We start from the raw sequence: 57,671 nt of genomic DNA on the forward strand, positions 1-57,671 counted from the left end.
CCATTCACGACTGGCAAGGCGTCCATTCTTTTTACAAAAATTACAGACAGTGTGATGAGGGATATATCGCAGAAGGGATATCAGCGACTATTGTCGGGCTGTTAGCCAACAACTGGAATACCTCCCATCAACTCATGCAGCTATCTGTAAACGATCGCGCTTTTGAGTCATGGATGATTAATCACATCGATACGACCACGAACGATCGCGAGCTCGATAAAGTCGTGAGAAACGCCGCGGATAGCTGCCCGGAAGGCGGGAAAGCGTTCTGCGAACAGATTGAGAATGCCGCACAAGGCGCGTTGAAGGAACTACAAAGCCAATAGCCAAGCGTGGTTTCACAGGTAGAGCAGGAAACGGAGCTATCCTCACCCTCCACCTTACAGGCTCCTGCTCACTTCCCCACCTCACAAACTGCAAAACTAAAGAAATCCCCCATCGCGCCGATCATCATCCGTGTGTATTATTTCCTGTAGCTTTTACAACAACTAACCTTAACTCAAATACTTAAGCGCCAAAGCGAAAGGCATCATGAGCACACCGATCAAACGGCTAGAAATCATTAAAAATGCCATTGAACTGGAAGATGACGACATCATCCAGAGCCAGCTGACACGCCTGAAAAATGAAGCGTTTGACGATGAGCTACAGGCAATCGTCGTGGCGCTTGAGGAGAAGAACTACACTGCGGCCATGGCGGCCATTACCGCCTGGCTGCAGGGCCAGCGCGCCGTGACCCCGTGGCGCGATCCGCAGGTGGCGGCCAGCAAGCTGGAGCTGAAGGCGCTGGAAGAACGTCTGCGCGATCTGATTGACCGCCGCAACGCGCGGGTGCAGCAGCTTGATGAGTTCAACGATCTCTATTTCTCCCGCCTCGGGCCGCTGATGCAGCAGATCCTCGCCCTGCGTAAAACGCTGGCGGAGCTGAACCTACGTCGTCAGCAGGCAGAAGCGCGTCGTCGCGAGGAGGATTACCGTCGCTGCCAGCACTATATGGCGCAGGCGGTAGAGGTGCTGGCGACGCTCACCCAGCGCTGGCGTGATCTCCCGGCTGACTCCGTCCAGGCCGCCGAGGCGCGTAAGCATCTGGAGCAGCAAAGCAATCTGATTGCCAACCTGCTGGCCGAAGCGATGGAGCTGGAGAGCGGCTTAACGCGCGAAGAGGAGCCTGCGCGTCAGGCTCGCGACGAGGCCAACGAAGAGTACGAGAAATATCGCGAACAGCATCACGATGCCGAAGTGCGGCTACGCAAAGGTAAGCATCTTTCGCAAGAGGACCAGAACGAACTCAAGCGTCTCTGGCGGCAGGCGAGCAAGCTTTGCCACCCGGATCTGGTGGCGGACGATCTGAAAGAAGAAGCCAACAACATGATGGTGCAGCTTAACCAGGCGAAGCAGCGCGGCGATGTGAAAGCCATTCGCTCGCTGGTGGCCCGCCTGCAACAGGGCTTCGAGCCATTGATGGCCAGCGACAGGCTGAACGATCTGGAACGTATCCGCAAAAAAATGGCGCAGGTCCGCGAGCAGATCGACACCTTAGTGAACGAGCTGGCGGAGCTGGAGAAAGAGGAGTCCTGGCTGCTGGTCTCCTCGCTGAGCAATATGGAAGCGTACTTTGCTCAGCAGGAGAAAGCGCTGCACGAGGTCCGCGCCTCGCTCGAACATCAGGTGAGCGAAGCGCAGCTGGATTCGGCAGCCTGATTATTTGGCGTGCCAGTATGCGCTGGCACGCACCAGCTGCGGGTCAATGGCGTCGGCTTCAAACTGACGGCTCAGGCTTTTCACCACCTTCCCTTCCCCGGTCAGCCAGATAAAGTAATCGTCCCCCGGAACGGTCAGCGTCGCCAGATGGTCCGCGACGGCCTGCTCGCTGTGGCCCACCACCCAGGTGATGTTGAATGCGCTCAGGTGCGCCAGATAGTCCTTATACGATTCATCCCCAACCGTCACGACCGCCTGCACATCCGGGCGAACCGGCAGTTGCGCAATACTCTCTAAGCGTCGACGCAGCGCGGGCATGCCGGACTCGTCGCACACGTACAGCTGCCAGGCGTAATCCTCCGGCACCACCAGCGAACCGCGCGGGCCGCCGATGGTCAGCTTATCGCCTACCTTCGCCTGTAGCGCCCATCCGCTGGCTATGCCGCCGTCATGAATGAAGAAATCCAACGCCAGCTCATGACGGGCCTCATCGTAGAGCGGCGTATAGTCGCGCGCCTGCGGACGCACGCCGTCACCCCAGTCGATGCCTTCATCGGTGACCACCGGCGGCGTAAACGTCGTCCCGGGTGCCGGGAAAAAGACTTTGGTATGGTCGTCGAAACCGCGGGAGCTAAAGCCCTCCAGCGCCTCGCCGCCTAGCACAATGCGCTGGAAACCCGCGCTGACGCGCTCAACGCGGAGCACCGTCAGTTCGCGAAAACGCAGGTCATTACGAACACGCTGTGGATAACGGGTAGATGCCATTTTTAGACCCTTTTCTGGTGAATACGATATATCTAAATCAATTTTCAAATGATAATGATTACTAATAAGGAAAAATGCAAGATCTTTTAGATTGCATCTGAATATATCTTAGATATAGTTAAGATATATCAAAATGAAGGGCATATTATGCGACACGAACACGATGGCGGCGGGCGTCGGCCGCGCTTTTTTGGCCACGGCGATCTACGGCTGGTGATTCTGGATATCCTGACCCGTAGCGCAAGCCACGGCTACGAGCTGATCAAAGAGATCGAGAACCTGACGCAGGGAAACTACACCCCGAGCCCGGGCGTCATCTATCCCACCCTGGATTATCTGCAGGATCAGACATTTATCACCATTACGGAAGAAGAAAACGGGCGTAAGCGCATTGCGATTACCGCTGAAGGACAACGCTGGCTGGATGAAAACCAGGAACAGCTGGAACAGATCCAGGTGCGTATCAAAGCGCGCAGCGTCGGCTTTCAGCTACGCAAAAACCCGCAGATGAAGCGGGCGCTGGATAACTTCAAGGCGGTACTGGACCTGAAGGTAAATCAGGGAGAACTCAGCGACGCGCAGCTTAAGCAGATCATCGGCGTGATTGACCGCGCGGCGCTGGAGATCTCCCAGCTGGATTAAGCCGGTGCGTGCTCGCTCACGCGGAAGACGCGTACCAGCTCTTTCAGGTGCATCGCCTGTTCATTAAGCGATGCCGCCGCCGCGACGGACTCCTCCACCAGCGCGGAGTTTTGCTGGGTGGTGGCGTCAATCAGGCCAATCGCGCTGTTGATCTGCGAGATCCCCTCCGTCTGCTCATGGCTGGCCTGACGGATCTCACGCAGGATCGCATCCATCTCCTCCACGTTGCCGACCATGCCGTTAATCAGACCACTCGCTTTTTCGACCAGGTTCATCCCGTCCTGGGTCTGGCTGGTGGAACTCTCAATCAGCTCCCGGATTTCGCTGGCAGACGACGCGCTCTTCTGGGCAAGCTGGCGTACCTCTCCGGCGACCACCGCAAAGCCGCGGCCATGCTCACCGGCGCGCGCCGCTTCCACCGCCGCGTTCAGCGCCAGAATGTTGGTCTGGAATGCAATGGCGTCGATCAGGTCGATAATGTCGGACATCCGGTTGGAGGTCTCGTTAATCAGGCGCATTTTGCTGGTCACCTGCTTCATCATCTCACCGTTGTTTTTGACCACTGTGGCGGCATCGGCAGAAAGATTGGTCGCTTCACCGGTATGCGAGGCGGTATTTTTCACCGTCGCGGTGATCTGCTCCATCGAGGCGGCGGTCTGTTCAACGGAGCTGGCCTGCTCTTCCGTACGTGCGGCCAGATCCTGGTTCCCGGCGACAATCTGCGCGGCTGCGCTGGAGATATTCTCCGAGCCGGTCTGCACCTGCTGCACAATGTCCAGCAGACGCGTCTTCATCTCCATCAGCGCATGCAGCAACAAGCCCGTTTCGTCTTTACCGTGCGGCGTGATGCTGCCCGTCAGATCGCCCTCTGAAATCGCTTTTGCGAAATTCACCGCCTCACCGAGCGGGCGGGTGATAGCGCGCACGATAAACCAGCCAATCAGGCTGCCTGCCGCAACGCTAAAGAGCGTGAGCAGGATCAGCAGCAGACGGTTAGACCTGAAATCCCCTTCCACCTGCGTACCCGCACGCTGCATCTCGCTGTTCTGAATGGCAATCAGCTCCTTCACCTTCGCTTTATAAGCCTGCTGCACGGCAAGGGTGGTGGTCATCATCTCCTGAATGGCGCCCGCACGGTTGTTGTTTTGCACTGCCTGCAAAATACGGTAGCGCGAATCCAGATACTGCTGGCGCACGCTGCGGATATCCGCCAGCACCTGCTGAGACTTTTGATCCTGCAAGGCGTTGTTCAGCTCGCCCAGAATCACCGTAATATGCTCGCTGATCTCTTTCAGACGCTGCTGAGATTGCCCCGTGTAAGTACCCTGCTCGTCCAGCAGCATCAGCTGTTGAGTGCTAATAAATTCCTGGAAGTTATCGATTAACTGGTTCGCTTTTACCGTGGTCGGATAGTCATGGGTAATAATGGATTGCATCCCATTATTTGCCCGGTTCAGGCTCAGCAAAGACACACTTGCGCTGATCGCCATCAGGACAATAAAGAACCCAAACGCCAGAAATAATTTCGTGCCGATCTTTACGTCATGTAAGAACATATTTACTCCATCGATGTGATTATTTCTCAGACGATCGCTGTTATCGGTAACGGATTGGCTAACTTTATGACTTTGATCGTTTTTTTATTTCATAACCCTCACAATGCATAGGTGCAGGCTATTAATATTGCTTCATCGATCGTTACCAGACCGTCAAACGGGGTATTTTTGAAACAGGATTCTGAAGAACTGACTTAGGCAGGAATAAATAACTGAGGCACTTTCTTTAGTTATTTAATATTAAATTAACAATAAACCACATTAATAGTCACAATGAGAAAAATAAAAAGCCGTTTATTCCTTATGGTATAAACGGCTTTTTTGGAACATGACTGACTCAATGGAGCACGGTCACCGCATCCTTAAGACGTCCGGCGCGATGTTTCACCATGGCAGAAATGTGCGCGCTCTCCTCCACCAGATCGGCGTTTTTCTGCGTGATGCTGTCAAGTTCAGCCACCGCACGGGTTAACTCTGATAATCCGGTTGCCTGCTCGGAGGTCGCGTGGCTGATCTGGGCGATAAGCTGCGTCACGTTTTTCACCTGCACAACGATATCATCCATCGTACGGCCCGCAGCGTGTACCTGCTCAGAGCCGGACTGCACCTTGCTGGCGCTGGCATCAATGAGTTTACGAATATCATTAGCCGCACTGGCGCTGCGGCTGGCAAGATGGCGGACTTCGCCCGCGACCACGGCAAACCCTTTACCCTGCTCGCCTGCCCTTGCCGCTTCAACCGCCGCGTTCAGCGCCAGAATATTGGTCTGGAAAGCGATATCGTTAATCAGAGAGGTAATCGAGCCAATTCGCTGCGTGCTGTCGGCAATGTCATCCATCGTTTTAACGACGGTCTGCATCGCATTGCCCCCTTTCGTTGCCGCGCTGCTCGCGGCCACGGAGAGTTTGTCCACCTCGGCGGCGGTTTCGGAGTTACTCTGAACGGACGCGGCCATCTGGTTCATTGTCGCGACGGTCTGCTGCACGTTCGCGACGGTCTGACGCGTACGATCGTTCAGATCTTCATTTCCCTGCGCCAGCCTGTCGCTGCCGTCACGGACGCTCACCACCTGGCTCGACACGTCATTGATCAACCAGCGGCACATCAGGCCAAGCTGCCCTACCGCGCGCAGCGTCAGGCCCAGCTCGTCGCTGCGGTTCAGGTGCTGCACGCTATTGCGCTCGCCGGTGGCGACCTTCAACGCCTGTCGAGCCACATTCTCGATCGGGCGGACAATCTGTTGCTCAAACAGCAGCGTTCCCAGCAGCATCACCACCGCGGCCGCGGCGAGCGGCGTCCAGCCTGCGGAGGTCGCGGCCAGCGTGGCGGCGAGTACGGCAAAGAGCACCGCCATCACGCTGCGCACGCGCCAGCGCAGCGGCATGGCCGGCAGTTTACCCAGCCAGCCCTTTCCCACCACCAGCCCTTTGTGAATACGTTTTTTACAGCGCCCGTCGTTCAGCGCCCGGTAGAGCGGCTCCACGGCGGCGATCTCTTCCGCTGTGGCTCTGGTGCGAATCGACATATAGCCCGTCACCTGCCCACGGCGCACCATCGGCACCGCGTTAGCACGCACCCAGTAGTGGTCACCGTTTTTGCGCCGGTTTTTGACAATCCCGCTCCACGGCTCGCCCTGCTGCAGCGTGTACCACATATCGGCAAACGCGGCTTTTGGCATATCGGGATGGCGCACCATATTGTGCGGCTGGCCCGTCAGCTCATCGAGCTGGTAACCGCTCACCTGCACAAAGGTGTCGTTGGCGTGGGTAATGTAGCTGTGGATGTCTGTGGTAGACATTAAGGTGGTGTCATCGTCCAGAGGATATTCATTCTGGGTGACATAGGTTGGAGAGGACATGGCGTGCATCCCTTGCAGGTTATTTGAATGTTAATTTTGTGGGTCATTGTTTTTTCGGCGGTAAACAATTTATCTTTAGTTGTTAAACTTGATGGAGATCGCAGATTTGACTTAAACCATACTTTTTGTACGATTTTTTAATCCATTGATTTCAAATACTTTCGCAGAGAAATTACCCACAAAGCATGACTCGTTAATGCCCGCTTAAGTCGCAGCGTATGCACTTCTTTAGTGCAGCGGCGCTTTTACCCCCTTCCTTATACTCTCTGCCCCGTACCGCTAAATCTCGTTTGGCTTCTATCGGCATGATTAAATATTGTGCAACATTATTTTAACCTGGCGTTTATCCCGATTTTCGTTAAGGCATCTGAAGTGGCGTAATCCCTGCAATACTTAAACCAGTATCATGTGATACGCGATCCCCGGGAGCACATTTTGAACAGGTTACCTTCCAGCGCCTCGGCTCTTGCCTGTACCGCGCACGCACTGAATCTCATTGAGAAGCGAACGCTTGATCATGAGGAGATGAAACAACTTAACCGAGAGGTCATCGATTACTTTAAAGAGCATGTCAATCCAGGGTTTCTGGAGTATCGCAAATCTGTTACCGCCGGCGGGGATTACGGAGCCGTAGAGTGGCAAGCGGGAAGTCTGAACACGCTTGTCGACACCCAGGGACAGGAGTTTATCGATTGCCTGGGAGGTTTTGGAATTTTCAACGTGGGGCACCGTAATCCAGTTGTGGTTTCCGCCGTACAGAATCAACTTGCGAAACAACCTCTCCATAGCCAGGAACTGCTCGACCCGCTTCGCGCCATGCTCGCGAAAACGCTGGCGGCCTTAACGCCCGGCAAACTGAAATACAGCTTCTTTAGCAACAGCGGCACGGAATCGGTCGAAGCGGCGATTAAGCTCGCCAAAGCGTACCAGTCGCCGCGCGGGAAATTCACCTTCATCGCCACCAGCGGCGCGTTCCACGGTAAATCCCTGGGCGCACTGTCGGCGACCGCGAAATCCACCTTCCGCAAACCGTTTATGCCACTGCTGCCGGGCTTCCGCCACGTGCCGTTCGGTGACATTCACGCCATGCGCACCGCACTGAGCGAATGCCGTAAAACCGGCGATGACGTGGCGGCGGTGATCCTGGAGCCGATTCAGGGTGAAGGCGGCGTCATCCTCCCTCCGCAGGGCTATCTGCCAGCCGTGCGTCAGCTGTGCGATGAGTTTGGCGCGCTGCTGATCCTCGACGAAGTCCAGACCGGAATGGGGCGCACCGGCAAGATGTTTGCCTGCGAGCACGAGAACGTTCAACCGGACATTCTGTGCCTGGCGAAAGCGTTGGGCGGCGGCGTCATGCCGATTGGCGCAACGGTGGCTACCGAAGAGGTGTTCTCGGTGCTGTTCGACAATCCGTTCCTGCATACCACCACCTTTGGCGGTAACCCGCTGGCCTGTGCGGCGGCGCTGGCGACCATCAACGTGCTGCTGGAGCAAAACCTGCCTGCGCAGGCGGAGCAAAAAGGCGACATTCTGCTGGATGGCTTCCGCCAGCTGGGCCGTGAATTCCCGGATTTGATCCAGGATGCGCGCGGCAAAGGGTTGCTGATGGCCATTGAGTTTGTTGACAACGAAATCGGCTACAGCTTCGCGAGCGAGATGTTCCGCCAGCGGGTGCTGGTGGCCGGCACGCTCAACAACTCAAAAACCATCCGCGTGGAACCCCCGCTGACGTTGACGATTGAGCAGTGTGAGCAGGTGCTGAAAGCGGCGCGTAAAGCGCTGGTGGCGCTGCGGGTAAAAGTGGAAGAAATATAATTATTCCTCTTTTCTTTTGTACGGTCCGGGAACAGAGTTGACAGATATTGACTTCATTCCCGGACCGTACAGCTTTCGCAAGAAGAGGTGACGTTAGCGCCGACGCGAATCATTTCAATTTGTAATCAAGTATTCCATAATGAAAATGAATAGCCTCTTCCCTTGACGTGTAATTTCAGCCCGAAATTAAATATTTAATCTTTACTGTAAGACAACGCTTAATAATACACTCCAATTATCAATCTCAGCAATACAAACCCGCAAAATTTCACCGCGGCGAGTATTTACGGTACTAATTCATACTAAAAATTAATAAAGATAAAGTTAAAAATACATTTAGAATTTCTAATTTAAAATGAGAAATCAACAGATTGATATAATATTTATCAGCGCATAAAATAATTCCCCGGAACATCATGAGAATGTGCGAAACATATTTATTGTATAATGCTGTATATCAAGGCTTTTTAAACCAGCATTATTTGATTCAGGTATTTACAATTTTGTTTCAACTTGACAGAGAACTGTTTATTTAAAAGGATTTGTATGAAAAAGCATGTCTTAGCAATGGTTGTTGCGGCCACAATGGCAAGCGCTGTAACCATGAATGCACAAGCGGAAAGCACAACGGTAACGGTAAGTGGCGGTACCGTTAACTTCGTAGGTCAGGTTGTGAATGCAGCGTGTTCAGTCGCTGCAGACTCCGTCGACCAGACCGTAATTCTTAGCCAGGTTCGTACCGTAAAACTGACTGAAAGCGGAATGCTGGCCAATCAGAAAGAAGATTTCCACATCAAGCTGGAAGACTGCGACACGTCCGTGAGCCAAAATGCTGCCGTCATTTTTAACGCCCAGCAGGATGCCACTCAGCCGGGTGCGATGGCGAATACTGCGGGTGCAGGGTCTGCGCTGAACGTTGCTCTGCAACTGTTTGGCCCTGACGGTAAAAAACTTGACCTGGGAACCACGTCTTCAGCGATCGGTCTGATTAACGGTGAAAATATCATTCCACTGAGCGTTGACTATATCGCGACTGGCGCGGCAACACCGGGTAACGTAGCGTCTACGGCAACTTTCCAGATGGTTTATTCCTGATCTGGACGGAAGGTTGTTGAACCTCCTTCACACCCCGGTGTGAAGGAGGTTTTTTCAATGTAAACACGCATTTTTATATGTATTGAATACAGAGGATTAAACGAAATACGGTGTCCTGTGTATTCAGTTATATATTTAAGAAAGTGAAATATAAATGACACGAATTACTCCAGCAACTTTTATCAGCCAGCTGATTACTCATTCTTTTTTATTAGCCGCTTCAATGCTGACTATGGCTCACGCTGGTGGTATCGGCCTTGGCGCAACGCGAATCATTTATCCGCAGGGTGATAAGCAGATTTCATTGCCTGTTACGAATACTTCCGAGAACAATGCCTTTTTAGTGCAATCCTGGGTAGCAAATGCTGACCAGTCTAAATCTCAGGATTTTATTGTTACTCCCCCACTTTTTGTGATGCATCCAAAAAAAGAAAACACTGTGCGAATAATGTACGCTGGACCGGATCTGCCTACGGACAGAGAAAGCGTCTTTTTTTTCAACAGTAAAGCCATCCCGGCGGTCGATAAAAGCAAGTTGCAGGGAAATACGCTGCAGATTGCGACCCAAAGCGTTATTAAGCTTTTTATTCGTCCTAAAAAGTTACCGACGCCGTCCATTGATGCGCCAAAGACGCTGCGTTGCGCGCTGGCTAACGGCAAACTGACCATTAAAAACCCATCGCCTTATTACGTTTCTCTGGTTCAACTCAAAGTCGGAAGCGCGAAATTAACAAACACAATGGTTTCGCCCATGAACAGTCTGGTCATTGATCTCCCGGCAGGAAGCGGGAGCCAGGTGAGTTTCCAGACGGTTAATGATTTTGGTGCTACCACACCTGTTCAGTCATGCCCTGGAGCATAACGTTCCCGAAAAAACACGAACATAGCGCGTTGAAGCAGGCAGGAAAAATGAAGTGTCGTAAGTATCAGACAAGGATTGTCATTCATCGTTTGGCCCCTCTCACACTGGCCATGCTCGGTGCCTTATCATCCGTTAGCGCGGATGCAAACTATTATTTCAACCCTGCCTTCCTCTCAAGCGATCCTGCTGCGGTTGCGGATTTATCCCGTTTTAGTACTTCAGGTCAGGCGCCCGGGGTTTACCGCGTAGACGTCTGGCTGAATGACAATTTTATCGCCACGCGCGACATCACCTTTAATATTCGTAAGGTGTCAAAACCCACTGATGATGATACGGGGCTCGCGCCCTGTTTATCGCTCAAATCACTGGATGCAATGGGCGTTAATGTCGATGCATTTCCAGGCTTGAAAGACGAAAAAGAGAGCCAGTGTGCGGACTTACCTTCTGCCATCCCTGCGGCCAGCACCCTTTTTGATTTTGAACGGCAACGCCTGGATATCAGCATCCCGCAAGCTGCGCTGCGTAATAACGCACGTGGTTATATTCCTCCAGAACAATGGGATGAAGGGATCAATGCCCTGTTGCTGAATTACGACTTTACGGGTTCACACAGCCGTAATAGCGGCGATCATGGTTCGACAACCGACAACTACTTTTTAGGAATGAACAGCGGGTTTAACCTGGGTCCCTGGCGACTGCGGGATTTTTCCACATGGAACTACAGCAGCAGCGGTTCAGAGACTTACACAGACTGGCAGCACATTAAAACCTACGTCGAACGTGCCGTTATCCCACTGAAGAGCAAGCTCACAATAGGTGAAAATTACACAACGTCGGATATTTTCGATAGCCTGCCGTTTCGGGGAGTGCAGATCAATTCGGATGAAAACATGCTGCCGGATAGCATGAAGGGTTTTGCCCCCACCATTCGCGGGATCGCGAAATCCAATGCGCAGGTGACGGTTAAACAAAACGGTTACACCATCTATCAAAGCTATGTCCCGCCAGGCGCATTTGCGATTACCGATCTTTACCCCACCTCATCCAGCGGCGATTTGAATGTCGAGGTAAAAGAATCTGACGGTACGATCAACAGTTACTCCGTACCCTATTCTGCGGTTCCGGTTTTACAGCGTGAAGGTAGCGTAAAATATTCCGCTACCGCTGCCCGTTATCGCAGTAGCAGCGATCAGCAAGAGGACGTGAACTTTGTCCAGGGGACGCTCATCTGGGGTTTACCCAAAGGGTTTACGGTTTATGGCGGTTCTCAGCTGACGGAAAAATACGCCGCCTTTGCCGCCGGTTCCGGCGTAAACCTGGGTAACTTTGGTGCTGTCTCGGCCGATTTCACCCATGCCCAAAGCGAACTGAGCGACGGTAGCTCACACAGCGGGCAATCAATACGTTTTTTATATGCAAAATCGCTGAACAACGTTGGAACCAACTTTCAGCTGTTAGGTTATCGCTACTCAACATCCGGTTTTTATACGCTGGATGAAACCACCTATAAGCAGATGAAAGGGTATATCGGCCAGGACGATCCGAATAACGGCACCGAAGACCATGAGCCCGTGTGGACTGATTATTACAATCTCTACTACACCAAACGCGGTAAGTTACAGGCCAATATTTCCCAGCAATTGGGTCAGGCCGGGTCGATTTTCCTCAACGGCAGTCAGCAAACATACTGGCATACCGATGAAAAAAACACGCTTCTGCAGCTAGGCTATAGCGGAACGGCAGCAGGCGTGAGCTATAACCTGACGTATAACTACAATAAAGCGCCAGGCATGAGCAACAGCGATCGCATTTATTCGTTAACGCTCTCATTCCCGCTTAATCTCTGGCTCCACCCGGGTGGAGACGTGACCAAACGTTTAAACAGCATTTATACCACTTACGGCATGAGCGCCGATGATAATGGTAGGGTTACCAACACAGCGGGCATTAACGGAACGCTGCTTGAGGATAATAACCTGAGCTACAGCGTTCAGCAGGGTTATCAAAATCAGCATGCCGGTGCCAGCGGTAGCGTCAGTACGGAATATGATAGCGCCTACGGTAATGCAAACCTGGGGTACAACTACAGTAATAACGGCGACTACCAACAGATAAACTATGGCCTCAGCGGCGGTATTGTCGCCCACCGCAATGGCATTACCTTGAGCCAGCCGTTGGGCGATACCAATGTCCTGATCGCAGCGCCAGGCGCAAGCAACGTTAAGGTTGAAGACGGACCCGGGATCCACACTGACTGGCGAGGCTATGCCGTTGTGCCGTACGCCAGCGCATACCACCGTAACCGTATGGCGCTGAATACCAACTCCCTGAGCGACGACCTGGACATTGACGAGGCCGTTACCCAGGTTGTTCCCACCCAGGGTGCCCTTGTACGCGCGACCTTCAAAGCCCGCTCCGGCAATCGTGCCATGATCTCATTAATTCATAACGGTCAACCGGTGCCCTTTGGTGCCATTGTCACGCGCGGTGATGAAGGGGGAGACACGATTGTAGGCGAGAACGGCGAAGCTTATCTGTCAGGGCTGGGCTCAACAGGCACCCTGACGGCGCAATGGGGCGACACCCGCGATAAAAAATGTATTGCGATCTATAAGCTAACTGAAACAAAGCAGTCCCTCGTGCGTTTAAAAGCGGAGTGCCGATAGGTGAAATTACGTATTTTTATTTTATTACTGAGTCTTGTCACGTCAGCGAAAAGCCTGGCGGTGATCTGCCATAATTTTTCAAATAGCATTACGATTGTAAATTACGATCTGTCAACGACGTTGACCAAAGAAGAAAACCAGCTGGGAAAGGCTGTTGAACTGATTAAGTCACAGGATGTGGGCGTCGAAGCCATATGCGCGCAACACCCTGACGGGGATTCTCGAACCTATCGTTCATACCGAAGCCCCTTTCCGGTTATCTTCACAGAAGATCAGTGGAAATATATGAGCCTCGACCCAACCTATATCGCGGGGGCGATGCGCATTACCGACTCTGATATTGGTGATTATTATCCCCCTGCGGATTACATCCATATGGGGAAAGACTGGAGGGTCGATAAAGAAGATCTTAACGAACCCTTTTCAGTATATGATTCCAATCTGGTGTTCAGAATAAAAATTGTCAAACCGTTTATTGGCACGGTGATTATCCCCAATAAAGTGATGTTCAATGTTTATGTTACAACAACGAACACTGACCCGCTGAATACTATTGTTTATCAAATTACCTACAACGGCGCCGTAACCGTGCCGCAAAACTGCGTCATTAATGCGGGACAGGTGATCACTGTTGACCTGGGAAAACTAAACAGTTCTTCATTCACGACCGTCGGTGAGAAGCCGTATAACGCGCCGGTAAAAACCTTTAACGTTCCTGTCGAATGTAATGCGGACGTGATATCACCCGCGCATCTCACGCTTCGACTGGTGGCAACAGCAGACACGCACGTTAGCCAGGCGCTTGCAACCGATAATAAAGATGTTGGCGTCGTGGTAACCAACGAAAATGGCACCGTCATGATCCCTAACGACACGTCCAGTGTCGCTGATTTTATTACTGATGATACGGGCCATGCCGATGTAACGTTAAAAACCTACCCTATCAGCACCACAGGCAATGCTCCAGCAGAAGGTGTTTTCACAGCTCTGGCATGTTTACGTATCGATTTTGCGTAAGGGGTGAATAATGAAAATCGTTTATTTTTTCCCGCTGGCGATGCTGTTTTCCGGAATGCCGGTCACCTATGCGGATGATGGCGCGTCAATTAACCTCCAGATATTCGGCACCATTATTGGTGAGTCTTGTGATGTTGATGTGAACAGTAAAGAACAAACGGTTGATCTGGGCGACTTTGACGCATCGGAATTTCCAGTACCGGGAACAACGTCGCCAGAAAAAGCGTTTACCATCGACCTGAATAATTGTTCACGTGCCATCCAGGGAACAAAAGTCTGGTTCAGCGGTACGCCCGATAGTAATAATCCCGATCTGTTAGCCCTGAGCGACACGGGTAAAGGCACGGCCACCGAAATGGCGACCGGCGTTGGCGTGGAGCTTCTCAATGCCGAACTGAATCCAATCAAGATAAATAATGTGGAATCAGCAATCTATCCGTTAAAGCAAGGCGATAATAGCCTGACGTTTAATTTACGGTATAAATCCACTCTGCCAGCGGTTACGCCTGGGAATGCAACGGCCATTATGTATTTTGATTTGCTCTATCAGTAGGATGCGGAAATGAAAAAAAAATTAACAATGATATTCACCGCGCTTTTTCTGGTGGCATTGTTTTCTGAATGTACACTGGCGCACGACGGTACAATTTATATCACTGGCGTTATCCATAAAAAGACGTGCACTATCGCGCCTGACTCACAGACGCTGACGGTCCCAATGGACAGCGTTCAAAGCCTCTACTTCACCCAACCGGGTATGGGGGCCGATTATCACCCGTTTGCCATTAATGTGGAAAACTGTGCCGGAACAGAAGGCTCCGTCAGTATTACCTTTGATGGCACACCCGACACGGTAAACCCCGATTTGCTCACGCTCATCGGCGGTGAAGGCTATGCGACGGGCATCGGTGTAGGTATTTACAATCAGGACAAATCGCTGATTTCCATTGGAAGTAAAAGCCAGGACGTCTTGATTATCCCTCATCAAAGCGACGCCATTCTGCATTTTTACGCCCGCTACATAGCCACTGCCAGTACCGTCACCACGGGGACGGCAAATGCGACGACGACATTTATTCTTAATTATGCGTGAACGTTTATTCCCGGCGACGATGCTGCTTCTCTCTTTATTCTCGATGACCGTGCCCCAGGTAAGGGCAGGGATCACGATCGGTGGAACACGTTTTGTCTATCCGGAACAAGAGAAATCAATCAGTTTTTCTGTCCGTAACCCTTCTGACGCTTCTTACCTGATCTACACCAAAGTCGAGCCAGGCGGCCTCTGGGCAGGCTCTGAAACCCCGCCCGGGTTGCAATCGGCATTTGTCGCCACGCCACAGCTGTTTTCATTGCATCCTGAACGTGAAAACACGGTTCGCCTGATATTTACGGGAGGCGTCATACCTGAAGATCGCGAAACGCTGTTCACGTTAAGCGTTTCGGCCATTCCTTCTGCGAACAAGCACTCCGCAGGCGTTCAGACTGCAGTGCGTTCACGCTTTAAACTTTTTTATCGCCCCGCCGGGCTCACCGGTAATCCTGATGATGCTTATCAGGCTCTACGCTGGTCGCGAAGCAAAAGTAAGGTCGTCGTGTATAACCCGACGCCTTATTACATCACGCTTTATCAGTTCAGCCTCGGGGGAAAAAACATACCCGACGGCGGCGTTGTCGCCCCTTTTAGCAAGCGCGAGCTCGAAGGCTGTAAAGACGCCGCGCTGTGCCAGGTACGCTGGCAAACGATTAATGACTATGGCCGCATTATGCCTGTTCGAATGCAAACACTTTTGCCGTAGTCCAGTTCTTACTCTTTTTACGGAATAATAGTATGAAAGTCCCTACCGTCCTTTGTCGCCTTTCAGTCCCCCTTGCTGCGGCACTTGTTTTCTCCACCGCAACGCAGGCAGAGCCCGCCACGCCCCAGCAGATCGAGCAAACAGGAAAAGCGGCAGAAGCCTATTTCGCTGCACATCCTGAAAAAATAGGGGAAATTGTCTCGACCTATCTTGCCGAGCATCCTGAGTTTTTGGTTGCGGCGGGCGAAAGCCTTCGCCAGCGTCAACAGATAGCCCAGCAGCAAGCCATGGTGCAAAATGCCGTGATCCATCGCGATCGGTTACTTGCCGCCGGCGATCCCGTCGTCGGCCCCGTTGACGCAAAAGCCGCCGTGGTGGCTTTCGTGGAGGAAAACTGTGTGAACTGCAACATCACACAAGAGCTTATCAATGCCAATCCGGATGTACGTTTTATCTTTAAAAAATTGCCTTCAGCCGGGTCGGCAAACAAAGCATCACAGGAAAACGTGACGCTAGTGAAGCAGATCGGTTTTACCAACATGCCAGCGTTTGTCGTTTTGCCTCAGGAAAAAGATCCCGTCATTCAGCGCATTAGCGTTATGTCCGGCAATGTTTCTGCTGATGCATTAATCATGGCGATTCAGAAAGCCAAAGGATAGCCCGAACGCTTTTCTTTCCGATGACGCGCAAAAGCACGTCATCGGACACGAGGTTACTCCGGCAACAGCCCGACGAAGCTGCGCTTTTTGCGCGGCTCCGACATCAGCTCCTCAAGCTTATCCACGCACGCCAGGTAGTGCGGCGTTTGCTTATGCGCCAGCACCGCCTCTTCGTCTTTGTAGGCCTCGTAGATAAAGAACCGGGTTTTCACGCGTGGGTCCTGCAACACGTCAAAGCGCAGGTTCCCCGGCTCCCTGATCGCGCCTTCGTGGTTGGCGCGAAATACCTCCAGAAACTCGTCTACCCGCTCGGGCTTAATGTTGATCTCCACCAGCGTCACATTCATTTTGCTTCTCCCTGTTTCTCTTCCTGCCAGAACTGGAACGCATCGCGGGCATTCCAGTTCTCGTGAACCACTTTCTTCACCGCCTTCAGCATGGCGAGCGGCGCGCTGGACTGGAAGATGTTGCGCCCCATGTCCACGCCCGACGCGCCCTGGTCAATCGCGCGCCAGCACATCTCCAGCGCCTCGTGCTCCGGCAGCTTTTTGCCCCCGGCGATGACAATCGGCACCGGACAGCTGGCGGTCACTTTTTCAAAGCCTTCATCCACGTAGTAGGTTTTGACGAACTGCGCCCCCATTTCGGCGGCGATGCGGCTGGCAAGCGAGAAATAGCGCGCGTCCCGCGCCATCTCTTTCCCCACGCCCGTCACCGCCAGCGTCGGCATGCCGTAGCGAGCACCCGCGTCCACCAGCTTGATGATGTTGTTGATCGACTGATGCTCAAACTCGCTGCCGATATAGACCTGCGCCGCCACCGCGCAGACGTTCAGGCGCAGGGCATCTTCCATCGCCACCGCCACGCACTCGTTGGACAGTTCCCCCAGGATTGAGTTACCGCCGGAGGCGCGCAGCACCACCGGTTTGTTCGTCGCGGCGGGTACCTGGCTCCTGAGGATGCCGCGGGTACACATCAGCACGTCGGTTTCACCAAACAGCGGCGCAATGGAGAGATCGATACGCTCAAGGCCGGTGGTCGGCCCCTGAAAGTAACCATGGTCAAAGGCCAGCATCACCGTACGGTTGCTCTGCGGGTTGAAGATGCGTGCCAGGCGGGACTGCATGCCCCAGTCCAGCGAGCCACAGCCCTTCAGCGTGAACGGCACATTCTGCTGCGGCGTGCCGATGCCAAAATCCTTACCGTCTTTGATATCGTCTAAATCAGCCATTTGCTCCCCCGTCAGAAATCGTATTTGCTGATGTTCTCTTTGGTGAACACCACCCGCTCCGGCAGCAGCACGATGCCGTTGCCCTTCGCCTCATACTGGTAGCCCTGCACGCTGTTCGGCTCGACCTTCAGCGCCCCGATGTTTTTTACGTCCACGCTGTCGCCGACGTTAAGATCGCCTTTTTTCAGCAAACGATCGGCGACATTGACCGCAATTTTGCCCTGTTGCACCACATCCCACAGGCCAAAGGCCTTCACCGTGCCGCGCTCAACGTACGGACGCATCACGTTTGGCGTGCTGAACCCGACAATCGCCACCCCTTCCCGCTTCAGGTTTTCCGCCGCCTGCGCCGCGGCCGGCAGGGCGTTGGCGTCCGGGGCGATGATCGCATCCAGATCCGGATACGCTTTTAAGATCCCCTCGGCGGTTTGCAACGATTTGGTGGCGTCGTTATAGCCAAACTGGGTGGTGACGACCTGCCACTGCGGATGATCTTTCTCGATTTTAGCCTTCGCCTCTTTCACCCACTGGTTCTGATCGGTGACGGTCGGGCTGGAGTAGAAGAACGCCACTTTGGCATTCGGTTTAGTGACCTGCTTGCTCGCCATGTCCACCAGCAGGCCGCCCAGCTGTTCCGGCGTCCCCTGGTTGATGTAGATGCTGCGGCACTCCGGTTTGGTGTCGGAGTCCCAGGTCAGAACCTTAACGCCGCGCTGCATCGCGCGCTTCAGCGCCGGACACAACCCGTCCGGCGACACGGCGGAGACGATAATGGCGTTATAGCCCTGGTTGACGAAGTTATTGATGAGCTGCACCTGGCCGGAGACGCTCGGCTCGGTCGGACCGTCGTAGGTGACGTCCACGCCAAGATCTTTCCCCGCCTCTTTCGCGCCGTTGCCGCCGCTGGTGAAGAAGCCGACGCCCACCAGCTTCGGGATAAAGGCAATGCGGTCCGCCGCCTGCGCCGAGGCGAAGCTGAGGGCCATTGCCAGGACGAACAGTTTTGTTTTCATCTTACGCTCCGGATAGTTTTCTAAAGAGAGATCGCACCCATTCGCGGTGCAGACTCAGCGAACGTCCCATCACCACCACAACCAGCAGCGCCCCTGACAACGCGCTCGACACCTGGTTGGGGATGCCGACCATCTGTAAACCCTGCTGCAGATACCCCACCAGCAGCGCCGCCAGCGCCGTACCGACAACCGAACCTGAACCGCCGTAGATATTGGCCCCGCCGAGCACGGCGGCGGTGAGCGCAGGCATCAGTAAATCGCGCCCCAGATCCGAACGCGCGGAGCCGAAATAGGAGACCATTACCAGCGCGGCAATCGCCGAGGCTACGCCTACCAGGCCGTACAGCACGTAGGGCATGCCGTTCACCGACAGCGCCGCATAGCGCGCCGCGCGCGGGTTCTGCCCAATCAGGAACAGATGGCGCCCAAAGCGCCCGCGGTGGGTAATGAGCCAGAAGAAGACGGTGATAGCCGCGAACAAGACCAATGGGATCGGCAGGCCAAATACCGTGAGGTTAGCGAAGGCGGTAAAGCTGTCCGGGAAGCCGCCGATGCCCTCGTAGCCCGTGGCCCCCGCCATGCCGGAGAGAAGCAGCGCCCCGCCGCCGTAGAGGTAGAGCGTGCCGAGGGTGATCACCAGCGGGCTGATGCCGGTGTAGTGGATCAGCGCCGCGTTTACCAGCCCGCACAGCAATCCCAGCAGCAGCGTCAGCGGAACGGCGACCGCCATCGGCCACCCGGCCTGCATCATCACACCCAGCGCAATCGCGCACAGGCCGATGGTCGAGCCGAGGGAGATGTCGATCCCGCCGCTGATAATCACCAGCGTCAGCGGCAGCGCCACGATGCCAATGCAGATAAAATCGCTGGTGCTGAACAACAGCATGTTGATGTCGAGCATGCGCGGGTTGATGGCGCCGAAGAGCAGGATCTCCAGCACCAGCAAAATGAGCAGCGCGCTTTCCCAGTTAAGCCTCATTTACGCCACCTCTTTTTTGCGTTTGGGAAACGGTGTGACGTGCTTTCCCCCTTTGTTGCCCGGCTGGAAGCGACCGTACTTCAGCGCCCGCTGATGCCGCGCCAGCGCCTGGCGCAGACGCCCGTCGAGCACCAGCACGCCCAGCAGCACCAGCCCGGCGATAAAGTCATTCCACCAGGCAGGAAGCCTGAACAGCACCAGCACGGTGTCGATTTGGGTGAGGAAGAACGCACCGAGCAACGCGCCGATCAGCGTGCCCGTGCCGCCCAGCAGTGAAATGCCACCCAGTACGCAGGCGGCGATGGCCTTCATCTCCAGCCCGCTGCCGGTCTGGTTGGGCACGAAGCCAATCTGTGCGGCAAAGACAATCCCGGCGCAGGCCGCCAGCATGCCGTTGAGGGTAAAGGCGATCATGCGGGTGCGGTTCACCGCTACGCCCAGCTGCCGCGCGGCGGCGAGGTTATCCCCCACCGCGTAGAAATCACGCCCGAACGCGGTGCGCGACAGCGTCCACGCGCCGATGATCACGATAATCAACACCACCATGCCAAGGGGCGACACGCCGATGACCGCAGGCTCAGAGAGCGATTTCAGCCCCGGCGGCAGCCCCTCAATCCACTTTCCGCCGGTCCAGAGCAGCATCGCTCCACGGTACAGCCCCAGCGTGCCGAGGGTGGCGACAATCGCCGGGATGCGCAGCCCCACCACCAGCAACCCGTTGAACGCCCCGGCCAGCGCGCCAACCATGAGCGCGAAGAGAATGGAAACCGGCAGGCTGTAGCCGCCGTTCAGCGCTACGCCGACGGCAATGGCGGACAGCCCGACGGTCGACCCCACGGAGACATCGATATTGCGGGTCAGCATCACCAGCGCCGCGCCGATGGCCAGCAGGATCAGGATCTGCGAGCTGGCGAAAATCATCCCCAGCGTTTGCAGGCTGAAGTAAGAGGGATTAAGCGCCACCAGCACGGCGAACAGCGCCAGAATGGCGAGAAACGCGCTCAGCTCGCGGTTTTTCAGTAAGATCTTCATGCTTGCCCTCCAAACGCCAGCGCCATCATGCGATCGAGGCTGACGGCATGGCGCGGCAGCTCGCCGCTGAGCACGCCCTGGTGCATCACCAACACGCGGTCCGCGAGGCCCGGAAACTCATCAAGATCGCTTGAGATCATCAGTACCGCCACGTTCTGCGCCGCCACGCTTTTGATGAGCTGGTAGATATCGGCGCGCGCCGAGACGTCCACGCCGCGCGTCGGTTCATCGACGATCAGCAGTAAAGGATTGGCCTCCAGACAGCGCGCCAGCAGCACCTTCTGCTGGTTGCCGCCGGAGAGCGTGCGCACGGTTTGATCCGCATGGTTGAGCTTGATCCCCAGCGCCCGGTGATAGCGCTCCACTACCGCAGACTCCCGCTTGCGCTGCTGCCAGAGCGACGGCTCGTTCAGCGCCACGGTGTTCCAGCGGATCGGCGCGTCGAGGAACAGGCCGGACACCTGCCTGTCTTCCGGCAGGTAGACCAGGCCTCTGTTTAGCCGCGAGCGCACCGGATCGTTGGCGATCTCCTGGTTCTCCAGCCAGATGCGGCCCCCGCGTACCGGCCGCAGGCCGTAGAGGGTTTCGGCAAACTCGGTACGTCCGGAGCCTACCAACCCGGCCAGGCCGACGATCTCCCCGGCGTAGATCTCAAGGCTCAGATCGATAAAACCTTCTCCGGTGAGATCGTCCACCCGCAGCACCGGGAAATCCTGCGGCTGGGTGCGACGGTTGCCCGGCAGCGCCAGCCACAGCTTTTGCGTATCGCTGAGGGATTTCTCCCGGCTCACCGGCGTCATGGCGGCAATCAGGGCGTTATCGTCGAACTGCGCGGTTTCCCCGCTCAACACCACCGCGCCGTCGAGCATCACCGAGACGTGGCTCGACAGCACGCGAATTTCCGGCAGCTTATGGGAGATAAAAACAATCCCGACCCCAAGCGCCTGCAGGGCGCGGATCTGGCGGAACAGCCGTTCGGTTTCGCCCGGCGTGAGAGAGGCCGTAGGTTCGTCGAGGATCAGGATCCGGGCGTTGCGCATTAATCCGCGCAGGATCTCCACCATCTGCTGATCCGCCACTTCCAGGGTGCTGGCGGCGGCGTCGAGGTTGAGCTGGCACTGCAGCTGCTCAAGTTTCTCCGCCAGCCGCTTTTCCCGATCGCGTTCGCGCGGCAGGCGGAACAGGATATTTTCCCGCACCGTCAGGTTGGGGAACAGCAGCGGCTCCTGCGGCACGAGGTAAATGCCGAGCCTGTGCGCCTGCACGGGCGTCAGCCGCGCATATGACTGCCCCTCGACGGAAAGTTCACCGCCGTCCGGCGTCTCGACCCCGGCGATGATCTTCATCAGCGTCGATTTTCCCGCGCCGTTTCCGCCCATCAGCGCGTGCACCTGGCCCGCAAGCAGCGTGAAATCAATGCCTTTTAGAACCGGCACGCCTGAGAACTGCTTGCTGATATTCCGCGCGTCGAGAAGTGAGGTCATCATCGCTCCGCTATTGAACAAATGATTTTTAGATTTAATAATGTTCAAAAGCGTAGACGGTGAACTATATTTACAACCGTGCAGGGATCACAGTTTTATCGATTGAGATTCAGATAAACCAGAAACGATCGAAATGATCCGTTTTGTCGCGTGGCTCACACTTTCCCTTCGCGCCATTACGAACATATGATCTAAATTTTTATAAGAGTTCAACTATGAGCGATAAACGCACTGCGGAAGAAGGACGGTTTGCCGGGCTGGCGCTGGCGGAAGAGGAGCTGGTGGCGCGCGTGGCATGGTGTTACTACCACGACGGGCTGACCCAGAACGATATCGGCGAACGCCTCGGGCTGCCGCGATTAAAAATCTCCCGTCTGCTGGAGAAAGGCCGTCAGTCCGGGGTGATCCGCGTGCAGATCAACTCCCGCTACGAGGGCTGTCTGGCGCTGGAAACCGAGCTGCAGCAGCGCTTTGGCCTGAAGCTTGTGCGCGTGATGCCTGCCTTAAATACGCCGCCGATGAACGTGCGGCTGGGCATTGGCGCAGCGCAGTCGCTGATGGGCGTGCTGGAACCCGGCCAGCTGCTGGCGGTGGGGTTCGGTGAAACCACCATGAGCAGCCTGCAGCACCTGAGCGGTTTTATCAGCTCACAGCAGATCCGCCTGGTGACGCTGTCCGGCGGCGTCGGGCCGTACATGACCGGTATCGGCCAGCTGGACGCGGCCTGCAGCGTCAGTATGATCCCCGCCCCGCTTCGCGTGTCATCCGCAGAGGTGGCCGGGATCTTAAAACGCGAAACCAGCGTGCGGGACGTGATCCTCGCGGCCACCGCCGCCGACGTCGCAGTGGTGGGTATTGGTTCAGTGAACCAGCGCCGTGATGCCACGATCCTGCGCTCCGGCTACATCAGCGAAGGTGAACAGCTGATGTTCGCCCGCAAAGGCGCGGTCGGCGATATTCTCGGTTATTTCCTCAATGCCGAAGGGGAGTGCGTCGAGGAGCTGGAGATCCATAAAGAATTACTCGGCGTCTCGCTTGATGAGCTGGCGCAGCTGCCCACCATCGTTGGCGTGGCCGGAGGGGAAGAGAAAGCCGATGCGATTTATGCCGCACTGAAGGGTCGCCGTATCAATGGCCTGGTGACGGAGGAGACGACAGCCCGCGCGGTGCTGGCTCTGGCCAAGTGAGAGCCCGCCCTGCGCTAACAGCGAGGCAAGCTCATGAGTTACCTTTTAGCGTTAGATGCAGGGACCGGCAGCGTTCGCGCCGTGATTTTCGATTTGCAGGGCAACCAGATTGCCGTCGGCCAGGCCGAGTGGAAGCACCTGAGCGTGGAGAACGTGCCGGGCTCGATGGAGTTCGACCTCGACACCAACTGGCGGCTGGCCTGCCAGTGCATTCATCAGGCGCTGACGCGCGCGAATCTGGGCGCGGCGGATATTCAGTCCGTCGCCTGCTGCTCCATGCGCGAAGGGATAGTGCTTTACGACCGCAACGGCGAGGCCATCTGGGCCTGCGCCAACGTTGACGCCCGCGCCAGCCGCGAGGTGGCGGAACTCAAAGAGATCCACGACAACCATTTTGAATCCGAAGTGTATGACGTCTCCGGCCAGACGCTGGCGCTGAGCGCGATGCCGCGCCTGCTGTGGCTGGCACACCATCGTCCGGATATTTACCGCAGCGCCGCCACTATCACCATGATCAGCGACTGGCTGGCAGCGAAGCTCTCCGGCGAGCTGGCGGTCGACCCGTCTAACGCGGGCACCACCGGCATGCTGGATCTCTTCTCCCGCGACTGGCGTCCGGCGCTGCTGGACATGGCCGGGCTGCGTGCCGATATTCTCTCCCCGGTAAAAGAGACCGGCACCGTGCTGGGCGCTATCACCCGAGAGGCCGCACAGCAAAGCGGCCTGCGCGAAGGCACGCCGGTCGTCATGGGCGGCGGCGACGTGCAGCTGGGCTGTCTGGGTCTGGGGGTAGTCCGCGCCGGACAAACGGCGGTGCTGGGTGGGACCTTCTGGCAGCAGGTCGTGAACCTGCCGCAGGTGCGCACCGACCCTGGCATGAACATTCGGGTGAACCCGCACGTGATTCCCGGCATGGCGCAGGCGGAGTCGATCAGCTTCTTTACCGGGCTGACCATGCGCTGGTTCCGCGACGCATTCTGCGCCGAGGAAAAGCTTATTGCCGAGCGGATGGGGATGGACACCTATTCTCTGCTGGAAGAGATGGCCAGCCGGGTGCCGGCGGGCTCCCACGGGGTGATGCCAATCTTCTCCGACGCCATGCATTTTAAGCAGTGGTACCACGCCGCGCCGTCGTTTATTAACCTCTCCATCGACCCGGAAAAATGCAATAAAGCGACGCTGTTCCGCGCCCTGGAGGAGAACGCGGCGATCGTCTCGGCCTGTAACCTGGCGCAGATTTCCCACTTCTCCGGCGTGACGTTTGAAAGCCTGGTCTTTGCGGGCGGGGGCTCGAAAGGTGCGCTGTGGAGTCAGATTTTAAGCGACGTCACCGGCCTGCCGGTGCGCGTGCCGGAGGTCAAAGAGGCTACGGCACTGGGCTGCGCCATTGCGGCAGGCGTTGGCGCGGGGCTGTTTGCAGATATGGCCTCGACGGGCGAGCGGCTGGTGAAATGGAGCCGCGAATTCACGCCAAACCCGGTACATCGCGAACTGTACGACGGCATGATGCAGAAATGGCAGGCGGTATATGCAGACCAGCTCGGGCTGGTGGACAGCGGGCTGACGACGTCGATGTGGCAGGCGCCGGGGTTAGTAAAAACCCATCCCCCTCTCTCCATAGGGGAGAGGGAAAAAACCAGATCGAGCTGATTCTTTAAGGCCGCACCGGCCAGTCCCCTCTCCCCGCCGGGGAGAGGGTTAGGGTGAGGGGAAGTTCTTTGAGATCTATCACAATCATTCGATCCCGCTTTTACCTTTCCGCTGCCGCTGGCTAAATTAGTAACTCATCCGACCACATAACAATAATTTTACACTGGAAGAGACTATGAGCCGCTACCCGTCGTTATTCGCCCCCCTCGATCTGGGGTTCACCACACTCAAAAACCGCGTGTTGATGGGCTCGATGCACACCGGGCTTGAGGAGCATCCGGACGGAGCCGAGCGTCTGGCAGCCTTCTATGCCGAACGCGCCCGCCATGGGGTAGCGCTGATAGTCACCGGCGGCGTGGCCCCTGCCCCTTCCGGCGTCGGCATGGAGGGCGGCGCGGTGCTGAACGATGCGTCACAGCTGCCACACCACCGCATTGTGACCGACGCGGTACACAACGAGGGCAGTAAAATCGCCCTGCAAATTCTGCACACCGGACGCTACAGCTATCAGCCGAATCTGGTCGCGCCATCGGCCATTCAGGCGCCGATTAACCGCTTCACTCCGCATGCCCTGAGCCACGACGAGATCCTGGCGCTGATTGACGACTTCGCCCGCTGCGCGGCGCTGGCGCGTGAAGCGGGCTACGACGGCGTTGAGGTGATGGGGTCTGAAGGCTATCTGATTAACGAGTTTCTGGCCGCCCGCACCAACCAGCGCGACGACGAATGGGGCGGCGACTATGCCCGCCGGATGCGCTTTGCTGTAGAAGTCGTGCGCGCCGTGCGCGAACGCGCGGGCGCGGATTTTATTATCATCTTCCGCCTGTCGATGCTCGACCTGGTGGAGGGCGGCGGCACGTTTGACGAAACCGTGCAGCTGGCGCAGGCGATAGAAACCGCGGGGGCCACCATTATCAACACCGGCATCGGCTGGCACGAGGCGCGCATTCCGACCATCGCCACGCCGGTGCCGCGCGCGGCGTTCAGTTGGGTGACGCGCAGGCTGAAAGGGAAAGTGTCTGTTCCGCTGGTCACCACCAACCGCATTAACGATCCGCAGGTGGCGGACGATGTGATTTCACGCGGCGATGCTGACATGGTCTCGATGGCGCGCCCGTTCCTGGCCGATGCCGAGCTGCTGTCCAAAGCGCAAAGCGGCCGTGCGGATGAGATAAACACCTGCATCGGCTGTAATCAGGCATGCCTGGATCAGATCTTCGTCGGGAAAGTGACCTCCTGCCTCGTCAACCCACGCGCCTGCCACGAAACCAAAATGCCGGTGATCCCGGCGACAGCGAAAAAACGCCTGGCGGTTGTCGGCGCAGGGCCTGCGGGCCTGGCGTTTGCGGTCAATGCCGCCTCGCGCGGCCACAGCGTGACGCTGTTTGATGCGCTGGGGGAGATTGGCGGGCAGTTTAATATCGCCAAACAGATCCCCGGCAAAGAGGAGTTCTACGAAACGCTGCGCTACTACCGCCGGATGATCGAGCTGACGGGCGTCGAGCTGCGGCTTAACCAGTTTGTCCACGCGGCGGATCTGACTGATTTCGATGAGGTGATCCTGGCGAGCGGGATCGTACCGCGCACGCCTGCGATCGAGGGTATCGATCATCCAAAAGTGCTGAGCTATCTCGACGTGCTGCGTGACAAAGTACCGGTTGGCGAGAAGGTGGCGATTATCGGCTGCGGCGGGATCGGCTTTGATACCGCTATGTATTTGAGCCAGCCGGGCGAGGCGACCAGCCAGAACATTGCTGAGTTTTGCGTCGAATGGGGCATTGATACCAGCCTCAGCCAGTCCGGCGGCCTGCGCCCCGAAGGGCCGCAGCTGCCGAAAAGCCCGCGCCAGATCGTGATGCTGCAGCGTAAAGCCAGCAAGCCGGGCGAAGGGCTGGGCAAAACCACCGGCTGGATCCACCGCGCTACCTTGCTCTCACGCGGGGTGAAGATGATCCCGGCGGTCAGCTATCAGAAGATCGACGACGAGGGGCTGCACGTCACGATCGGCGGCGAGCCGCAGCTGCTGCGCGTGGATCATGTGATTTTATGTGCCGGGCAGGAGCCAAAGCGCGATCTGGCGGATCCGCTGCGCGAGGCCGGTAAAACGGTGCATCTGATTGGCGGGTGTGACGTGGCGATGGAGCTGGATGCGCGGCGCGCGATTGCGCAGGGGACGAAATTAGCTCTGATGATCTAGAACATTGCCGGGCGGCGCTGCGCTTGCACGGCCTACGGGTCCGAGGCCATTGTAGGCCCGGTAAGCGAAGCGCCACCGGGCAAAACAATCTTAACGACGACGTCCCAGCTTCACCGACTTCAGCACCACAAACTTATTGTTCGTCGCAATGGTGACGCAGTTACCGAAAATCTTCTTCAGCTTGTGGAAGTAGTCCAGGTGGCGATTCGCCACGATGTACAGCTCGCCGTTGATTTTCAGGCAGCGGCGCGCGTGGTGGAACATCTCCCACGCGACGTTATCCGTCAGGGCGTGCTTCTGGTGGAACGGCGGGTTGCAGAATACGGCGTTGAAGCGGAACGGCTCTACCCCCGACAGCGCGTTGTTGATCATAAACTCGCAGCGGTCCAGCGCGTCCGGCAGGTTGGTTTCTACGTTCAGACGGCTGGAGGCCACCGCCATCGGCGACTCGTCGCTGAACACCACGCTGGCTTCCGGGTTCTTCGCCAGTAGCGTCAGGCCAATCACGCCGTTGCCGCAGCCAAGATCGACAATCTCACCTTCCAGATTTTCCGGCAAATGTTCCATAAAGAAGCGCGCGCCGATATCCAGACCGGTGCGGGAGAAGACGTTCGCGTGGTTATGGATGGTCCAGTCGGTCCCTTCCAGCTTCCAGCTCAGCGTTTCTGGCGCGTCAGCCAGCTCAGGGGCGGCGAACGTACAGTTGATCAGGCGCGCTTTTTTCCAGGCCAGCGTGGTGGTGGTCGGGCCAAGGACTTTCTCGAACAGCTCCAGCGTCGAAGTATGAATATCGCGCGCTTTGGCACCCGCGATGATGCGGGTTTCTGGCGTGACGACCTTACGCAGCGCGCGCAGCTGCTGCTCCAGCAGCGCCATGGTTTTTGGCACTTTGATCAGCACCACGCCCGGCGCCTGCGGGTAGTCCGCGGTGCTGTCGAGGAACTTCACGCTGGACTCTTCGATGTCGTTATGGCGAAGGTTTTCACGCGTCGCCAGCTCGCTCAGGTAGGAGTCGCCGATACTGTACGGCGTGTGTTCCGCCAGCGCACAGCCCAGGGCGCCAAACGCGTCATTCAGGATCAAAACCGGGCCGCGGATTTCAGTGTCATCCAACTGCTGCAGCAGATATTCATCCGCCGCTTCCCACGCCTGAAGCGGGTTAACGTCGTCCGTCTCCGGGAAACGTTTAAGGTTGAGTGAACGGAAACCGTTGTCTAAGTGGCTCATCGGCCCTCCTGAATGGTAAAATTTGGCGTATCCCTGAAAAGGGTGCGTGAGTATACCCGTTTTATTGTCGATTTGGGGCGTTGATGAACCAACTTACTTATCTCCAGGGCTACCCGGAGCATTTACTGACTCAGGTTCGCAGCCTGATTGCCGAGCAGAAGCTGGGCGCGGTGCTGGAAAAACGCTACCCCGGCACCCACGATTTCGCGACCGATAAGGCCCTCTGGCAGTATACGCAGGATCTCAAAAACCAGTATCTGAAGAGCGCCCCGCCGATCAACAAGGTGATGTACGACAACAAGATCCACGTGCTGAAAAACGCGCTCGGCCTGCACACCGCCGTTTCCCGCGTGCAGGGCGGCAAGCTGAAGGCGAAGGCCGAAATCCGCGTCGCGACGGTTTTCCGCAATGCGCCGGAAGCCTTTCTGCGGATGATCGTCGTCCATGAGCTGGCACACCTGAAAGAGAAAGAGCACGACAAAGCGTTCTATTCCCTGTGCTGCCACATGGAGCCGCAGTACCACCAGCTGGAGTTTGATACCCGGCTGTGGCTTACGCATTTATCGTTAAAAGGTAATGCGGAATAGCGCACGCGAATTGTCATGATGACGTGCTACAGTGGCTAAAGGTTCCCCGCTACGGAGTACGTAAACGTTTATGATACGTTTCGCAGTCATTGGAACGAACTGGATCACGCGCCAGTTCGTCGACGCCGCCCACGAAACCGGCAAACTGAAACTTACCGCAGTCTATTCCCGCAGCCTTGAGCAGGCGCAGAGTTTTGCCAACGACTACCTCGTCGAGCATCTCTTCACCTCGCTTGATGAGATGGCGCAAAGCGACGCCATTGACGCGGTCTATATTGCCAGCCCGAACTCCCTGCACTTCCCGCAAACGAAGCTGTTCCTCAGCCATAAAAAGCATGTGATTTGCGAGAAGCCGCTGGCGTCGAACATCGATGAAGTCGAAGCCGCCATTGCGCTTGCCCGCGAAAACCAAGTGGTGCTGTTCGAAGCCTTCAAAACCGCCAGCCTGCCGAACTTCCTGCTGCTGCAGCAGTCCCTGCCGAAGGTGGGCAAAGTGCGCAAAGCGTTTATCAACTACTGCCAGTACTCGTCGCGCTATCAGCGCTATCTCGACGGCGAGAACCCGAACACCTTTAATCCGGCCTTCTCTAACGGCTCGATTATGGATATCGGTTTCTATTGCCTGGCCTCTGCCGTGGCCCTGTGGGGCGAGCCGCACGGCGTCACGGCCACCGCCAGCCTGCTGGAGAGCGGCGTGGATGCGCACGGTGTCGCGGTGCTGGATTACGGTGATTTCAGCGTCACGCTGCAGCACTCTAAGGTGAGCGACTCTGTCCTGCCGAGCGAAATTCAGGGCGAAGCGGGCTCGCTGGTTATCGAGAAGATCTCCGAGTGCCAGAAGGTGAGCTTTGTGCCGCGCGGCGGCAAAGCTCAGGAGCTGACGCAGCCTCAGCATATAAACACTATGCTCTATGAGGCAGAGGTCTTCGCCCGTCTGGTGGAAGACAACGAAGTGAATCACCCAGGCCTTGCGGTGAGCCGCACCACGGCGAAGCTGCAAACGGAGATCCGCCGTCAGACCGGCGTGGTGTTCCCGGCAGACGGCGTGAGCGCGGAAGTTATCGCGTAAAGCTGTGTAATGAAACGGCGCAGACCATTGACGAAACCAATGGCCTGACATATTTTGTTACCTGCAAAGGGGAGTAACTTCTTCGCCGGTGGATCGTCATTACGATGCGTGCAATACCGCATCCGGTCGCCGGGCAACCCTCGTGGTTGTAAGTGAGACCTTGCCGGAAGGCGAGGTCTATGCATAAAAAGCTAACGGCTATCGTCTTCTGACCATGGCCGTTTTTGTTTTTTATGTGTAAGGAAAATAGTATGCATTCTGTCGGCACTCCCATGTTGTGGGGCGGATTCGCGGTTGTCGTGCTCATCATGCTGGCGATCGACCTCTTTTTACAGGGGCGTCGCGGCGCGCACGGCATGACCATGAAACAGGCTGCGGCCTGGTCGCTGGTGTGGGTCACCCTCTCCCTGCTCTTCTGTGCCGCCTTCTGGTGGTATCTGGCCTCGACCGAAGGCCGCGCGGTGGCCGATCCTCAGGCCCTCGCCTTCCTCACTGGCTATCTGATTGAAAAAGCCCTGGCGGTCGATAACGTCTTCGTCTGGCTGATGCTGTTCAGCTACTTCGCCGTACCTGCGGCCCTGCAGCGCCGCGTGCTGGTCTACGGCGTGCTGGGCGCGATTATCCTGCGTACCATCATGATTTTCGCCGGCAGCTGGCTGATAACCCAGTTCGAATGGCTGCTGTACGTCTTCGGCGCGTTCCTGCTGTTCACCGGGGTCAAAATGGCGCTGGCGAAAGAGGACGGCTCTGCGATAGGCGATCGCCCGCTGGTGAAGTGGATCCGCGGCCATCTGCGCATGACCGACAAGATCGAGAGCGAGCACTTCTTCGTACGCAAGAACGGCCTGCTGTTTGCCACCCCGCTGCTGCTGGTGCTGATCCTGGTTGAGCTGAGCGACGTGATTTTCGCCGTGGACAGCATTCCGGCCATTTTTGCGGTGACCACCGACCCGTTCATCGTCCTGACCTCTAACCTGTTCGCCATCCTCGGCCTGCGCGCCATGTACTTCCTGCTGGCAGGCGCGGCGGAGCGCTTCTCAATGTTGAAGTACGGCCTGTCGGTGATCCTGGTGTTTATCGGTATCAAAATGCTGATCGTCGATTTCTACCATATCCCGATCGCCATTTCGCTCGGCGTGGTGTTTGGCATTCTGATCGTGACGCTGATTATCAATACCTGGGTTAACCGCCAGCACGATAAGAAGCAGCAGGCTTAGTGCGTTTTGCCCGGTGGCGCTGCGCTTACCGGGCCTACAACGACACCTCGTGGGCCGGGTAAGCGCAACGCCACCCGGCACTTTCGTTAATCAATAGTTAAAAAACATGACGCAACACGTAAAATCCAGCATTTTACGCTTCCCTCCGCAGACGCTTTCCCTATACTCGACCAGGCAAACATTTACTTACATCCGGACATAAATGTGACTAAGAGCACATCCGGGATGGAACGCAATTTCACTTAAGGAACACTCATGACGACAACCTCATCGGGCCTGCTTGCGCGCCTGTCGCGCGGCAGCCTTGTTAAGCAAATACTGGTTGGACTGGTGCTCGGCGTCGCGCTGGCACTGATCTCAAAACCTGCCGCCGAGGCCACTGGCCTGCTCGGCACACTGTTCGTCGGCGCACTGAAAGCGGTCGCGCCGGTTCTGGTTTTGACGCTGGTGATGGCCTCAATCGCCAACCACCAGCAGGGGCAGAAAACTAATATTCGCCCGATTCTGTGGATGTATCTGCTGGGGACGTTCTCGGCTGCGCTGACGGCGGTTGTCGTGAGCTTTATCTTCCCGTCCACGCTGCAACTGACCACCGGCGCGACCGACATTACGCCGCCCGCGGGTATTGTTGAGGTGATGCACGGCCTGCTGATGAGCATTGTCGCCAACCCGATCCATGCGCTGATTAACGCGAACTACATCGGGATTCTGGTATGGGCCGTCGGTCTGGGCTTCGCTCTGCGCCACAGCAACGACACGACTAAAAACCTGGTTAACGACCTTTCTCACGCCGTGACCTTCATCGTGACGGTGGTCATCCGCTTTGCGCCGATTGGTATTTTTGGCCTCGTGGCATCCACGCTGGCAACCACCGGTTTCGGCGCACTCTGGGGCTATGCGCAGCTGCTGCTGGTGCTGATTGGCTGTATGGCTGTCGTGGCACTGCTGATTAATCCGCTGCTGGTGTTTCTGCAGACCCGTCGTAACCCGTACCCCCTGGTGCTGATGTGCCTGCGCGAAAGCGGCGTGACCGCCTTCTTCACCCGCAGCTCGGCGGCAAACATTCCGGTCAACATGTCCCTGTGTGAGAAGCTGAATCTGGACCGCGATACCTACTCCGTATCCATTCCGCTGGGTGCGACCGTCAATATGGCGGGAGCGGCCATCACCATCACGGTGCTGACGCTGGCCGCGGTGCATACGCTGGGTATTCCGGTGGATCTGCCAACCGCGCTGCTGCTGAGCGTGGTAGCCTCGCTGTGTGCCTGCGGCGCATCCGGCGTGGCGGGCGGTTCCCTGCTGCTGATCCCGCTGGCATGCAATATGTTCGGCATCCCGAACGAGATCGCCATGCAGGTGGTTGCGGTAGGCTTTATCATCGGCGTGCTGCAGGATTCCTGCGAAACCGCGATCAACTCCTCCACCGACGTGATGTTTACCGCCGCCGTGTGCCAGGCGGAAGACGCGCGTTTAGCGAAGAACGCCCTGCGCAGTTAAAAAGAAAAGCCCGGTGGCGGCTACGCCTTACCGGGCCTACAGGGTTTAGTAGGTCGGGTAAGCGCTAGCGCCACCCGACAAAGTACTTAAAGCGTCACACCACTCTTAAAGATCGCCAGCTCGCGGAAATCGTTCTTCTCGTTGCAGGTCTGCCTGCCGTTGGCAAATTCCACAATCGCGTCCACGAATTCCGTCAGCAGCTGCGGCATCGCCTTGCCGTGGATAAGCTGCCCGGCATCGAAGTCGATCCAGTGCTTTTTCTTCGCCGCCAGCTCGCTGTTGGTGGCGATTTTCACCGTCGGCACAAAACCGCCGTACGGCGTGCCGCGACCGGTGCTGAACAGCACCATATGGCAGCCAGCTCCCGCCAGCGCGCTGGTGGCGACCGCATCGTTACCCGGCGCGCTCAGCAGGTTCAGACCGTGCGTTTTCAGGCGCTCGCCGTAGCGCAGAACGTCAACCACCTGGCTCGCGCCCGCTTTCTGGGTGCAGCCGAGGGATTTCTCTTCCAGCGTGGTGATCCCACCCGCTTTGTTACCCGGAGACGGGTTCTCATAAATGGGCTGATTGTGGGCAATGAAGTACTGTTTGAAGTCGTTCACCATGGTGACGGTTTTTTCAAACGTCTCCTCGTCGCGGCAGTGGCTCATCAGAATACGTTCCGCGCCGAACATCTCCGGCACCTCGGTCAACACCGTCGTGCCGCCGTTAGCGATCACATAGTCCGAGAAGCGACCCAGCATCGGGTTGGCGGTGATACCGGACAGGCCGTCAGACCCGCCGCACTCCAGCCCAAACTTCAGCTCGCTCAGTTTGCCCGGCTCGCGCTTGTCGTGGCGCATCACGTTATACAGCTGGTGAAGCTGTTCAACGCCCGCCTCCACTTCGTCATCCTGGTGCTGACACACCATAAAATGCACGCGCTCAGGGTCAAACTCGCCCAGCGTGTCGCGGAAGGCATCAACCTGGTTGTTCTCGCAGCCCAGGCCAATCACCAGCACCGCGCCTGCGTTCGGGTGACGCACCATGTTTTGCAGCATGGTGCGGGTGTTAATGTGGTCATCCCCCAACTGGGAGCAGCCGTAGGTGTGGCTGAACAGATGCACGCCGTCGGTGCCTTCGGCATTGTTGGTCTCTTTCAGGAAGCGCGTCTGGATCTGACGCGCAATCCCGTTCACGCAGCCGACGGTCGGGAGGATCCACAGCTCGTTGCGGATCCCCACGTCGCCGCTGGCGCGGCGGTAGATCTGCACGTCACGATCCGCCGCCTGCTCGTGTTCCCCAGGTAAATCAGGTTGATAGCTGTACTCGTCCAGATCGCTCAGATTGGTGCGGGTATTATGGGAATGAAGATGTTCACCCGGCACGATATCCGCCAGCGCATGCCCAATCGGAAGACCGTACTTAATGACGTTGTCCCCTTTCGCGAGAGGCTTCACGGCAAACTTGTGTCCGCGTGCAATCGCCTGACGCAGGGTGACGCTCTGGTTATCAACGGTCACCACGTCGCCTTCAGCGAGATCCGTCAGCGCGACGGCCACGTTATCCAGCGAATGGATTTTGATGTATTGCATATCAACCTCAAACGGCCTTAGTTCAGTTCAATGCCGAAGTAGTCACGCGCATTGTTAAAGCAGATGTTTCTCACCATGTCGCCCAGCAGCTGGATATCCGCCGGCGCTTCGCCTGCGTGCACCCAGCGGCCAATCATCTGGCACAGAATGCGGCGGAAATATTCATGACGGGTATAGGACAGGAAGCTGCGGCTGTCGGTCAGCATGCCGACAAAGCGGCTCAACAGACCAAGCTGCGCCAGCTGCGTCATCTGACGCTCCATGCCGTCTTTCTGATCGTTGAACCACCAGCCGGAACCGAACTGCATCTTGCCCGGCATCCCTTCGCCCTGGAAGTTGCCCACCATCGTGCCCAGCACTTCGTTATCGCGCGGGTTCAGGCAGTAGAGAATGGTTTTCGGCAGCAGGTTTTGCTCATTCTGTTTGCTCAGCAGTTTTGACAGCTCTTCCGCCAGCGGACGGTCGTTGATGGAGTCAAAGCCCACGTCCGCACCAATCAGTTTGAACTGGCGCTGGTTGTTATTGCGCAGCGCACCGATGTGGTACTGCTGTACCCAGCCGCGACGCGCGTATTCCGCGCCGAGGAACACCAGCACCGCCGTTTTGAACTGCGCCACTTCGTGCTCGCTAAGCGATTCACCGGACAGGCGACGCGCCAGAATGCTGTCCAGCTCGGCCTCGTTTGATTCCGCGAACAGCACGACGTCCAGCGCGTGGTCAGAGACTTTACAGCCGTGCGCCGCGAAGTGATCCAGACGTTTGGTCAGCGCGGCCTGGAGATCGGTGAAACGACGGATGTCGGTATCGGACACTTCCGCCAGCTTCGCCACATAGTCGTTAAACGTAGCCTGCTCAATATTGAAGGCTTTGTCCGGGCGCCAGCTTGGCAGCACTTTGATATCAAAAGAAGTGTCTTTGGCGACAACGGCATGATGCTCCAGGGAGTCGATCGGGTCGTCGGTGGTGCCTACCATCTTCACGTTCATCTGCTTCATGATGCCGCGCGCGGAGAAGTTCTCCTCAGCCAGCAGCGCATTGCACCGCTCCCAGATTTCATCGGCGGTCGTTGGGGAGAGCAGTTTGCCGGTGATGCCAAACGGGCGACGCAGCTCAAGATGCGTCCAGTGGTAGAGCGGGTTACCGATGGTGTGCGGGACGGTCGCCGCCCAGGCATCAAACTTCTCGCGGTCGGTGGCGTCACCGGTACACAGGCGTTCCGCCACGCCGTTGGTGCGCATGGCGCGCCATTTGTAGTGGTCACCCTTCAGCCAGATATCATACAGGTTTTTGAAACGATAATTTTCGGCAACCTGCTGCGGCGGCAGATGGCAGTGGTAGTCGAAAATTGGCTGGTCTTTTGCGTAGTCGTGGTACAGGCGGCGAGCAAATTCGGTATCTAACAGAAAATCGTCGGTCATAAACGGCGTCATTATCGTCTTCCTCATTACGGGAGCGTCAGAAAGCGTATGTTCATATGCTGCAAAGTTATCACACCAATTTCCACCCACCGAAGCTTTTTTCGTGAGTGAGATCAATAAACGCTAACAAATAAATTACCCTCTAAGGCGTAAACCCTTCTACAGGCCGCGCCATTACTGGCTTTGCGCGCAGCGATTAATGTCCCTACAAAGAATCATACATTTGTGATGTCACTCACCTTTTAAAGTTGTATGACAAGTTATCTTTTCGCCGTCGCAAACGCTAAGCCGACGGAATGCATTACCGGTGTGAGAGGCATCGGGTTTAACGGTACGGATACCGACTTATGCACGCTTACTTATGGCAAGGTTCGGGCCGTTCCGGGACATGCTTCCGGCTACGCCCCTCCCGTTACACAACTGCTCCCGGAAACGGTTGAGAAGTTGCCGTGCTCTGGCGCGGACATAACATAACGATGAGGTTTTAGATGCGTAAAATTAAAGGGTTACGTTGGTATATGATCGCACTGGTGACGTTAGGCACCGTGCTGGGCTACCTGACACGTAACACCGTGGCAGCCGCAGCGCCGACGTTAATGGAAGAGCTGCATATCTCCACACAGCAATACTCCTACATCATTGCCGCCTATTCCGCGGCGTATACCATCATGCAGCCAGTTGCAGGCTATGTGCTGGATATCCTCGGTACCAAAATCGGTTATGCCTTCTTCGCCATCGCCTGGGCGGTGTTCTGCGGAGCCACCGCGCTGGCGGGAAGCTGGGGCGGCCTGGCGCTGGCGCGCGGTGCGGTCGGTGCGGCAGAAGCTGCGATGATCCCGGCGGGCCTGAAAGCCAGCTCCGAGTGGTTCCCGGCAAAAGAGCGCTCTATCGCTGTTGGCTACTTCAACGTGGGCTCGTCCATCGGGGCAATGATTGCGCCACCGCTGGTGGTGTGGGCTATCGTGATGCACAGCTGGCAGATGGCCTTCATCATCTCCGGCGTGCTGAGCTTCGCCTGGGCAATCGCGTGGCTGGTTTTCTATAAGCACCCACGCGATCAGAAAAAACTTTCCGAAGAAGAACGCGAGTACATCATTGGTGGTCAGGAAGCACAGCATCAGACCAACAACGGCAAGAAAATGACCGTCTGGCAGATCCTGGGCACCCGTCAGTTCTGGGGTATCGCCCTGCCGCGCTTCCTGGCAGAACCGGCTTGGGGGACCTTTAACGCGTGGATCCCGCTGTTCATGTTTAAAGTCTACGGCTTTAACCTGAAAGAGATCGCGATGTTCGCCTGGATGCCCATGCTGTTCGCTGACCTGGGCTGTATCGTGGGCGGCTACCTGCCACCGCTGTTCCAGCGCTGGTTTGGGGTGAACCTGATTGTTTCCCGTAAGATGGTAGTCACCATGGGCGCCCTGCTGATGATTGGCCCGGGCATGATCGGCCTGTTCACCAGCCCATACGTCGCGATTGCCCTGCTGTGCATCGGTGGCTTTGCGCACCAGTCCCTGTCCGGCGCGCTGATTACGCTCTCGTCTGACGTCTTTGGTCGTAACGAAGTGGCCACCGCCAACGGCCTGACCGGGATGGCCGCCTGGACCGCGAGTACGATGTTTGCGCTGGTCGTCGGCGCGCTGGCAGATACCATCGGCTTCAGCCCGCTGTTCGCCGTGCTGGCTATCTTCGACCTGCTGGGCGCAGTGGTGATCTGGACGGTGCTGAAGAGCAAATCGGCAGAGGAGCTGGCGAAAGAGTCGCTCGGGAAACCGGCGACGCAGAGTTAGCAACCATTTTTCCGCCGGGTGGCGCTACGCTTACCCGGCCTACAAAACCCGCAGGCCCGTGCAAGCGAAGCGCCGCCGGGCATTTAAAGGCCGCTCAGTAGCGGCTTTTTTAATGGCAAATCTGGAGAGTGGCACGCAAAAGTGGTATAACAAATCATCTGCCGTACCCTGCCTGGAGCGCATATGGAAATCACCGAACCACGTCGTTTATATCAACAACTTGCTGCGGAGCTGAAAGATCGCATCGAGCAAGGTGTCTATCTTGTCGGTGATAAACTGCCCGCCGAGCGCTTCATCGCGGATGAAAAAAGCGTCAGCCGCACCGTGGTGCGCGAAGCGATCATCATGCTGGAAGTGGAAGGCTACGTTGAGGTACGCAAAGGCTCCGGCATTCACGTCATTTCCAATCTGCCGAAACACTCGCCTGTCGCGGACGAAAGTCTGGAATTTGCCAGCTATGGTCCGTTTGAGCTGCTCCAGGCTCGCCAGCTGATTGAAAGCAACATTGCCGAATTTGCGGCGACGCAGGTGACCAAGCAGGACATCATGAAGCTGATGGAAATCCAGGAGAATGCCCGGAAGGAAAAATGTTTCCGCGATTCAGAGTGGGATCTGCAGTTCCACGTCCAGGTCGCCCTGGCAACCCAGAATACGGCGCTGGCGGCAATCGTTGAGAAAATGTGGACTCAGCGCGTTCACAACCCGTACTGGAAAAAACTGCACGACCATATCGATTCCCGAACCGTCGACAACTGGTGTGACGATCACGACCAAATCCTTAAGGCGCTGATTCGTAAAGATCCGCATGCCGCTAAGCTGGCGATGTGGCAGCACCTGGAGAACACCAAGCAGATGCTGTTCAATGAAACCAGTGACGACTTCGAATTTAACGCTGACCGCTATCTTTTCGCTGATAATCCCGTTGTTCATCTCGATACGGCCCCCAGTGCCGCAAAATAGATGACCTTCCCGCTGGCAGGCGCCTCGCTGCGCCTTCTGGCTTCAGTGGGTAAGCAAAACATATATAGTGTCAGCCTTTGTAAATCCCCTCGCTCACTTCCTGGGCTTACGCCAAAATCAACTCACGCCTGCAAATTCTGTGACGCAGAACGTTGGGCTTTGTTACAATTGGATTCACTTCGTTATTTTGTAAGTTAGTGCTTGCTAACCAGCCAATTAACAGGGAACCGTGTTGGCCACACCGCAATGTGTCCGCGAGCGACCATAATGAAATCACAACAATGTCGCCGTGCTGTTTGCCCCGGATAACAGGCGTGACGTTAACCGATTTCCAGGAACACTGAATGGAACTTTTGACCCAACTACTGCATGCCCTCTGGGCGCAGGACTTTGAAACGCTGGCCAACCCTTCCATGATTGGCATGCTCTATTTCGTCTTGTTTATGATCCTGTTCCTTGAGAACGGTTTGCTGCCTGCAGCCTTCCTGCCCGGTGACAGTTTGCTGGTGCTCGTCGGCGTGCTGTGTGCCAAAGGGGCGATGGCGTTTCCGCACACCATTTTATTACTGACCGTCGCGGCCAGCCTCGGCTGCTGGGTGAGCTACATACAGGGAAGATGGCTGGGCAACACCCGGATCGTCCAGAACTGGCTCTCGCACCTGCCTGCACATTATCATCAGCGGGCGCACCACCTTTTCCATAAGCACGGGCTTTCCGCGCTGCTGATTGGTCGCTTTATCGCGTTTGTACGTACCCTGTTGCCGACCATTGCCGGTCTGTCGGGGCTGAGCAGCGCGCGCTTCCAGTTCTTTAACTGGATGAGCGGTCTGTTATGGGTGCTTATTCTGACGACGCTCGGCTATGCCCTGGGTAAAACGCCGGTCTTTATGAAATATGAAGACCAGCTGATGTCCTGCCTGATGCTGCTGCCCGTTGTGCTGCTGGTCTTCGGCCTGATCGGCTCTCTGGTCGTGCTGTGGAAAAAGAAATACGGAGCCAGAGGCTAACGATGGCTATCTCACCGCTCGCCCTGCGCCGTTTTGCCTGTGCCGTGATGACGCTGGTGGTGCTCAGCGCCATGCTGCTGGTATGGAGCGCGCTTTCGCACCAGGAATCCACGCTGGCCATTCGCCCGGTGAACCAGGGTGCCAGCGTGCCTGACGGTTTTTCTGTCTGGCATCATCTGGATGCGAACGGGATACGTTTTAAGAGCATCACCCCGCAGGACGATGTTTTACTGATCAAGTTTGATTCCCGTGCGCAAAGTGCCGCCGCAAAAGTGGTTCTCGACCGTACGCTGCCGCAGGGGTATATCATTGCTCAGCAGGAAGATGACAGCCAGCCAGCAGCCTGGCTGTCGCTGATTCGCGATACGTCGCATCGATTTGGATAATTACCAGGATTCCGAATCTTTTCACTCACTTTGGTGAATCCCCCGTTTACTTACTATGCTTAAGTACGCGGAGCACCCCTCGACTGTACTCCGCATAACTTTGGATAGCGGCTTACGCCGCAACACAATGGAAGGTTTCGATAATGAAATTCCGCATGACTCTGGCTCTGGCCCTTTTTTCTTTAAGCACAGCATCCTTCGCCAATTCTCTCTGTCAGGAGAAAGAACAGGATATTCAGCGTGAGATCGGTTATGCCGAAAAGCATAACAATCAGCACCGTGTTGATGGTCTCAAAAAAGCGCTGAGCGAAGTGAAAGCGAACTGTTCAGACAGCAAGCTTCGTGCCGACCACCAGAAGAAAATCGCTGAACAGAAGGACGAGATAGCCGAGCGCCGTCGCGACCTGCAGGAAGCGAAAGAGAAAGGGGATGCGGAAAAAATTGCTAAGCGCGAGAAGAAGTTGAAAGAAGCGCAGGACGACCTGAAAGCGCTGGAAGCTCGCGATTATTGAGTTAACGGAAATCTCAACAGGAGAGAATCATGTCAAAAGATACGACGTCTGAACATCTGCGCGCTGAACTGAAATCCCTGGCCGATACCCTTGAAGAGGTGCTGAACTCCTCTGCTGACAAGTCAAAAGAAGAGGTAAGCAAGCTGCGCAGCAAAGCGGAGCAGGCGCTGAAAGAGAGCCGCTATCGCCTGGGTGAAACCGGTGATGCACTGGCAAAACAGACCCGCGAAGCGGCCGCGCGTGCGGACGAATACGTGCGTGATAATCCATGGACAGGCGTAGGGATTGGTGCCGCAGTCGGTGTGGTACTGGGTGTCCTGCTGACGCGTCGTTGATATGGAAGATCCTCGTCACGCACAAGGGCCTGCTAACAACGTCCTCGGCATCGGCCAGCGTATTTTAACGACGCTGGTCGGGATTGCCGAAACGCGCGTCCGGCTGGCAGTGGTCGAGCTGGAAGAGGAGAAAGCCAACCTCTTCCAGATGCTGCTGATGCTCGGACTGACCATGCTCTTCGCCGCGTTTGGTCTGATGAGCCTGATGGTGTTAATCATCTGGGCCATTGACCCGCAGTATCGTCTTAACGCGATGATTGCCACCACTGTCGTTCTGCTGGTCGCCGCGTTGATAGGCGGTATCTGGACGCTGCGTAAAGCGCGTAAATCCACGTTCCTGCGTCATACGCGTCAGGAGCTGGCTAACGATCGCGCCCTGCTGGAGGATGACAAGCCGTGAGCGGTAAAGCCGAACGTCAAAAGCGAAAAGCGTACCTGCTAAGCCAGATCCAGCAGCAACGGCTGGATCTGTCGGCGAGCCGCCGCGACTGGATTGACGCGACGCGACGGTTTGACCGGGGCTGGAACACCTTCCTGAGCCTGCGTTCATGGGCGCTGGTCGGCAGCAGCGTGATGGCTATCTGGACGGTTCGTCATCCAAATATGCTGATCCGCTGGGCGCGCCGTGGATTTGGTGCCTGGAGCGCCTGGCGTCTGGTGAAAGCCACGATTCGTCAGCAGCAGTTGCGGTAGCCTTCTCGCTGGGTGGCGACTACGCCTTACCCGGCCTACTTGCACGCGTAGGCCGGGTAAGCGCAGCGCCTCCCGGCAAAATCCTCTCCCCTCCCTTACTCAATATCTTTGAAGAAGATTGACAGTTTTCCTTGCTAACAATCGCCCACCGTCACGTTTATGATGCTCTCCATCGACAGCAACGACGCGGTATCTACCCGGAATTGCAGACAAATAACGTTCAGCCGCTGATGTGGTTTCCTGGAGAGTAAAATGAAAAAATTAGAAGATGTTGGTGTACTGGTAGCGCGTATTCTGATGCCAATTCTGTTCATCGTGGCAGGTTGGGGAAAAATCACCGGTTATGCAGGCACCCAGCAATATATGGAAGCCATGGGCGTTCCGGGGTTCCTGTTGCCACTGACCATTCTTCTTGAGTTCGGCGGCGGCCTGGCAGTCCTGTTCGGCTTCCTGACCCGCACCACCGCGCTGTTTACTGCAGGCTTCACCGTGCTGACGGCGTTCATCTTCCACAGCAACTTTGCGGAAGGCGTGAACTCTCTGATGTTCATGAAAAACCTGACCATCGCGGGTGGCTTCCTTCTGCTGGCCGTTACTGGCCCGGGCGCATACAGCATCGACCGCGTTCTGAATAAGAAATGGTAAGCACGCTATACTGAATAAACACAAAGCGAGGAGACATCTCCTCGCTTTTGCTATCTGACGGAGGAGAAAAAATGGGACAACTCGTAGACGGCGTCTGGCAGGATGTCTGGTATGACACCAAATCCACCGGAGGTCGCTTTAAGCGCTCTGTTTCGGCCTTCCGTAACTGGCTGACCGCCGACGGTGCGCCGGGCCCTAGCGGCGAAGGCGGCTTCGCGGCTGAGAAAGATCGTTATCATCTTTATGTTTCCCTCGCCTGCCCGTGGGCCCACCGCACGCTGATCGTGCGCAAGCTGAAAGGTCTCGAATCCTTCATTCCGGTTTCAGTCGTCAACCCGCTGATGCTGGAAAACGGCTGGACGTTTGACAGTGATTTCCCTGCGGCAACCGGCGACGAACTCTATCACCACGATTTCCTGTACCAGCTCTATCTGCGCGCCGATCCGCATTACACCGGTCGCGTGACCGTGCCGGTGCTGTGGGACAAGAAAAACCAGACGATTGTCAGCAATGAGTCTGCGGAAATCATCCGCATGTTCAATACCGCATTTGATGCCCACGGCGCCCGCGCCGGGGATTACTACCCGGTTGAACTGCGCGATAAGATTGACGAGCTGAACAGCTGGATTTACGACAACGTCAACAACGGTGTTTATAAGGCCGGTTTTGCCACCAGCCAGGAAGCGTATGACGAAGCGGTCGGGAAGGTGTTTGAATCACTGGAACGCCTGGAACAGATCCTGGGCCAGCATCGCTACCTGACGGGCGATCGCCTGACGGAAGCGGACATTCGCCTGTGGACCACGCTGGTTCGCTTTGATCCGGTCTATGTCACCCATTTTAAGTGCGATAAACACCGCATCAGCGACTACCTGAACCTGTATGGTTTCCTGCGCGACATCTACCAGATGCCGGGCATCGCGGAGACGGTCGACTTCGACCATATTCGCACCCACTATTTCCGCAGCCACAAGACCATCAACCCGACGGGTATTATCTCCATCGGCCCTTGGCAGGACCTGGATGAACCGCACGGGCGCGACGTGCGTTTTGGATAAAAAGTAAGGGCATCACCAGATGCCCTTTTTTAATTCACAATCTCCATCTATCCTTACTTTGATTGCTTAGAAAACAAGTGATTGACCGATTATTGAGGCAAGGAAAATGGACTGGTATTTAAAAGTACTGCGCAACTACATTGGATTTGGTGGCCGCGCCCGCCGCAAAGAGTACTGGATGTTCGTTCTGGTGAACTTCGTCCTGATTATGGTGCTGGGCATCGTGGATAAAATTCTCGGCTGGGAGCGGGCTGGTGGTGAAGGCGTACTGACCACCATCTATGGCCTGTTAGTCCTGCTGCCATCATGGGCGGTACTGTTCCGTCGACTGCACGATACCGATCGTTCGGCGTGGTGGTTACTGCTGCTGCTGATTCCGATCGTGGGCTGGATCGTGATTTTGATCTTCAACTGTCAGAGTGGGACGCCGGGCGAAAACCGCTTTGGTCCGGATCCTAAGATCGGCGCATAAAAAAAAGCCCGGTGGCGCTTCGCTTACCGGGCCTACACGCTTATTTGTTGTGGTGCGCAAACAGCTTTGGAATTTCACGCAGGCACCACGATTTGGCTTCGCCCATGCTGTCGCGACGCCACGCCATAATGATATCCACTTCGCTGGTGTACTCCGGGCTCACGACCCGCAGTCGCCCTTCCGCAATATCTTTTTCCACAAACGGGTACGGCATCGTCGCCACGCCCAGACCGGCCAGCAGCGCCTGCCGTTTGTCTTCCAGTGAGGTCACCGTCAGACGAGGCTGTTTATCCAGCAGCTGCACCGTCAGCACCGGACGCTCGCGCGCGGTATCCGCGACCGCCACGCCGCGATACTTCACGCGTGTGACTTCAGAGAGCGGCTCCGGCTCCTGATGAATCGGGTGGTTGGGGGCGGCAACGTAGACGTTCATGACGCTGTAGAGCTTGCGCGAGTTGATTTCTGACGATGAGCGGAAGTGCATGTCCGGCGCAATAACGATATCTGCTCTGCCCGTCTCCAGACGTTCCCACGCCCCTGCCAGCACCTCGGTGATGATCGACAGCTGCGTATTAGCCTTCGCCGCCAGGCGATCCACCAGCGGGAACAGCGCTTCGGTCGGGACCAGCGCTTCGGTAACTAACGTCAGATGCGTTTCCCAGCCGCGCGCGAGCGCTTCGGCGTCTGTCGTCAGCTTATCCGCCGCTTCCAGCAGCACGCGGCCGCGCTCCAGCAGCATTCGGCCCACGTTGGTGAATTTTGTTCGATGACCGGAGCGGTCAAAAAGCACCACATCCAGCTCTTCTTCCAGCTTCTGCATGGTGTAGCTCAGCGCAGACGGAACGCGCCCCAGTTCATCGGCCGCCGCCGCAAAACTGCCGCGCCGGTCAATCGCGTCCATGACGCGAAGCGCCTCAAGCGTCAATGCTCTCTCTTTAGCCATCTCGTTCTCATTCAGGAAATTTGAACATACCAGGCAGAATATCTGGCTAACAATGAAGCGTCCATACCTTTACCATTGTTTTAGTGTAAAGAGAGGTCAAGTTTATGATTACGACAAGAACAGCTAAACAGTGCGGACAAGCCGATTTCGGTTGGCTGCAGGCCCGCTACACCTTTTCCTTTGGACACTACTTTGACCCTAAACTCCTCGGTTACGCTTCACTGCGCGTGTTGAACCAGGAAGTGCTCGCCCCGGGTGCCTCCTTCCAGCCGCGTACGTACCCGAAAGTCGATATCCTGAACCTGATCCTGGAAGGCGAGGCAGAATACCGCGATAGCGAGGGCAATCATGTCCAGGCAAAGGCTGGCGAAGCGTTGTTAATTTCCACGCAGCCGGGCATCAGCTACAGCGAGCATAACCTCAGCAAAGACAAAACGCTGACCCGCATGCAGCTGTGGCTCGACGCCTGCCCTGAGCGGGAAAATCCGCTGGTACAGAAGTTAGATTTAACGGGCGATAAGCAGCAGTTGATTGCATCGCCGGATGGCAGCAAAGGGAGCCTGCAGCTGCGTCAGCAGGTGTGGCTGCATCATATCGAGCTGAAAAAAGGTGAACAGGCAAGCTTCCAGCTTCATGGTCCGCGCGCCTATCTGCAGTCCATTCACGGTACGGTGCATGCGGTGACGCACACGGAAGAGAAAGAAGCCCTCACCTGCGGCGACGGGGCGTTTATTCGTGATGAAGCGAATATCACCCTGGTGGCGGATACGCCACTGCGCGCGCTGCTGATTGATTTGCCGGTTTAAGATAAACACGCTCCCTCGCTCGATCGGCTCCCTCTCCCAGTGGGAGAGGGTTAGGGTGAGGGGTAACGGGTTGGATTAAATCACGACACCTTACTCGCCATAATCTCAATAATCTGCCGGTCCGTTGCCTGCATCGAGCGGCACGCCAGCGCGCACAGGTTCGCGATCGACTGCTCCACATCGTGCGCGACAATCCCCTCGTTGCCCGTCACGCCCGACTCATCCAGCGCCATCATCACCGCTTTCCAGGCGCTACTGACGCTGGTAGAGACCTTCATGGCGCAGCTGTTTGACGCGCCGTCGCAAATCATCCCGCTGACGTCGCCGATCATACTGCCGATCGCCATCGCGATGGTCTGGTAACTGCCACCCATCAGCCACGCCATTCCCGCCGCAGCGCCCATCGCCGCCGTTGTCGCCGCACACAGTGCGGACAGGCGTGGAAGCTGATAATGGATATAGATCGCCGACAGATGCGACAGCATCAGCGCCCGCGCCAGCCGTTCGTCACCGGCCTGAAGATGCTCAGCCACAACAACGACGGGCATGGTGGCGGTGATCCCCTGGTTACCAGAGCCCGAATTGCTCATCGCCGGCAGCGTTGCGCCCCCCATCCGGGCATCCGAGGCGGCACTGGTGCGAATAACAATGTCTGAACCCAGATCCTGCGCCAGCCATCCGCGCGAGCGCTGCTTATCAAGCGTTGCGCCAATATGCAGCCCCCACTTCCCGCTGAGCCCTTCCCGGGAGAGCGCATCGTTCAGTTGTCCTGCTTCCAGGATGAAGCGGATGGCTTCAAACGGCACCTGCTCGACAAATTCCAGGATCTGCGACAGCGTAGCGTGCGACAGTACCGCCAGCGGATCGCCATCCGCCTCGGTCACGGGCTTATCCAGCGTAAAGCGCGTTTCCCCCTGGCAAACCACTTCCACCACCCGGGTATGCCCGCCCGCGATGGTCACCATCGCCGAGATATCCCCGGCATAAACGCAGGCCCGGGAATAGAGGATCTCATCACAGGGCTGCTGCAGTTTTACCTGCACGTGCCCTGCCTCAAGCAGGGCTTTGGCGCGGACCAGTGCATCGGCGGTGGCATCTTTCAACACCTCCAGTCCGGCGTGCGCGTTACCGCCAATTGCGCCCAGCGCCGCCGCAATCGGTAACCCGACCATGCCGGTACCCGGCACCGTCACGCCCAGCCCGTTTTTCATCAGGTTCGGCGAGACCCACGCCTCAATCCGTGTGACCTCCCCCGGCAGAAGGTCTGCGGCAATCGCACAGGCCAGTGCCAGAGAGACGGGTTCGGTACACCCAAGGGCAGGCTTCACTTCTTCCTGCACCGCGCGAATAAATTGATTCCATAAAGGATGAGTTTGCTCAGACATCGTTACGACCTTAATTACCCTCAGGAGAATGCGAGGAAAGGAGAAACACAAAGCAGCAGTCCGGTTATGATGATTATCACCAGCGATACGCCTTTATATTTATGCAGCGCCGGTACCTTGTAGACCAGCCATGCCGGGATCAGACAGCCCACCATGCCGAAGATGGGGCTGCAAATGGAGGTGAAGCTCAACACCGGCGCGTTCAGGACTATCGCGCTCCAGGCCAGCAGAATGGCGAACAGCATAATGCCGCGCTGGACAGCGTTTTCATTGATTCTTTCTGCCGGCATTTTGCGGCGCAGGATGTTCATGACGATACCCTGCGTAGCCTCGCGGAAGCCGAGGTAGACGCCGAAGAACGCAGTCATCACAGCGAAGATATTGAGGATCACGCTGACGATTTTGACCCAGCCCGCGCCGTCGCCGCTGATAAACTGCGCCGCAATCGCCAGGGCAGAGATATTCTGCTCGTAGGCTTTGACCGCCTCATCGTGCCCCATCGCCAGGGTGAAGGAGACGGCGTAGAAGAAGACCGTCACAAACAGGATGCCAAAGGCAATGTTCATCGCCCGCAGTGCCTTATGACGTGCCACCTCCACCGATTTTTCACGTGAACGGTACGAGATCACCATCGGGCTCAGGGTCTGAATAAAGAGAATGGAGGTTAAGGTAAAGGGCAGCGTAATGATGGCGTTTTTAATCAGCAGCCCCAGCGGCGGCAGCATGCCCACGTTGGCTAAATGCCAGAGGCCAATCATTGACAACCCCAGCGCCGCAACGACAAACAGCTTGGTAAGCACCATCAGGCTGGACACTTTAAACAGCAGCTTTTCACCGCGTGACGAAATCGCGACCAGAATGCAAATCAGAAATAAACCGTAGAACGGATTTTCCGAGAGCAAACCGTCGGTCACGCCGAAGGTGTGCAAATACGAGGCGCTGTCGTTGGTAATGGCCGTGGAATAGACAAACATCCAGATCACCAGCATGACGAAATAGAGCGCACCTAATAAAATGCCCCAGTTCTTACCCAAATACCCGCTAATTACACTCGGGTAGTCTTTGCATTCCGGGGATTCCGCCAGCGTGTTAATAAACAACCGCTGGAATAAATACATGGCGGGATAACCAATAATGGAGGAGAGCAAAAATACCCACAGCCCCATTAATCCGACCTGCACGGGGAGAAAAACAATCCCCGCGCCGATAGCCATCCCAATACTCATGATGACCCAACCCGTGTCGGTGCTGTCGAATTTAATCGCCTCTCGCCACTCACTTTCACTCATTCCAGCCCGCCTAGCCGCGGGGGAATCATTCACAATGACACTGCTGTTTGTTGCCGTATCCATGGGGCACTCGCTTATTTTGTAGGGTAAACAGTTGTTTTTATAGGGTTCCGATCGCCAGCGATTGCGATTCAGATGGCAGCAGGTGCTTGTTATTGGTGTGAGAAAATCTTAACCGGAGCGAGGGAGAAAAAAGTCACAACTTTTATGAGGATTTTCGAATGATAGAGGAAAATTTGCTTTTTAACTGGGTTGATAGACGGTATTTTTCTAAAAGTGACGCCGATCAAGAAATAAAAACCCGCGCGGTGCGCGGGCAGGAAATCAGTTAGCCAGCGCGTTAGCCATATCCGTTCTAATCTGTTTGCGCTGTTCCGGCGTTAACACCTGGCTGACGTCGAAGTAATATTTCACGCGGTAATAGCGGGTCTGCTCTTCAATTTTGCTGAATGCACTAAGCTGGCTTTTCACCGTGCTTTCGTCCCATTTACCCGCCTGGAACATGTCGATCAGCGCGCCATCCTTCACGCCCGTCATTGGGATCTTGCTGACATTTTGTTCCAGCTGCTTATGCAGATCTTCAATCTTCTTAACCTGCTCATTGCTGAGCTTCAGGTGCTGAACCAGCGGGTCCTGCGATGGAGACGGAGCAGCCTCAACGTTAGCGGCCTGCGCCGTAAAACTGCACACGGCCAGCGTGGCGGCGGCCAACGCAATACGGGTCATTTTCATCATCTTACTGTCCTTACATTCTGTTATAGGGGAAAGCAGGCGTATTGTTTTTCAAGAGCGGATGAATATGTGTGAGTAATTATATAAACAATTTTGTATGTTTAGCGGGCAAAAAAAGCCCCCTGCGTTGAGGGGGCATGAGAACTCACATTTAGATAGATTGGGTAAACGTTCGCGAAATCACATCCTGCTGCTGCTCGCGCGTCAGCGCATTAAAGCGCACCGCATAGCCCGAGACGCGGATGGTCAGGTTCGGGTAGTTCTCGGGATGCGCAATGGCATCGAGGAGCATCTCCCGGTTCATCACGTTAACGTTCAGGTGCTGCCCGCCCTCAATAGATGCTTCGTGATGGAAGTACCCGTCCAGCAGCCCTACCAGGTTGGTTTTGCGCACCAGCTCATCTTTGCCCAGCGCCTGCGGCACGATGGAGAAGGTGTAAGAGATCCCGTCTTTAGCATAGGTGAACGGCAGCTTGGCGACCGACGTTAACGAGGCCACCGCCCCTTTTCTGTCGCGGCCGTGCATTGGGTTCGCGCCTGGGGCAAACGGCGTGCCGCCGCGGCGTCCGTCAGGCGTGTTCCCGGTTTTCTGCCCGTAAACCACGTTGGAGGTGATGGTCAGGATCGACTGGGTCGGTACCGCGTTGCGGTAGGTTGGCAGCGCCTGAATTTTCTTCATAAAGCGCTCCACCAGGTCGCAGGCAATGCTGTCCACGCGGTCGTCGTTGTTGCCGTACTGCGGATAATCCCCTTCAATCACGAAATCGACTGCCAGTCCGGTATGGTCGCGCACCGGCTTCACCGTGGCATATTTAATGGCCGACAGGGAATCCGCGGCTACCGACAGCCCGGCAATACCGCAGGCCATGGTGCGATAGACGTCCCGGTCGTGCAGCGCCATCAGCGAGGCTTCGTAGCTGTACTTATCATGCATGTAGTGAATGAGATTCAGGGCGCTAATGTACTGCACCGCCAGCCAGTCCATAAAGTGATCGAGGCTCGCCATCACGGTGTCGTAATCCAGCACGTCGTCCAGCAGCGGCTCGGTTTTAGGACCGACCTGGATCTTCAGCTTCTCGTCCACCCCGCCGTTGATCGCGTACAGCAGCGTTTTGGCGAGGTTGGCGCGCGCGCCAAAGAACTGCATCTGCTTGCCGATCACCATCGGGCTGACGCAGCAGGCAATGGCGTAGTCGTCGCTGTTGAAGTCCGCACGCATCAGATCGTCGTTCTCATACTGCAGCGAAGAGGTGACGATCGACACCTGCGCGGCGTATTTCTTGAACGCGATCGGCAGTTGTTCAGACCAGAGGATCGTCAGGTTCGGCTCAGGTGCAGGCCCCATGGTGTGCAGCGTGTGCAGATAGCGGAAGCTGTTTTTGGTCACCAGCGTGCGGCCGTCCAGCCCCATGCCGCCGATCACTTCCGTCGCCCAGATCGGATCGCCGGAGAAGAGCGTGTCGAACTCCGGCGTGCGCAGGAAGCGCACCATGCGGATCTTCATGATGAAGTGGTCGATCAGCTCCTGCGCCTGGACTTCATTCAGCCTTCCTGCCTGCATGTCACGTTCAATGTAGATATCGAGGAACGAGGCCGTGCGCCCCAGCGACATCGCCCCGCCGTTCTGGGATTTCACCGCGGCAAGGTAGGCAAAATAGAGCCACTGCACCGCTTCCTGGGCGTTCATCGCCGGGCGTGCGATATCAAAGCCATAGTTCGCCGCCATCTGCTGGATCTGCAGCAGCGCGCGCTTGTGCTCTGCCAGCTCTTCGCGCAGGCGGATCGTCCCCTCCAGATCCTCACCGCGCTCCAGCCTGCCCTGTAGATCCGTAAACTGGAGTTCACGCTCGCGCACCAGATAAGCAATCCCGTACAGCGCCACGCGGCGATAGTCGCCGATGATGCGTCCGCGCCCGTAGCCGTCTGGCAAGCCGGTCAGCACGCCGGACTTACGGCAGCGCATCATCTCTGGCGAATAGACGTCAAACACGCCCTGGTTGTGAGTTTTGCGCAGGTCGGTAAAGAGATATTCAAACTGCGGATCCATCTCCCGGCCATAGGCTTCGAACGAGCTGCGAATCATGTTGATCCCGCCGTACGGATGCAGGGCGCGCTTGAGCGGCTTGTCGGTTTGCAGGCCGACGATCGTCTCCAGATCCTGGTCAATATAGCCCGGCCCGTGGGCCGTAATGGTGGTGGCAATGTTGGTGTCAAAATCCACCGGGGCGTGGGTGGCATTCTCCTGACGAATGCCGACCATCACCTTCTGCCACAGCGCCGTCGTTGCTGGCGTCGCCTGCGCGAGGAAAGCTTCATCGCCTTCATAAGGGGTGTAGTTATGCTGAATAAAATCGCGCACGTTGACGGCGTTTTTCCATTCTTCACCGCGAAACCCGGCCCATGCGTCGCTGTAGGGGGCGATGCCCGTATCGATTGTTACGTTCATGTGTTTCTCGCTTTATCAGGCGTAAGCCGCAGCCGGGGTAACCTTCCCAAGACGGAGGGCGTCCAGCGCGATCATTTTTTCTTCGTTGGTAGGGATCACCGCGCAGGTCACGCGGGACGAATCGGTGCTGATGACGCGCTCACCCGCGCTGCCCGGCAGGGCATTTTTGGCGTCGTCGAGGATGACGCCAAACACCTTCAGGCGTTCAGCCACCAGGGCGCGAATCAGCGTTGAGTTTTCGCCGATGCCGCCGGTAAAGACCACCGCATCCAGGCGGTGCAGCGACGCCGCGTGCCCGGCAATGTGTCGCGCAATGCGGTGAACGAAGGTCTGAATCGCAAGCACAGCCCGCTCGTTGCCTTCATGCCAGGCTTTCTCCAGCGCCCGCAGGTCAGAAGAGATGCCGGAGATCCCCAGCAACCCGGACTCTTTGTTGACCACGCGCTCCAGATCCTCAAACGACTGACCGGTCTGCTGAGCAATCCACGCCATCGCGCCAAAATCCACGTCGCCGCAGCGCGTCCCCATCATCAGTCCTTCCAGGGGGGTCATCCCCATGGAAGTATCCACGCTTTGGCCGTTGCGCACCGCGCAGATGGACGCCCCGTTGCCAAGATGGGCGATCACCAGGCCGCTGTCATCGGGGGACAGCCCGAGAAGCGAATGTGCCTGCGCGGCCACATAGCGGTGAGAGGTGCCGTGGAAACCGTAGCGGCGCACGCCCAGCGCTTCAAAATAGCGGTACGGCAAACCGTACAGATACGCCTGCGGCGGCAGCGTCTGGTGGAAGCTGGTATCAAATACCGCGACCTGCTGCACGCCCGGGAACAGACGCTCTGCGGCTTCCACGCCGCTCAGGTTGGCGTAGTTATGCAGCGGCGCCAGCGGAGAGACCTGGCGGATCTGCTCAATCACCTCTTCCGTAATCAGGGTCGACTCGCTGAAGAGGTCGCCGCCGTGCGCAATGCGGTGGCCAATTAAGGCCACGCTGCTCATCAGGTCACGCTTCTCCAGCTCCAGGGCGATGGCAGCCAGCGCCCCTTCGTAGTCCTGGTGAGCCAGTCTGGCTGGCTCCCCCCCGTTCACGGAAATAAAGGCCTTTTCAGTGTTGATGCCGTCAGCAATGCCCGTCATCAGGGCGTCGCAACTGCTGGCGTCGAGCACCGAAAACTTAACAGAGGACGAACCGCAGTTAATTACCAGTACAACCGGAAACTCAATCATCATGTGACTCCGCTCTTCCTGAGCAATGGTTTAGAACAGTTTGTAAACGATATTCAGAATGGTCAGCAGGCCCACAACCGTGACGAAGATGTTCTCGGGTTTGCCCTTATATTTCGCCATGGCTGGCGCTTTGCGGATGGCGTACATCGGCAGCAGGCACAGCAGAGAGGCGATAATTGGCGCGCCCATGGCTTCGATAAGGTCGAGAATATTCGGGTTGGCGTACGCCACAATCCAGGTGGAGCCCATGATGAAGACCATGCTGATGGTGTTCAGTTTGCCGACAGAGACCTTCTTCTTATCGCCTTTGTAGCCGAACTTGAGGATCAGGCCATTCAGCCCTTCCAGCGTGCCCAGGTAGTGGCCAAAGAAGGATTTGAAAATAGCGACTAAAGCAATAATGGAAGCGCCGTATTCCAGTACCGTCGCAAACGTCGATTTGGTACCGGACATCGAGGCAAAGTGGTTCGCCAGGTAAGAGAGCACCGGGATGTTCTGCGCTTTGGCATCCGCCATGTTCTGCGGAGAGAGCGTAAACAGGCAGCTAAAGGCGAAGAACATCACCACGGCGACCATCAGCATGCTGGCGCGACCGATGATTTTGGAACATTTCTGCTCGGTGAATTCTTTACCGAACTCCGGCTCGTACTCTTCGCGCTTGGAAACCACAAACGAGGAGACGATAGGCGAGAAGTTAAAGGAGAAGACCATGATGGAGATCCCCAGCCACACCGTGACCAGGATGCCGTCATGGCCGGTGAAGGCAATATCGCTCAGGTTGACCTGGTCGATCACCGCGGAGTTCCAGTAAGGGATCAGCGACAGCGAAATCAGCACCAGACTGGCAATAAACGGGAATACCAGGAAGCTCATCACCTTCACCATCAGGTCCTTACCGAACCAGATAACAAAAGCCATCAGCAGCAGCAGGAACAGCGCCACCACGCCGCGGTTCAGCGCAGGCAGCTGGAGCTGGTTTTCCCAGAAGGTCATGAAGGTGTTAGTAATGGTGACGCCGTAAATCCACAGCAGCGGGCAAATGGCGAAGAAGTAGAGGAACGTGATCACCACCCCGCCGGTTTTACCGAAATGCTCTTCCACCGTTTCGGTAATGTTGCCGGAGACGTTGCTGCCGGACAGGCAGAGGCGCGCCAGCGCGCGGTGGCAGTAAAACGCAATCGGGAACGCGAGAACCAGCATCAGCAGGATAGGGATTAATCCGCCAAATCCTGCGCGAATGGGGAAGAACAGCACGCCTGCGCCAATGGCGGTACCAAACAGGCCAAGCGTCCAGGTGGTATCAGACTTACGCCAGGAGGACGTTTTTGTCTGGCCAACGATAATGCTTTCTGTGTTGCTCATAGGTCACCTTTATGCGTCAACGAAGCCGGTAATTTGGGAAACACGGGAGAGATCGATATTGCCGCCGGAAATAATGCAGACGGTTTTGCGGCCCTGAATATAGTGATCCAGTTTGCCGCTTAATAACGCCGCGCAGGCCAGTGCGCCAGCGCCTTCCGTCACCACTTTATTTCGCTGAATAAGGGCAATCATGCTGTTGCGAATATCGTCTTCGCTCACCAGCACAATGTCATCGACCAGTTCACGAACGATTTCGAAGGTTAATTTGCCCGGGCGAGAGACGTCGCAGCCGTCGGCTAACGTGCCGGTGACGCGATGGTTGGTTATTTCTCCTGCCTGCCAGGAGGCTGCCATTCCGTGCACGTTTTCAGACTGTACGCCGATAATATTAATGGTCGGGTTGATGGATTTAATCGCCGTTGCAATCCCGGCAATTAAACCGCCGCCGCCGATAGGGACAATCACGTTATCCACGTCATATAAATCTTCGAGAATTTCCAGGCCGATAGTGCCCTGACCGGCAATCACTTTGGCGTCATCGTAAGGCGGGATAAAAATGCGCCCTTCCATCTCGACGATTTCGCTGACTTTGGCGATGGTGTCGTTAAAGTTCTCACCGTGCAGCACCACTTCCGCTGAGTAGTCGCGCGTCGCGGCGACCTTGGATTTTGGTGCGCCCATTGGCATCACCACTTTGCCATCGATGCCGAGCATGGCGCAGGAAAGGGAAACCCCCTGCGCGTGGTTTCCCGCTGAGCAGGCGACCACGCCTTTGCGTTTTTCAGCATCGGTCAGCGAGCTTAATTTATTAAACGCGCCGCGAATTTTGAACGAGCCGGTACGCTGCATGTTCTCAAACTTCAGGAATATTTCGCCCTTACAACGTTCGCTGAGATAATTCGAGCGTGGCATACCGGTTTTATATATCTTGCCTGCCAGGCGTTTTCTGGCATCCTGAATATCTTCAATGGTTACCGGGAGATCGTAAGTAATATGCATAATATCCTCGTTATAATAATTCATTCTTTTCAGGCAAAGTCAGGGTATCAGAGCGTTAATACGTTAAGCTCTGAGTATTTTTAAAATAGTAACTTATTATTTATCGTCGTCTTTCGACATTCATCGACGAATATTGTTTTGCCAGCTCAACTAATACTGACGCCGATTTTTTAATTCTGTAATTTTTAGACCACACGGCGGCATAACGCGCCACGGGTAATTCATCTTCCACAGGCAGCACAATAAATTGATCCGAACCGAATGGGGCGATCATATCGCGGGGAATCACCGTCAGATAATCGGCATTCAGGACAAGGTTATAAATGGTGACGACCGAATCGGTCTGGACGATGTTTTCGATGCTGATGTGGTTGTCTTGCAGAGTAGTCAGGAGTTCTTTGTAGTAGCCCATATCGGTTTGCGGCATCACCCACTGCTCGTGCGTGAGCGATGCCAGTGTCGTCGGGCCGGAGCACGTTCGCGTTTTGCTGGCGACCAGCACAAACTCGGACTCAAACAGCGGTTCGACGTGGAGATCCTGCAGCAGCATTTCGTCGCTCAGCGTACCGATGGCAAAATCCAGACGACCGTCGCGAATGGCCGGGAGGAAAGAGGAGAGTTGGGCTTCATACATTGAGACGCGCGCTTTCGGGAACACTTCCTTAAATTTTTTGATCATCCCGGACAGGAAGGTAAAGCCGATCAGTGACGGGTAGCCAAAGGAGACATCCATAACGGTGCTGAAGCTCAGGCTGTTGATTTCGCTCACCATGTTTTTCATTTCGCGGGTGATCGACTCTGAGTACGAGAGCAGAACCTGGCCCGCGGCGGTCAGTTTCACGCCAGTGTTTTTGCGCACCATCACTTCCACGCCGAAGTAGGACTCAATATCGCTGATAATTTTGCTGACGGCGGGTTGCGTCAGGCCCAGCTGTCTTGCTGCAGAACCTATGGAGCCACTTTTAATGACTTCCTGAAATACCACGAGGTGCTGTGTTTTCGGTAGAATAATAGTGTTCATAATATTCTGCGTTTATTTCCCTATGACGGGGTGAATTCTACTCAATAATGTTTAAAGGGGTATGTGCTGTTACTCACAATTTGCTTTTCAGCCCTTTTAACCCACCTCTCAAAAACCCATTAAAAACCTTATAAATCAACAAAATAGAAACATAAAAATACGCTACAACGCTGATATTGATCAACAAAAATAGCGGTAATAAATTTATTTTATGGCGATAACCCGGATAAATTTCACCGTTCTTAAAAAATCAATAAAGACGATATTTCAGGCAATTAAAGACCAATAAATAACCGTTATTTGTTTGAAACATTCTTTCAATTTATCAATTTTTTACGGCGTGAATTTTCAGACTTCAGAAAAAGAGTGGAATACGTCACATATTCATGGGAGAAATGTATTTGATTTCAATATGTGCATATCAAACGAGAAAAGATTTGCGATCATTAAGCTAACAATCATAACAAATTATCAATACTACAGATCGTCGGTTTTTTGGATTTAAATTTTGTGATGTCGATCGTATGCAGATACCGGGGTGGAATTGATAAGGGAAAAACAGTGAAATGTGCTTAATGTCGCAAATATGAGAATTGATGTCGTTTGTGTGGTTGCCGGGTGGCGCTGTGCTTACCCGTTCGTCGAGGTTGTCTGCCGGGGTGATTCCCGGCGACTTACCCAGCCCCTCGTCGCTAAGATTTCCGTATCCATCTACTCATTCTGAACACCACCACGACTCTTGTCGTTTGTAGGCCTTAGAACTTTTTGTTCCGGAAGCGGGTATACATCATCAGATAGCGTTTCAGATTGCGTAGCGTCATCAATTTCATCAGGGTTTGCGGGCGCATTTTTTTGTTGCGAATGTAGTAAAGAGTGAAGAGCTGATATTTTTTACTCGGCACGTCTAATTTGGCTTTGTGTTTCCGGTAAAAACGTAGATAACCTGAAAATTTTCGCCCTGAGCAGGTGATGCGGACGTCGCCGTGATTGACATAAAGCACCTGGGTGATGTCATCCAGTTTGAAAGGTTCACCGAAGGTTTCTGCAAGCCGATAAAACGCATCATAATCCTGAGCCGCAGGCAAGGCGTCGTCGAACATGATCTGTTGCATTCTACTGGTTAAGGTCAGCATTTGGTTGCCTATAATATTCCTTTTATCAAACAGGCTTTTTTTATAAGCCGGTTTCGGATATACCTGCAACTCATCAGGGTGATGATATCCGGTACCGTCACAGAGATAATCATTTGCGTATAAAAAACTGTGCAACTGAAGTTGATGTTGACAGGTAAGAAAGGAGGACAGGCGTGTCGGCAGCCATTCATCATCATCGTCCAGACCCGTAATAAGATCGCCTCGGGCCATCCGGATAGCCTGATTTCGAACTGCACAAGCGCCAGAGTTAAATTCATTGCGAATATAGGTAATGCGCGGGTCATTCAGTTCAGTGATATACGTCAAGAGCTGGTCAAATGACGATGAGAAATCATCAATGATAATGAGTTCCCAGTGCACATAGTCTTGATTCAGCACCGATTGTATGGCTCTGATCGCCAATGTCTGGCGGTTCCAGGTTGGCATATAGATGGAGATGAGAGGTCGGGATAGTGGCATGTCACTTTCAATTTTCTCATGTTCCGTCAATGGCCCGGTGCGATCGTTGAAGCAGGCATTATGGATATCGCTTCCAGTAAAATCCACGCAAGTACAATCAGCATGACTAAAGATAGTACCTTCCGTTTTACAGTAGCTAAGATTAGCGCCTGCAAGATTAGCACAGGAGAAATCGGCTCCCCGAAGATCACAAAACGAAATA

At 55.8% G+C, this 57,671-nt stretch carries 53 protein-coding genes and 1 pseudogene (2 of these 54 only partly in view); 31 read left to right on the top strand and 23 right to left on the bottom strand.

What is annotated here, in order from left to right:
- Together LJA86_RS13960 and LJA86_RS13965 are read left to right on the top strand one after the other, a co-directional pair.
- Positions 1-326, top strand: the 3' portion of a protein-coding gene (locus LJA86_RS13960) for a hypothetical protein (protein ID WP_111967449.1). Its footprint begins 109 nt before the window's first position; only the last 326 of its 435 coding nucleotides appear in the window; its start codon lies beyond the left edge, outside the window; the stop codon is at positions 324-326.
- A gap of 205 nt (positions 327-531) precedes the next feature.
- Complete coding sequence (locus LJA86_RS13965) at positions 532-1,701, top strand: hypothetical protein (RefSeq protein ID WP_063622462.1); 1,170 nt, start codon at positions 532-534, stop codon at positions 1,699-1,701.
- On the opposite strand, the gene LJA86_RS13970 is transcribed toward LJA86_RS13965, so the two are convergent.
- The gene (locus LJA86_RS13970) at positions 1,702-2,466 is read right to left on the bottom strand and encodes a siderophore-interacting protein (RefSeq protein WP_063622465.1); all 765 of its coding nucleotides are present in this window, start codon (positions 2,464-2,466) and stop codon (positions 1,702-1,704) included.
- A 147-nt stretch (positions 2,467-2,613) separates the two neighbouring features.
- On the opposite strand from LJA86_RS13970, the gene LJA86_RS13975 reads away from it, so the two are divergent.
- Positions 2,614-3,108, top strand: coding sequence for a PadR family transcriptional regulator (locus LJA86_RS13975; protein WP_045910044.1), 495 nt, complete (start codon positions 2,614-2,616; stop codon positions 3,106-3,108).
- Here the strand turns inward: LJA86_RS13975 and LJA86_RS13980 are convergent.
- Both LJA86_RS13980 and LJA86_RS13985 read right to left on the bottom strand, forming a co-directional pair.
- Positions 3,105-4,664 (bottom strand): methyl-accepting chemotaxis protein, encoded by a 1,560-nt coding sequence (locus LJA86_RS13980; protein ID WP_045910045.1) that lies wholly within the window; start codon positions 4,662-4,664, stop codon positions 3,105-3,107. The genes LJA86_RS13975 and LJA86_RS13980 overlap by 4 nt on opposite strands.
- Positions 4,665-5,001: 337 nt before the next feature.
- Positions 5,002-6,522, bottom strand: a complete 1,521-nt coding sequence (locus tag LJA86_RS13985; protein ID WP_047072884.1) for a PAS domain-containing methyl-accepting chemotaxis protein — start codon at positions 6,520-6,522, stop codon at positions 5,002-5,004.
- Between the two features lie 435 nt (positions 6,523-6,957).
- Between LJA86_RS13985 and ygjG the strand changes: the two genes are divergently transcribed.
- The 9 genes from ygjG (at position 6,958) to LJA86_RS14030 (ending at position 16,432) form a co-directional block, all read left to right on the top strand.
- Complete coding sequence (gene ygjG, locus LJA86_RS13990; RefSeq protein WP_063622468.1) at positions 6,958-8,337, top strand: putrescine aminotransferase; 1,380 nt, start codon at positions 6,958-6,960, stop codon at positions 8,335-8,337.
- 546 nt (positions 8,338-8,883) lie between these two features.
- Positions 8,884-9,432, top strand: coding sequence for a fimbrial protein BcfA (locus LJA86_RS13995; RefSeq protein WP_048028925.1), 549 nt, complete (start codon positions 8,884-8,886; stop codon positions 9,430-9,432).
- A 154-nt stretch (positions 9,433-9,586) separates the two neighbouring features.
- Complete coding sequence (locus tag LJA86_RS14000; protein ID WP_048028923.1) at positions 9,587-10,294, top strand: fimbria/pilus periplasmic chaperone; 708 nt, start codon at positions 9,587-9,589, stop codon at positions 10,292-10,294.
- A 47-nt stretch (positions 10,295-10,341) separates the two neighbouring features.
- Positions 10,342-12,960, top strand: a complete 2,619-nt coding sequence (locus LJA86_RS14005) for a fimbrial biogenesis usher protein (RefSeq protein ID WP_045910050.1) — start codon at positions 10,342-10,344, stop codon at positions 12,958-12,960.
- Positions 12,961-13,977 (top strand): fimbrial protein, encoded by a 1,017-nt coding sequence (locus LJA86_RS14010; RefSeq protein WP_045910051.1) that lies wholly within the window; start codon positions 12,961-12,963, stop codon positions 13,975-13,977.
- Between the two features lie 10 nt (positions 13,978-13,987).
- Positions 13,988-14,530, top strand: a complete 543-nt coding sequence (locus LJA86_RS14015; protein WP_048028921.1) for a fimbrial protein — start codon at positions 13,988-13,990, stop codon at positions 14,528-14,530.
- Between the two features lie 9 nt (positions 14,531-14,539).
- Positions 14,540-15,070: a fimbrial protein gene (locus LJA86_RS14020; RefSeq protein WP_052714386.1), complete on the top strand. Its 531-nt coding sequence runs from the start codon at positions 14,540-14,542 to the stop codon at positions 15,068-15,070.
- A 19-nt stretch (positions 15,071-15,089) separates the two neighbouring features.
- The gene (locus tag LJA86_RS14025; RefSeq protein WP_229226326.1) at positions 15,090-15,773 is read left to right on the top strand and encodes a molecular chaperone; all 684 of its coding nucleotides are present in this window, start codon (positions 15,090-15,092) and stop codon (positions 15,771-15,773) included.
- A 32-nt stretch (positions 15,774-15,805) separates the two neighbouring features.
- On the top strand, positions 15,806-16,432 hold the full coding sequence (locus LJA86_RS14030) for a hypothetical protein (protein ID WP_196365230.1): 627 nt from the start codon (positions 15,806-15,808) through the stop codon (positions 16,430-16,432).
- Positions 16,433-16,485: 53 nt separating this feature from the next.
- On the opposite strand, the gene lsrG is transcribed toward LJA86_RS14030, so the two are convergent.
- From lsrG to lsrA, 6 genes are read right to left on the bottom strand one after another with little or no spacing between them, the layout of a single operon-like run.
- On the bottom strand, positions 16,486-16,779 hold the full coding sequence (gene lsrG, locus LJA86_RS14035) for a (4S)-4-hydroxy-5-phosphonooxypentane-2,3-dione isomerase (RefSeq protein ID WP_044597614.1): 294 nt from the start codon (positions 16,777-16,779) through the stop codon (positions 16,486-16,488).
- Positions 16,776-17,663, bottom strand: coding sequence for a 3-hydroxy-5-phosphonooxypentane-2,4-dione thiolase (gene lsrF, locus LJA86_RS14040; RefSeq protein ID WP_032653516.1), 888 nt, complete (start codon positions 17,661-17,663; stop codon positions 16,776-16,778). The genes lsrG and lsrF overlap by 4 nt, the downstream gene beginning before the upstream one ends.
- Positions 17,664-17,674: 11 nt before the next feature.
- Positions 17,675-18,676 carry an autoinducer 2 ABC transporter substrate-binding protein LsrB gene (gene lsrB, locus LJA86_RS14045; RefSeq protein WP_229226327.1) on the bottom strand — a complete coding sequence of 334 codons (1,002 nt, stop codon included), beginning with the start codon at positions 18,674-18,676 and terminating at the stop codon, positions 17,675-17,677.
- A gap of 1 nt (position 18,677) precedes the next feature.
- Positions 18,678-19,655, bottom strand: a complete 978-nt coding sequence (gene lsrD, locus LJA86_RS14050; RefSeq protein WP_048225006.1) for an autoinducer 2 ABC transporter permease LsrD — start codon at positions 19,653-19,655, stop codon at positions 18,678-18,680.
- Positions 19,656-20,687: an autoinducer 2 ABC transporter permease LsrC gene (gene lsrC, locus LJA86_RS14055; protein ID WP_111967439.1), complete on the bottom strand. Its 1,032-nt coding sequence runs from the start codon at positions 20,685-20,687 to the stop codon at positions 19,656-19,658.
- Positions 20,684-22,171 (bottom strand): autoinducer 2 ABC transporter ATP-binding protein LsrA, encoded by a 1,488-nt coding sequence (gene lsrA / locus LJA86_RS14060; protein WP_229226360.1) that lies wholly within the window; start codon positions 22,169-22,171, stop codon positions 20,684-20,686. Before lsrA ends, lsrC begins: the two co-directional genes overlap by 4 nt.
- Before the next feature lie 215 nt (positions 22,172-22,386).
- On the opposite strand from lsrA, the gene lsrR reads away from it, so the two are divergent.
- The 3 genes from lsrR to LJA86_RS14075 all read left to right on the top strand — a co-directional run bounded on the left by lsrR (position 22,387) and on the right by LJA86_RS14075 (position 27,205).
- A complete protein-coding gene (lsrR, locus tag LJA86_RS14065; RefSeq protein ID WP_229226328.1) occupies positions 22,387-23,358 on the top strand; it encodes a transcriptional regulator LsrR in 972 nt (323 codons plus the stop codon).
- A 33-nt stretch (positions 23,359-23,391) separates the two neighbouring features.
- Positions 23,392-25,008, top strand: coding sequence for an autoinducer-2 kinase (lsrK, locus tag LJA86_RS14070; RefSeq protein WP_196352785.1), 1,617 nt, complete (start codon positions 23,392-23,394; stop codon positions 25,006-25,008).
- Positions 25,009-25,183: 175 nt separating this feature from the next.
- Entirely contained in the window at positions 25,184-27,205 is a 2,022-nt protein-coding gene (locus LJA86_RS14075) for an NADPH-dependent 2,4-dienoyl-CoA reductase (protein ID WP_229226329.1), read from the top strand.
- 90 nt (positions 27,206-27,295) lie between these two features.
- Here LJA86_RS14075 and rlmG read toward each other — a convergent pair whose 3' ends face one another.
- A complete protein-coding gene (gene rlmG, locus LJA86_RS14080) occupies positions 27,296-28,432 on the bottom strand; it encodes a 23S rRNA (guanine(1835)-N(2))-methyltransferase RlmG (RefSeq protein ID WP_063622490.1) in 1,137 nt (378 codons plus the stop codon).
- An 83-nt stretch (positions 28,433-28,515) separates the two neighbouring features.
- Here rlmG and LJA86_RS14085 point away from each other — a divergent pair, with 83 nt between their 5' ends.
- From LJA86_RS14085 to sstT, 4 genes are all read left to right on the top strand, one after another.
- Positions 28,516-29,019, top strand: coding sequence for a YgjP-like metallopeptidase domain-containing protein (locus LJA86_RS14085; protein WP_229226330.1), 504 nt, complete (start codon positions 28,516-28,518; stop codon positions 29,017-29,019).
- Between the two features lie 70 nt (positions 29,020-29,089).
- Entirely contained in the window at positions 29,090-30,088 is a 999-nt protein-coding gene (locus tag LJA86_RS14090; RefSeq protein WP_045910061.1) for a Gfo/Idh/MocA family protein, read from the top strand.
- A gap of 251 nt (positions 30,089-30,339) precedes the next feature.
- A complete protein-coding gene (locus tag LJA86_RS14095) occupies positions 30,340-31,305 on the top strand; it encodes a TerC family protein (protein WP_021242367.1) in 966 nt (321 codons plus the stop codon).
- Positions 31,306-31,560: 255 nt separating this feature from the next.
- A complete protein-coding gene (gene sstT / locus LJA86_RS14100) occupies positions 31,561-32,802 on the top strand; it encodes a serine/threonine transporter SstT (protein ID WP_229226331.1) in 1,242 nt (413 codons plus the stop codon).
- A gap of 86 nt (positions 32,803-32,888) precedes the next feature.
- Here sstT and LJA86_RS14105 read toward each other — a convergent pair whose 3' ends face one another.
- Together LJA86_RS14105 and uxaC are read right to left on the bottom strand one after the other, a co-directional pair.
- A complete protein-coding gene (locus LJA86_RS14105; RefSeq protein ID WP_126534102.1) occupies positions 32,889-34,376 on the bottom strand; it encodes a UxaA family hydrolase in 1,488 nt (495 codons plus the stop codon).
- 17 nt (positions 34,377-34,393) lie between these two features.
- Entirely contained in the window at positions 34,394-35,806 is a 1,413-nt protein-coding gene (gene uxaC / locus LJA86_RS14110) for a glucuronate isomerase (RefSeq protein WP_045910064.1), read from the bottom strand.
- Between the two features lie 476 nt (positions 35,807-36,282).
- Here uxaC and LJA86_RS14115 point away from each other — a divergent pair, with 476 nt between their 5' ends.
- The 11 genes from LJA86_RS14115 to LJA86_RS14165 all read left to right on the top strand — a co-directional run bounded on the left by LJA86_RS14115 (position 36,283) and on the right by LJA86_RS14165 (position 43,649).
- A complete protein-coding gene (locus tag LJA86_RS14115) occupies positions 36,283-37,581 on the top strand; it encodes an MFS transporter (RefSeq protein ID WP_045910065.1) in 1,299 nt (432 codons plus the stop codon).
- Between the two features lie 183 nt (positions 37,582-37,764).
- Positions 37,765-38,541 (top strand): transcriptional regulator ExuR, encoded by a 777-nt coding sequence (gene exuR / locus LJA86_RS14120; protein WP_023615584.1) that lies wholly within the window; start codon positions 37,765-37,767, stop codon positions 38,539-38,541.
- A gap of 344 nt (positions 38,542-38,885) precedes the next feature.
- Positions 38,886-39,548, top strand: a complete 663-nt coding sequence (gene yqjA / locus LJA86_RS14125; protein WP_023309289.1) for a DedA family general envelope maintenance protein YqjA — start codon at positions 38,886-38,888, stop codon at positions 39,546-39,548.
- A gap of 2 nt (positions 39,549-39,550) precedes the next feature.
- The gene (gene mzrA, locus LJA86_RS14130) at positions 39,551-39,934 is read left to right on the top strand and encodes an EnvZ/OmpR regulon moderator MzrA (RefSeq protein WP_045910066.1); all 384 of its coding nucleotides are present in this window, start codon (positions 39,551-39,553) and stop codon (positions 39,932-39,934) included.
- 143 nt (positions 39,935-40,077) lie between these two features.
- A complete protein-coding gene (locus tag LJA86_RS14135) occupies positions 40,078-40,446 on the top strand; it encodes a DUF1090 domain-containing protein (protein WP_008503142.1) in 369 nt (122 codons plus the stop codon).
- A gap of 29 nt (positions 40,447-40,475) precedes the next feature.
- The gene (locus tag LJA86_RS14140) at positions 40,476-40,781 is read left to right on the top strand and encodes a DUF883 family protein (RefSeq protein WP_008503141.1); all 306 of its coding nucleotides are present in this window, start codon (positions 40,476-40,478) and stop codon (positions 40,779-40,781) included.
- 1 nt (position 40,782) lies between these two features.
- A complete protein-coding gene (locus LJA86_RS14145; protein WP_014885329.1) occupies positions 40,783-41,181 on the top strand; it encodes a phage holin family protein in 399 nt (132 codons plus the stop codon).
- Entirely contained in the window at positions 41,178-41,474 is a 297-nt protein-coding gene (locus tag LJA86_RS14150) for a YqjK-like family protein (protein ID WP_008503139.1), read from the top strand. Before LJA86_RS14145 ends, LJA86_RS14150 begins: the two co-directional genes overlap by 4 nt.
- Before the next feature lie 252 nt (positions 41,475-41,726).
- The gene (locus LJA86_RS14155) at positions 41,727-42,119 is read left to right on the top strand and encodes a DoxX family protein (protein ID WP_023309292.1); all 393 of its coding nucleotides are present in this window, start codon (positions 41,727-41,729) and stop codon (positions 42,117-42,119) included.
- A 71-nt stretch (positions 42,120-42,190) separates the two neighbouring features.
- The gene (locus LJA86_RS14160) at positions 42,191-43,177 is read left to right on the top strand and encodes a glutathione S-transferase family protein (protein ID WP_045910067.1); all 987 of its coding nucleotides are present in this window, start codon (positions 42,191-42,193) and stop codon (positions 43,175-43,177) included.
- Between the two features lie 106 nt (positions 43,178-43,283).
- On the top strand, positions 43,284-43,649 hold the full coding sequence (locus LJA86_RS14165) for a DUF805 domain-containing protein (protein ID WP_023615581.1): 366 nt from the start codon (positions 43,284-43,286) through the stop codon (positions 43,647-43,649).
- A gap of 40 nt (positions 43,650-43,689) precedes the next feature.
- On the opposite strand, the gene yhaJ is transcribed toward LJA86_RS14165, so the two are convergent.
- Positions 43,690-44,592, bottom strand: a complete 903-nt coding sequence (yhaJ, locus tag LJA86_RS14170; RefSeq protein ID WP_008503135.1) for a DNA-binding transcriptional regulator YhaJ — start codon at positions 44,590-44,592, stop codon at positions 43,690-43,692.
- A 104-nt stretch (positions 44,593-44,696) separates the two neighbouring features.
- Between yhaJ and LJA86_RS14175 the strand changes: the two genes are divergently transcribed.
- On the top strand, positions 44,697-45,398 hold the full coding sequence (locus LJA86_RS14175) for a pirin family protein (RefSeq protein ID WP_023309295.1): 702 nt from the start codon (positions 44,697-44,699) through the stop codon (positions 45,396-45,398).
- Positions 45,399-45,478: 80 nt separating this feature from the next.
- On the opposite strand, the gene LJA86_RS14180 is transcribed toward LJA86_RS14175, so the two are convergent.
- The 10 genes and pseudogenes from LJA86_RS14180 to LJA86_RS22190 all read right to left on the bottom strand — a co-directional run.
- On the bottom strand, positions 45,479-46,783 hold the full coding sequence (locus LJA86_RS14180) for a serine dehydratase subunit alpha family protein (RefSeq protein WP_229226332.1): 1,305 nt from the start codon (positions 46,781-46,783) through the stop codon (positions 45,479-45,481).
- Between the two features lie 20 nt (positions 46,784-46,803).
- Entirely contained in the window at positions 46,804-48,135 is a 1,332-nt protein-coding gene (locus LJA86_RS14185; RefSeq protein WP_045910069.1) for an amino acid permease, read from the bottom strand.
- A 261-nt stretch (positions 48,136-48,396) separates the two neighbouring features.
- A complete protein-coding gene (locus LJA86_RS14190) occupies positions 48,397-48,807 on the bottom strand; it encodes a Spy/CpxP family protein refolding chaperone (protein ID WP_045415278.1) in 411 nt (136 codons plus the stop codon).
- Positions 48,808-48,955: 148 nt separating this feature from the next.
- A complete protein-coding gene (gene pflB, locus LJA86_RS14195) occupies positions 48,956-51,250 on the bottom strand; it encodes a formate C-acetyltransferase (RefSeq protein ID WP_229226333.1) in 2,295 nt (764 codons plus the stop codon).
- A gap of 15 nt (positions 51,251-51,265) precedes the next feature.
- Positions 51,266-52,474: a propionate kinase gene (gene tdcD, locus LJA86_RS14200; protein WP_048029295.1), complete on the bottom strand. Its 1,209-nt coding sequence runs from the start codon at positions 52,472-52,474 to the stop codon at positions 51,266-51,268.
- A gap of 30 nt (positions 52,475-52,504) precedes the next feature.
- On the bottom strand, positions 52,505-53,836 hold the full coding sequence (tdcC, locus tag LJA86_RS14205; protein WP_045415282.1) for a threonine/serine transporter TdcC: 1,332 nt from the start codon (positions 53,834-53,836) through the stop codon (positions 52,505-52,507).
- 9 nt (positions 53,837-53,845) lie between these two features.
- The gene (gene tdcB / locus LJA86_RS14210) at positions 53,846-54,835 is read right to left on the bottom strand and encodes a bifunctional threonine ammonia-lyase/L-serine ammonia-lyase TdcB (RefSeq protein WP_023326154.1); all 990 of its coding nucleotides are present in this window, start codon (positions 54,833-54,835) and stop codon (positions 53,846-53,848) included.
- Positions 54,836-54,935: 100 nt separating this feature from the next.
- Positions 54,936-55,856, bottom strand: coding sequence for a transcriptional regulator TdcA (gene tdcA / locus LJA86_RS14215; protein WP_229226334.1), 921 nt, complete (start codon positions 55,854-55,856; stop codon positions 54,936-54,938).
- 755 nt (positions 55,857-56,611) lie between these two features.
- Positions 56,612-57,469 (bottom strand): colanic acid biosynthesis glycosyltransferase WcaA, encoded by an 858-nt coding sequence (wcaA, locus tag LJA86_RS14220; protein WP_045910169.1) that lies wholly within the window; start codon positions 57,467-57,469, stop codon positions 56,612-56,614.
- A gap of 54 nt (positions 57,470-57,523) precedes the next feature.
- Positions 57,524-57,671 (bottom strand): annotated as a pseudogene (locus tag LJA86_RS22190) (pentapeptide repeat-containing protein); its annotated part runs 230 nt beyond the window's last position; the annotation flags it as partial.

The sequence above is a fragment of the Enterobacter sp. TCD1-1 genome (genome assembly GCF_020567405.1).
In the GTDB taxonomy this organism is placed as follows: Bacteria; Pseudomonadota; Gammaproteobacteria; order Enterobacterales; family Enterobacteriaceae; genus Enterobacter; species Enterobacter quasiroggenkampii.

Excerpts from the sequence above, each read along its gene's own strand:
- LJA86_RS14155 (WP_023309292.1), top strand. The coding sequence starts at position 41,727 with ATGAAAAAATTAGAAGATGTTGGTGTACTGGTAGCGCGTATTCTGATG.
- sstT (WP_229226331.1), top strand. The coding sequence starts at position 31,561 with ATGACGACAACCTCATCGGGCCTGCTTGCGCGCCTGTCGCGCGGCAGC.
- LJA86_RS14030 (WP_196365230.1), top strand. The coding sequence starts at position 15,806 with ATGAAAGTCCCTACCGTCCTTTGTCGCCTTTCAGTCCCCCTTGCTGCG.
- LJA86_RS14000 (WP_048028923.1), top strand. The coding sequence starts at position 9,587 with ATGACACGAATTACTCCAGCAACTTTTATCAGCCAGCTGATTACTCAT.
- LJA86_RS14095 (WP_021242367.1), top strand. The coding sequence starts at position 30,340 with ATGCATTCTGTCGGCACTCCCATGTTGTGGGGCGGATTCGCGGTTGTC.
- rlmG (WP_063622490.1), bottom strand. The coding sequence starts at position 28,432 with ATGAGCCACTTAGACAACGGTTTCCGTTCACTCAACCTTAAACGTTTC.
- lsrB (WP_229226327.1), bottom strand. The coding sequence starts at position 18,676 with ATGAAAACAAAACTGTTCGTCCTGGCAATGGCCCTCAGCTTCGCCTCG.
- yqjA (WP_023309289.1), top strand. The coding sequence starts at position 38,886 with ATGGAACTTTTGACCCAACTACTGCATGCCCTCTGGGCGCAGGACTTT.
- yhaJ (WP_008503135.1), bottom strand. The coding sequence starts at position 44,592 with ATGGCTAAAGAGAGAGCATTGACGCTTGAGGCGCTTCGCGTCATGGAC.
- lsrF (WP_032653516.1), bottom strand. The coding sequence starts at position 17,663 with ATGGCTGATTTAGACGATATCAAAGACGGTAAGGATTTTGGCATCGGC.
- LJA86_RS13965 (WP_063622462.1), top strand. The coding sequence starts at position 532 with ATGAGCACACCGATCAAACGGCTAGAAATCATTAAAAATGCCATTGAA.
- LJA86_RS13995 (WP_048028925.1), top strand. The coding sequence starts at position 8,884 with ATGAAAAAGCATGTCTTAGCAATGGTTGTTGCGGCCACAATGGCAAGC.
- lsrA (WP_229226360.1), bottom strand. The coding sequence starts at position 22,171 with ATGACCTCACTTCTCGACGCGCGGAATATCAGCAAGCAGTTCTCAGGC.
- LJA86_RS14085 (WP_229226330.1), top strand. The coding sequence starts at position 28,516 with ATGAACCAACTTACTTATCTCCAGGGCTACCCGGAGCATTTACTGACT.
- LJA86_RS14140 (WP_008503141.1), top strand. The coding sequence starts at position 40,476 with ATGTCAAAAGATACGACGTCTGAACATCTGCGCGCTGAACTGAAATCC.
- LJA86_RS14105 (WP_126534102.1), bottom strand. The coding sequence starts at position 34,376 with ATGCAATACATCAAAATCCATTCGCTGGATAACGTGGCCGTCGCGCTG.
- exuR (WP_023615584.1), top strand. The coding sequence starts at position 37,765 with ATGGAAATCACCGAACCACGTCGTTTATATCAACAACTTGCTGCGGAG.
- LJA86_RS14180 (WP_229226332.1), bottom strand. The coding sequence starts at position 46,783 with ATGTCTGAGCAAACTCATCCTTTATGGAATCAATTTATTCGCGCGGTG.
- mzrA (WP_045910066.1), top strand. The coding sequence starts at position 39,551 with ATGGCTATCTCACCGCTCGCCCTGCGCCGTTTTGCCTGTGCCGTGATG.
- tdcD (WP_048029295.1), bottom strand. The coding sequence starts at position 52,474 with ATGATTGAGTTTCCGGTTGTACTGGTAATTAACTGCGGTTCGTCCTCT.
- tdcC (WP_045415282.1), bottom strand. The coding sequence starts at position 53,836 with ATGAGCAACACAGAAAGCATTATCGTTGGCCAGACAAAAACGTCCTCC.
- LJA86_RS14190 (WP_045415278.1), bottom strand. The coding sequence starts at position 48,807 with ATGATGAAAATGACCCGTATTGCGTTGGCCGCCGCCACGCTGGCCGTG.
- LJA86_RS14165 (WP_023615581.1), top strand. The coding sequence starts at position 43,284 with ATGGACTGGTATTTAAAAGTACTGCGCAACTACATTGGATTTGGTGGC.
- tdcA (WP_229226334.1), bottom strand. The coding sequence starts at position 55,856 with ATGAACACTATTATTCTACCGAAAACACAGCACCTCGTGGTATTTCAG.
- LJA86_RS14005 (WP_045910050.1), top strand. The coding sequence starts at position 10,342 with ATGAAGTGTCGTAAGTATCAGACAAGGATTGTCATTCATCGTTTGGCC.
- uxaC (WP_045910064.1), bottom strand. The coding sequence starts at position 35,806 with ATGACGCCGTTTATGACCGACGATTTTCTGTTAGATACCGAATTTGCT.
- LJA86_RS14015 (WP_048028921.1), top strand. The coding sequence starts at position 13,988 with ATGAAAATCGTTTATTTTTTCCCGCTGGCGATGCTGTTTTCCGGAATG.
- LJA86_RS14185 (WP_045910069.1), bottom strand. The coding sequence starts at position 48,135 with ATGGATACGGCAACAAACAGCAGTGTCATTGTGAATGATTCCCCCGCG.
- lsrG (WP_044597614.1), bottom strand. The coding sequence starts at position 16,779 with ATGAATGTGACGCTGGTGGAGATCAACATTAAGCCCGAGCGGGTAGAC.
- LJA86_RS14135 (WP_008503142.1), top strand. The coding sequence starts at position 40,078 with ATGAAATTCCGCATGACTCTGGCTCTGGCCCTTTTTTCTTTAAGCACA.
- lsrC (WP_111967439.1), bottom strand. The coding sequence starts at position 20,687 with ATGAAGATCTTACTGAAAAACCGCGAGCTGAGCGCGTTTCTCGCCATT.
- LJA86_RS14115 (WP_045910065.1), top strand. The coding sequence starts at position 36,283 with ATGCGTAAAATTAAAGGGTTACGTTGGTATATGATCGCACTGGTGACG.
- tdcB (WP_023326154.1), bottom strand. The coding sequence starts at position 54,835 with ATGCATATTACTTACGATCTCCCGGTAACCATTGAAGATATTCAGGAT.
- LJA86_RS13985 (WP_047072884.1), bottom strand. The coding sequence starts at position 6,522 with ATGTCCTCTCCAACCTATGTCACCCAGAATGAATATCCTCTGGACGAT.
- LJA86_RS14160 (WP_045910067.1), top strand. The coding sequence starts at position 42,191 with ATGGGACAACTCGTAGACGGCGTCTGGCAGGATGTCTGGTATGACACC.
- lsrK (WP_196352785.1), top strand. The coding sequence starts at position 23,392 with ATGAGTTACCTTTTAGCGTTAGATGCAGGGACCGGCAGCGTTCGCGCC.
- lsrR (WP_229226328.1), top strand. The coding sequence starts at position 22,387 with ATGAGCGATAAACGCACTGCGGAAGAAGGACGGTTTGCCGGGCTGGCG.
- LJA86_RS14020 (WP_052714386.1), top strand. The coding sequence starts at position 14,540 with ATGAAAAAAAAATTAACAATGATATTCACCGCGCTTTTTCTGGTGGCA.
- LJA86_RS14025 (WP_229226326.1), top strand. The coding sequence starts at position 15,090 with ATGCTGCTTCTCTCTTTATTCTCGATGACCGTGCCCCAGGTAAGGGCA.
- LJA86_RS14075 (WP_229226329.1), top strand. The coding sequence starts at position 25,184 with ATGAGCCGCTACCCGTCGTTATTCGCCCCCCTCGATCTGGGGTTCACC.
- wcaA (WP_045910169.1), bottom strand. The coding sequence starts at position 57,469 with ATGCCACTATCCCGACCTCTCATCTCCATCTATATGCCAACCTGGAAC.
- LJA86_RS13970 (WP_063622465.1), bottom strand. The coding sequence starts at position 2,466 with ATGGCATCTACCCGTTATCCACAGCGTGTTCGTAATGACCTGCGTTTT.
- LJA86_RS14090 (WP_045910061.1), top strand. The coding sequence starts at position 29,090 with ATGATACGTTTCGCAGTCATTGGAACGAACTGGATCACGCGCCAGTTC.
- lsrD (WP_048225006.1), bottom strand. The coding sequence starts at position 19,655 with ATGAGGCTTAACTGGGAAAGCGCGCTGCTCATTTTGCTGGTGCTGGAG.
- pflB (WP_229226333.1), bottom strand. The coding sequence starts at position 51,250 with ATGAACGTAACAATCGATACGGGCATCGCCCCCTACAGCGACGCATGG.
- LJA86_RS14145 (WP_014885329.1), top strand. The coding sequence starts at position 40,783 with ATGGAAGATCCTCGTCACGCACAAGGGCCTGCTAACAACGTCCTCGGC.
- LJA86_RS13980 (WP_045910045.1), bottom strand. The coding sequence starts at position 4,664 with ATGTTCTTACATGACGTAAAGATCGGCACGAAATTATTTCTGGCGTTT.
- LJA86_RS13975 (WP_045910044.1), top strand. The coding sequence starts at position 2,614 with ATGCGACACGAACACGATGGCGGCGGGCGTCGGCCGCGCTTTTTTGGC.
- LJA86_RS14175 (WP_023309295.1), top strand. The coding sequence starts at position 44,697 with ATGATTACGACAAGAACAGCTAAACAGTGCGGACAAGCCGATTTCGGT.